Genomic DNA, 53869 nt, shown 5'->3' with positions numbered 1-53869 from the left:
GTAAATCATCATTTGTGCCGCATACAACACTAAGTTCTTGTTCTGTTGTGAGGCAAGGGCAGAGATACGATATAATCTCCTCCATTGGACCGCAGCCCATGCTACCGCACATCATTAAAATATGCTGATGAGCAGGAGAGATTCCGGCGTTGGCTTTTCCTGCTTCTTGTGACACACGCTGGTAGAATTGCTGCCGCACAGGGATTCCACTGGCGATCAGCTTTTGAGGTTGAAGTCCACATTGTTCAAACTCACCTAACAGCGAAGTGGACGGAATGAAATACCAGTCCAGCGCAGAATCCGCTGTGCAGGGAGCGCAGGTATAGTCTGTAGAAATGTGGCTCGTTACAAGCTGTAAGCATGGGTGCTGTCGGCGCATTTCTGTCAACGCCAAGGCTGGGAATACATGAGTACAGATAATATTATCGTAGCCTGCAGAGCGGATGTATTGATACATCCGCTCTGCGCCGGAGGAAAGTAGCTTATAGATCGGCGTTCCCTCACAAAAAATATCTTCGTGAGATTCCGCACGCTGATACCCAGCATCAAAAAGCCTTGGAGCATGGCGGTAAATTCGGGTATGCCAATTAGAAATAAACGTGGATGCTTTTTCTGAAATAAACTGCAAAGAATCTGTAATATTGCAGATTTCTCCGCGAGAGTGGTAGGCTTCCTGAACTGCTTGCGCACAGGAGTTATGCCCTGCGCCAGTGTTGCAGCTTAGAATTAGTGTTTGCATTTGAATCTCCTATTTTTTCCTTTGCTGCATAGCAAACAGCTTTTGCAGGCGTGGGCGATTATAGCGCTGGACAACAATAAACGGCAAATTACCCAGCACAATGTAGATAATCGTTATACATACCCCGCCAACACCGGACCATATTTTCAGCAGTCCAAGACCGGCGATAGACAACAGAATATGTGTCCACTCTGCCACGCAAGTTTCTTCTATCATGCGCGGCAAGTTCTCATAGTTTTCCTTTGTCAGTTTCTTTTCCGGCATGATTTTAACGAATATGCGGCTCATATCGGGGATCTTTGCCTGCCATTTCCGAACATGAAGCCGCTTCCATAGTTTTTGCTCTGCCGGGTGGCAGACCCAAGGAAAACGATCGGCGTGAAACCAATGCTTCGGGATCAAGCGCCCCACTACAAAGGAGAGAACCCCTAACGCCGCGATATATAGCAGACACATAAGAAAATGCTTCATAAAAACCTCAACATAGCGGTGCGAAAATACGAAGGACACCATCTACGACCCAGCGGCGCGAATAATGTTTCATATCATAGGGCTTTACCTCTTTACATTTTGCCTGTGTAGCGATGAAATCGTCCTTTATTGCTGCAATAATACTGGAACGATAAAAGAACGAATTGTTTTCAAAGTGGAGAAAGAGACTGCGGTAGTCCAGATTGACAGTTCCTATCGTCGCAACTTTGTCGTCTGATACAAAGCTCTTTGCATGAACGAAGCCGGGAGTATACTCATAAATCTTGATGCCGCCAGTCAGCAACACCTGATAAAAGCTCCGAGACATACGGAAAATCAGCTTCTTATCAGGGATGCCGGGCATAATGATCCGCACGTCTACACCACGTTGAGCAGCGGAAATCATTGCATCCATCAAGTCATCGCCAAGCATAAGATACGGTGTAAAAAACCATGCGTAATCCGTGCTTTGAGAAAGCAAGTCAATAAAGAGCTGATTACTGGTAGCTTCATGGTTAAGGGGCGAATCGTAGTAACTAAGCACATAACCATCAAATGTGTGCGGCGGCGCAGGATACCTTTTGGGATATGTGGGCATTGCAAGCTGTCCTGCTTCTTTTTCCAGCGAAAATGCGTTCCAAAAGGTCAAGAACATATGGGTAAAATTTTTTACTGGCTCACCAGTAATCCGAAAGCCTGTGTCCTTCCAGTGTCCATAGGGATGTTCCAAATTGATATACCGATCTGCTAAGTTGATACCTCCGCTATAAGCAACTTCGTTGTCAATAATCAGCATTTTGCGATGATCGCGATAGTTTGCAGTTCCTTTTAAGGCAAGGAAAGGATTAAAAGGAATACATGGAATGCCTTTCTTTTTCAGTTCACGGACATTACTGAAATTGAACGAAGAAATACTGCCAAGATCATCGTATATCACACGTACATCAACGCCCTGCTCCATTTTTACTTCCAGTTCGTTCACGATTGCGTCCCACATATGCCCCGGCTCAATAATGAAGTATTCTACGTAAATCGAGTTTCTTGCATTTTTCAAATCGGCAAGCATATCAGGGAACATATTATCGCCCAACGGATAGTAACGAACCTGCTCAACTGCACACATCGGATATTGCGTTTTTTCTTCCAGCCACCGCACTGTTTGCCCCATGCGTTTTTCGCCGTCAAAGGGCGCTTCTTTTATTGGAAGAGGCTGCGGATTGCAACTCTTTTGAACTTGCTGCAAGCGCCTTTTTAGAGGGCGGGCCGTCCGTTTATTTCCAAAGAGCAGATATAGTAACGCTCCTACCAAAGGTAGTGACAGAATAACCAGCAGCCAAAGCAATTTATAAGCGGTTTCATCTCTCTTTATAATAATAAATACCACCAAGAAAAACGCTGCAACGGAAAGCAGTGACACAATAATCGGTGCGTAAGGGGTCAGCCATTTCATCAACAGCAAAAGCCAGAGCGATTGTAAAGCCACCGCTGGAATAATTGTTAGAATGCGTCGAATGATTTTCCCCATATGTTTACCCTCCTCTATGCTATTTCTCCTCCGAAGATGCTTCCCAATCGCAAACTATTTGTGCCATTTCCTGTGGGGTTTCTTTATAGCCTCGTAATACCCACGCATTCATAAGCCCAAACAATCCATATGTAATAAATTGGATAAAGTAGTGCGTTTTGGCATCGGCATTAGCGACAATGGATGCCGCTTCTTGTAAATAGAAGTTTAGAATCACATATTGGCGATCAGCTGAGTAGAGCAGATCACAAATAGGACGAGTGGAAAGGCAAAATTCAAAAAACAGCCTGATGCCGTCATAACTACCAGTGGCGAAGTTGGTAGCACCGTGTTCGTCGGAAAAGCGCTTCCACAGACATGTGATTTTGAAAGACAGAACTTCATCTTTACTTTTGAAATAACGGAAATAAGTGGAGCGACCTACATCTGCCTTGGCAGTCATCTCCTCAATACTGATTTTTTCAATGGGTTTTTCTTTCATTAGTTCCAGCAACGCTGTACCCATACATTCTTTCAGATAGTCTGTTGTAGCCGTTGTCCTTCGCATAAGAAACGTCTCCTTTAATTGCGTATCATTGAAACAAGGATTGTCATTTGTTCCACTTTCGCTCGGACTATTGACAACGCCTGCTTCTGTGATATTCATAGCATCTATGATACTATCGTTTCATTTATACTATCATTTGCTATTTGCCCTGTCAAGCTAAAATGCGAGTACGACGAGCAGAAAGGAAAACTATGGGTACGATTTTTTCCCGTGTAAAACTCAGCGGAAAGCATGTGGCCGCCCTCTTGGCGCTGATGCTGCTCTCCGCTGTGACAGCCATGCTGCTGCCTACTGCCCTGGCCAGTATGATTGACATCGGAGTGGCCGGAGAAAACCGAAACACCATCCTAATCATTGCGGCGGTGATGGCAACCCTGGCCATTCTGCGGCTCTGTGTTTATTATATCTGAGCTATTCACAGTAAAGTTGGACATTTGTATTCAGCGGGAGAAAATAACCTTGACAAATCTCGTCTCAGAAGGCCATGCTTTTGCAGTATGCCAGGGAGCATCACTTCCCCAACCCAACCTTTTTCGTGGATGACGGTGTAAGCGGTGTGACCTATGACCGTCCCGGCTTTCAGGCCATGCTGGCCGAAATCGAGGCGGGACGGGTGGCCGTGGCGATCGCCAAAGACCTTTCCAGACTGGGCCGCAACTCCGCGCTGACCGGGCTTTACACCAACTTCACCTTTCCGCAGAACGGTGTTCGTTTCATCGCCATCAACGACAACTACGACACCATTGACCCTAACCGTGTGGACAACGATTTTGCGGGCATCAAAAACTGGTTCAACGAGTTCTATGCCCGGGACACCAGCCGCAAGATCAGAGCCGTCCAGAAAGCCAAGGGTGAGCGAGGCGTACCCCTGACCACCAATGTGCCCTATGGCTATGTAAAAGACCTGGAGAACCCCCGCCGCTGGGTGGTTGACCCGGTAGCCGCTGATGTGGTGAAACGCATCTTCGACCTGTGTATGAAGGGCCGTGGTCCCATGCAGATCGCCAACCAACTGAAAGCGGACAAGGTGCTAACGCCCAGCGCATACAGGGCCTTGCAGGGCATCAAGACCCCAAACAAGAAACCGGAGGACCCCTGCGACTGGCACAGCAGTACCGTTGTGGCGATTCTGGAACGGCGGGAGTACACGGGCTGTACGGTGAACTTCAAGACCTATACCAACTCCATCTGGGACAAGAAGCAGCGGGACAATCCCCTTGAGAAGCAAGCCATCTTCCCCAATACACATGAGGCCATCATCGAGGAAGCCGTGTTTGAGAAGGTACAGCAGGTGCGCCAGCAGCGGCATCGCAATACCCGTACAGGCCGAAGCAGCATCTTTTCCGGGCTGGTGTACTGTGCCGACTGCGGTGAGAAGCTGTATTAAGGGGCGACGAACAATTACCGACCGGAGGGCGCGTTCTTTGACTGTTCTCTCCATTAGAAGCACAAGGACAAGTGCGGTACTCATTACATCCGGGAAACCGTACTCAGCCACATAGTCCTGAAACACATTCAGGCTGTGACGGGCTACATTCTGCGGCATGAGGCACATTTCCGTGCAGTGATGGAGGAACAACTCCGGCTGGAAAGCAGTGAGCAGATCCGCATCCGAAGGAAACGGCTTGAACGGAACGAAAACCGCATCGCTGAACTGAAACGGCTGTTCATCCGGATTTACGAGGACAACGCCTGCGGACGGCTGAGTGATGAGCGCTTCGATATGCTGAGCCTGACCTATGAAACGGAGCAGAAGCAGTTGGAGACCGAGTGCGTAACTTTGCGACAGGAAATTGAAGTACAGGAACGACAGAACGAAAACGTTGAGAAGTTCATTCAGACGGCGCACAAGTATGTGGGCATCGATAAGCTGGACGGCTACGCTCTGCGGGAACTGGTGTCCGCCATCTATGTGGACGCACCGGACAAATCCAGCGGGAAGCGTGTGCAGCACATTCACATCCAGTACGATGGGCTGGGCTTCATCCCGCTGAATGAGCTGATGAAAGAGGAAACGGCGTGACCGAAGTCACGCCGCACCCTTTGAAAACTCAAGGTTTTCACCATTTTTTCATTTTACTGTTTTACGACCACCCGGCCAATGATGTGACCATTATGAAAGAGGGGCACCCAGAAGCGGGTACCCCTCTATTTTGGTGGGTCAGGTTGGAATTGAACCAACGATGTTTCAGATGTCACGGTTTTACAGACCGCTGCGATCGCCAACTACGCGCACTGACCCATATGGCGGAGAGCGCAGAACTCGAATCTGATATCACTTCTGATACGATCCGCTTAGCGGGCGGTCCCCGGGCCTTCCGGGTTCACTCTCCAAATATGGCTGGGGTGGCTGGACTTGAACCAACAAATGCCGGTGTCAGAGACCGGTGCCTTGACCATTTGGCGACACCCCAGTATATTGGCAGGGATAGGGCGACTCGAACACCCACGGGCGGTTTTGGGGACCGCTGTTCTTCCGGTTAAACTATACCCCTGTATGATGATGGTGATGCCTGCGGGATTTGAACCCAGCATTACAAGCTTGAGAGGCTTGCGTCCTAACCAATTAGACGAAGGCACCAGATGGAGATACGGGTCGGATTCGAACCGACGATTAACAGCTTTGCAGGCTGTCCTCTTCAATCTCTTGAGTACCGTATCATGGCTGGGATAGTTGGATTCAAACCAACAGTGGCCGGCATCAAAGGCCGGTGCCTTAGCCGCTTAGCAATATCCCAGTATTATGGAGATCCGCGCCGGACTCGAACCGGTCATTGCAGCCGTGAAAGGGCTGTGTCCTAACCATTTAGACGAGCGGACCGTATGGCAGGGAGAAGTTCTCCCTGCATATTAAGCAACCGAGTGATCGGTAATGAGGATATCATCAATACGCACATGCAGCAGTGCAGCAAGGGCGATAAGATTATCTACAGTCGGCAGCGCAGTGCCGTTTTGCCACTTGTAAATGGCCTGCGGGGAATTGAAGCCGAATGCCATTTGTAGGTCATGCACCGTCAGCCCCGCTGCTTTGCGAAGCATCACAATATTGGTGCCTGTGCGAGCAAGGTTGATCGTTGGAATGTTCATTCTCAAATACACCTCCTATCTGAATTATTTGGCCTCATGGGCATGAAAAAGCCGCTTGTCTGCACTCAAGACAAGCGGCTTCAATAATTCAGAGAAGGAGATCCTGATAGACCGATTCTTTCAGGTCAACAGGTACTCAATCCGATCATATTCTTCTGCTTATCTTGATATGGGCGTGCTTCGCAAAAGCTATATTCCTCGCACTGGAAGATAGCCTGCCATTCGCTCATATAGAAGATAGCGGAAGAAATAGTCTTCATAGTTCTGCGTCCTTTCTGTAGAGATTTGTTCTTGGTTTCTGACTGTACTATACCACAACTCTTTCGGTTTGTCATTCAACTTGTGGTTAAATATCGCTGTTTTCTGGAGAGATGACACCATTCTCAACATAGTATCGGTAGCTGCCGTCGATATTGACCTTGCCCCAGTGCTTAATATCATCATTCTCTTCAAGCTCATCTGGATGGATACAAAAGTCGTCGATCTGGTCGCCATAATCCTCGTCGGCATATACCTGACAATAGTATCCGCCTTCATTAGGCTCACAATCTGGTGTTGCAGAAACATAAAGGCCCCTGTACTCCATGGTCATCGACTCCTTGTACAAAAAATGCGGTCCCAATATGTCAGAATGCACAAACCGTTTCAAGTGCAGTTTTCACCCATTACACCAGGCTACAGCCTCTTTGAATTGCTCCCATGTAATAGCTGTACCGTATTCATCATAGATGCTGAACTCGGGATTGTCGCGGAGCCATTGCTCTACAGAGAAAATGTCTCGAAACCCGTTCTCGACTCTCCAGGAAAAATGACCGGCTCTTGCTGTGCCGATCACGACGGACGCACTTTCCGGTTCCTCAATCTGAAAGAGGAACTGATTTGAGATTTTATTAAGCAGTTCATCCATGGTGTCCTCCAGGTCAGAAGTGACGGGGATTTCTTTGATCCGGTTGATGCAATCCGCCTGGATTGCGATTAGCTTTTCCTGAAGAGCAGCCACTTCTTCAACGACCTGTCGTTTCATAAATTCATATTGCGTACTCATTGTGTTTCCTCCCATGAGTCATGACTGCCGTGCACTGCCTTCAAGGCATCTCTATGCGCAACCTCTTCAACAAGATAGTCAGCCTGTGCGACCGTGGATTTTTGTTGTTAAGCTTTACATCCAGAACCGTCCGGACAGACACCCGAACGCGATGGAAACCACGCCCTGGATCATCAGGAACAGCCCCGCCAGAACGGACAGCGTCACCGCCGCAGCCAAGGGGTCCATAAAGGAGAGGAATCCAGCCGCCGCCATCAGCAGGCCGAAGGCTGTCACCCAGCCCCAACCCCGCACTCCAAACCGGCGCAGATCAAAGGAGTTTACAAATTTCGTGATGCCGGAGAACAACAGCCACATACCCAGAATATAGGGCAGAGTCATCATGGTGAACATCTGGTTGCACAGCAGGAAGATGGACAGCAGCACCGTAAGGATGCCATCCACCAAAAACCATCCGGAACCGTAAATACTGCTGCCCGCCGTGGCAAAAATGATAATATCTACCACACCGGAAAATAACATGGCCATTCCTAACAGGAAGGACAGCCCGCTCAGGGTAGCGCCGGGATGGAGCATACACGCACCACCCGCCACGATCAGCAGCACACCTGCCACGATCCACAGCACGCGGGAAACGGTTTTATTCATACATCATGCCTCCTAAGGAAAAAGAGGGGAATCCAACTTTCCTCCCGTCGATCCATTCGATCTTGTTTCGTATCCCCGCCCGGAAACCGGACGGAAATACGACGCAGGACCGCCGTTAAAAGAAACCGGCCGGGACCCGTCCTTGTGGGCCCCGGCCATTTGGTCACTCAATGGCGATAGCGGTCTGAGCAGGCACCTGCTTGACCTCGGCCTTGGGGACGAACAGCTTCAGAACGCCGTTCTCATACTTGGCCTTCACATCCTGAGGCTCCACATCCTCGCCCACATAGAAGCTGCGGCTGAGGGAACCGGCGTAACGCTCCTGGCGGATATAACGGCCCTTCTTATCCTCCTCGTCCTTGTCCAGTCCCTTGGCGGCGCTGACGGTCAGGCAGCCGTCCTGCAGCTGGATCTCTACCTCGTCCTTCTTAAAACCGGGCAGGTTCATGTCGATCTCGTAACCGTTCTCGACCTCCCGCACATCGGTGTTCATCAGGTTCTTCGCATGCTTGCCGTACAGCTCATGTTCGGCCTTCGGGAACATTGCGCTATTAAAGAAATCATCAAACAGGTTCTCACTAAAAATACTGGGTAACATAAATTGTTCCTCCATTCAATTCCCGCTCTCGGTTCCGGGAGAAGCTCCCGGTCCGGAGCTTGAGTATTTATAATTTGATTTGATTTCTTGGGGGGGATCTCTTTATCCCTCTCCCTAAGATCGTGTTCATTATAACCCCGTTTTTAGCAATGTCAATATACGAGTGCCAACGTTTACAAAATCAGCGATCTTTGTTCACACTTTCCTGCTATTTTTGAGTATTCGTTTTGTTATATTCGATTTTTCTTTGGTTTCGATTTAAATTATCGTCATTTTGTTTATAAATTAAAAACTCGCATCCCGACTTCTTTACATAGAGGGCGCCGGCTTCAGTCAAATCAACAGAGACTTCCTTGCCGGCTTCTTCCCAGGATACAGTGTAACCGGCATCCGGCGCTTCGTATAACCACCAGCCGATATTGTCATACTGGTCTTGCATAGTGTACTTCAGCAAATCGCGCAGTTCGAGCAGGTAGAGATTGTCCTTGTCGAAGGCAGGAAAACCATCGCACATTTTACTGAGGGCCTTATCGAACTCATCAATACGAGCCTCCTGCTGGCGTATCTTCTCAATCGTGCTCAAAAACAGTGCTTTTGGCAGCACAGGCAGCACTCCTTTCTTATTCATGCGCGGATAGGATTTCTTTCAGCGTTCTCGGCTCGTAGCCCATGTAAGGCATCATGCAGCCGACATTGATGGCGCGAATGGGCTTTCCTTGTTGAACATTCAGTTTCTTGTTCTCGTTGAGCTCTTTGACGCATTTCTGGAAGAATGCCTCTTCCACAGTATTATGAGTATGGGCGTAGAGAAGAATCGATCCGCGATGCTGGCCGTTCCACATCAGGATGGGATAGTGCATCAAGCAGAGCTTGTATGTCTTTCCATCAAAGGAATCGGCAATCTCCCGGTAGTCAGTGACCTCCTCAAAGAGCCGCTGATAGCGATAGTCGGACAGGTCATCGTGGTTACCGCGAAACAAAATCTTCTTGCCCTTCAACTGGGCAACCAGCGCGAGTAGTGCATTGTTCTTACCCCGCATGGCCATATCGCCCAGGATATAGACGGTATCACCGTTGTTGATCTTGGCGTTCCAACGTTCGAGGATGTACTGGTTCATCTCTTCTACCGTAGCGAACGGGCGTCCGTCGTAGTTTCTGCCTTCATCTGTCTGGTTGCGGTTGAATAGGTGCAAATCTCCAATGTAATAATTCATCCGATCCCTCCTCAGGTGATACGGTAGATCACACGGATTTGAGAGGCAGCCCGATCACCGTAGGACTGACCCGCCCGGTAAGGGAGCGCATCATTGAAGCACTCAACCTGATACTTCAGGCGCTCCACCATAGCCCGGATGTTCTCTGCGTTTGCAAAGGTGTCGTTCCAGCGATAGAGCACATACTCGTTTCGGGTAGCCTGAGGCAATTCGAGCAACTCGTGAGCGGTCAGATATTCGTTAATTTCGTCAAACTTGTGTTCTTCATAAGCTGCAATCTGGTTGCGGGTGACATAGTATTCCATCTGGTACGGGCCGTTGAGCAGCCGTTCAAAATCATCGAGATTCCCGGCTACATAGAAGCGCTCCAGTCGAAGACTATCCTCTCGGCCTTCAAAAGTGCTTGCAAGTAAAAGCTGCTGCGTGCTCTCAGCCAAGTCATCAAAGCCAATGGCCCATGCTCCGTTCACCTGATCCTCCAGCAAGCCAATAAAGTTGCGTGAAATGGTGGCGAGGTACTGATGACGCAATTTGCCGTCAATATCCTTGGTATGGAAGTCGATGTTGTACCACTTGCCCTCGTACTTGGCCTCGACCATGAAATCATAGTAGGTGCTCATGAGATATCATCTCCATTCTTTTGGTTTGGTGCATCATCCAGAAGTCCCAGCGCTTCCACAATCTCCGCCTGACGATGCATGCGGCGAAGCATGTCCTTTTCTGCCGCAACGGAGGCTTCGCGAGGGATCATAGTGTAGTCATTATGCAAGATCCGAATCTTGTCCACTTCTTTCTCGGTGTGGTAGTGGGCGAAATACCATCGCTCATAATCGAGTTTCGCCTCGATCTGCTCCAGCCATACTTCGGTAGACTTGTCCACGGTGCTCTGATCGATCATGGGCAGAAAGACCTCGGTCGGCTCATACTTCAACGGGCCGGTATGAGACAACACGATATCAATCTTCCAGTTGCGCTCGGCGAGGACGCGCTCCACCTTGGCTTTGATTTCTTCGGAAGGCTGTTCATCTGGGAACCAGCTCCAACCACGGGCCAGACGATAGTATTTATCCACGCTGTAGGCGCCGCCGATGACAATGCAGGAATTGCCATTGAAGTCATAGACCTCGCCGTCAATAGCGAACAGGATATTAGGATAAGCCGGCTGCATCCATACCTTGCCACCGTGATATTCGGCGAGCTCGTAACCGAGTGCTTCGGATGGGCGCATCTCGTGGTTGCCGTGTAGGCAGAAGAAGGTGATGGGTACCTGGGCAAGTTGGTCTTTCTTCTTTCGGTCCCTGCGGTCATTGTAGTAGTTCAGCCCTGCGTCGCCCAAGATTACAAAGGTGTTTTCCGGTTCAACCTCTCTGCGTGCGCAGAACTCGATCACGCGCTCAAATTGCCCATGGGTGTCGCCAGTCATATATACTTGGTTGCGAGGGGCCAGGATTTCCAGCAGATGGGCTCGCACTTCTTCCTCAGAATAGTATGGGCCCTCTTGTGCTTCTTCGAGCATGGCCATCAACTCTTTTGCTGCTTCTTCTCTGCCCATTTTTATTCACTCCTTTTCGTTGGCAGGAGTTTGGATACTCCCAATACCACTTACGGATGACAGGATTGCTTAACAACAGAATCAAACGAAATTGGCGCGACGATGGAGCTACCCATTGCCGCGCCTTTCTTACTTAACCCATTGCCAGCTCCTGGCTCTGGTTGTCCTTGGCAACAATCTCTTCAATCAACTTGCTGTCATGGCGCATGATGTAATCAAAGGTGTCTTTGAGGGAGAGGAAGAGACGGGGCTGTGTATGGAACTTCTTTGTGCTCCCGCGCTCGGTGACGAGATTGATATGCTCCAGCCGAACAGGCCGCAAACTCATGTCGATACGCCACTTGCCGGCTATGGTCTGCAGCGTGAAATATCGCATGTCATATTCGAAGGGCAGACAGTGCTGCGTACAGAGCTGAATCAGTGTGTCCGTAGTCTCGCCGTGTCGCTCCTTATTGGTGATAGGAATTGAGAATTTTACATCCAGCTTGGGACTGGGTCTGCAATGGCGGCAAGGAGAATAGCCGGCTCGCACAGCGTCCTGATACCGCGCAAAACCCCTGAGTTGGTTGAGCCCAGTAATCTTTGAGCAGTTTCTTGTGTGGAAGGTGCTATACCCCTTGCTTGCCCAGAAAGCAAGACCGGGTTGCGAAAGGGCCATGACGGTATTGCGCTCAGCCTCCGTCAAATCGCCGCGCTTGAAAGCTGTTTCGCGTTCTTCCTTAGCTCGCTTGAACCGACCTAGGGCCTTTCGTTCTTCGCCGTTCAGATTGCGGTTTTCCGCTTTCTGCGGCTTGTTTTGCTTTATCGGCAAAGAAATACGCTTGCGCTCTATCGGCACGGGCTTACAATGTTTACAGGGCCGGCGTCCGCTCTTCAAGCAGGTCTCATAGGATACGGTACCCTGAATGTCAAAGGATAGCAGCACATGGGAGCAGTTTCGTGTATGAAACACCTTGGACTGCTTGGAATACACATAATTGTAATCAGATCGGGTGATGGAGTCCTGGTTACGATCCCAAAGCGCATCCAGAAATTCATCATGGCAGCAGGCGCAGGGTTTATACCTCTTCCGGATCGGTGCCTTAAACGAAGTGTATGCCGGCAGGTAACGGTTATCCGGAAGCAGCTCGCAATCAGAGTGGTGCAGCAGCTGGGTTGAGGTATCGTAGAGAAGCGGAAACACCGGTGATTCTTTCAGAGCAGTGGTGTCCTTTACCCACTTCTTGGGTGGCGCCTGCAGATTTCTTTGCTGGAAATCGATGCTTTGAACGAGAGCCTGTATCGCCAAAACATCATTGATGGAACAATGTGCAGGTTCTGGCGTCGGGATATCTCTTGCCGCACAAATCTTGTAGGGACTTCCTACGGCACCTTTCTGACCGGCCAGGAACCCGTAGATGTAGTCAGAGAGGAATACTACCTTAGAGGCCCGATCACGGATCTGTGCTACCTTGGTGAACATGGTATAGAGGGCATAGGCCTCCTGGTGCCACCAGCAGAGAATGTCCTCGGGCTGTAGCCAGTGCTCAAAGGCGTCAAGTGCCGGATAGAGCGAATCTGCATTCAGAAAGTTGTCACGAGTCCAACCGGAGAAGGCCATGTGATCCCACTTCTGGAAGGTGATATCCTTGGGCCGAAAGAGTACAGAGAAGGAATCCACCGTCTGCCATTCTTCATCTACACGGATTGCCGCAAGCTGTGTTGGCCAGTGGTTTCCATGGCGATTTGTAACCCACTCCATATCGATCAGAACATACATCTCTGTCACCTCTCCTTTGTGAGACCTATCGGATTATGGCCATAGCATACAATAGAGGGTGTCCAAAAGAACGGACAGCACATATGTGTACCCTGCGGGGAGGTAGTAATTACAGTACAACGCCGTGTTTTTTTCAAAAACTATGTTGCACTTTCTCTGTTTTGGTGTCTCATATATGGGGGATCAAAATGAACATATTGCAAAAGCTGTTTCAAGGAAAATGCATTCCTGTTTCAGAGCATGGCGGGAACTCATCTTGTGAATATGAGGTAGCCGTGGAAAAACTTTGTAAGATTGCAGAAAACCTGCGACAATATGGCGTGCCGGAAGAGCTGATTTCTGCGCTTGATAAAGCGGAGAACGAGATCCTTGCATTGGAAGAGAAGCGGATGTTCCGTTTTGCGATTCGATATCGAGCAGAATTACAGCGAGAGCTTATGCGAAAGGGACAGGCCATTGCGACCTGCCCCTTTCGCTATTATGCGGTTTTCTTCTTCCGTTCCTGCTCCCGTTCAACCTGTTCATAGGAGCCGATGTACCCAAGTCTGTATTCCAGAAGAAGCGTGTGGTCGATCATACTCATGCTCTCAAGCCCTCCGACTGCGTCAATAACCCTCAGCGCCGCACGATAGCCACAATAGAAAGCGTGGCAGGCAAAGGAGTGAATGCGTTGGCCCCAAGCGCATTCCAACGAGACAACATGCTCCTTGTTTTCATCCGTCAGCTCCTCGCCCAGCTCCTTCCCCAGGCGGAGAATCTCGTCGTTGCGGGCGTAGTAGTCTACATGGCGCTGCATACCGGGCATCTCCATAAGGCATTTCATGAGGTAGCGATCGAAGCCATCCTCTGTTATCCCATTCCCACTGAAGAACAACTGGAAGCCAGAGAACAGGCCCGCTTCAAACCCATAGTGGGAGGCGTATTTGCGATTCTGCCGATAGCGCTCTTCCATCGTCTTCAACTTCTCCATTTGCTCGGAACTGAGCACTTTGGGCAACTCCAATCTTGCCGCATCATACTCGCCCTCTTCCGTTGCGAATGACTCTACTGCCCATGCATCGTACTCCTCGCAGATATATGCGTCGTAGGTGGAGTCGAGGGCACGCCTTTTCATGTTTTCCAGCATACTTGCTACGCTCATTTTTACTATCTCCTTTGTACTATATTGATACTAATCGTACCAGATAAGTACATAATAAGGGGAAGTAAGCGCAAAACTTGTCGAATCATGGGGAGTGCGCAAAAAAAGATATGCACCTACCGAAAACCGGCAGGTGCATGGCTTAGCAGATTCGTTTTATGACAGGTATCGCATTGAGTGCGATCTCCACACAAGCGTCCTCTTGGGCTTTTGTCAGGCCCATATTCTCAAGTTCCCGGCGTACTCTGCGCTCGAGGGGAAGTTCAGTTTTACCGGCGAGGTAATCCAGGGACACATCGAGTATATCCGAAATGTTGTCTAACAGAGCGTAACTGGGTCGTCTGGTACCATTTTCGATATGGCGCAGAGACTCCGTGGCAATGCCAAGCTGCTCAGAGAGTTGTTCCGCAGTCAGTTTCCTGAATTGCCTCGCAGTCCGTATTCGGTTGCCCATTACATGTAAATTGGTGCTCATTGAACATCTCCTACCTATCATTATCTTCCTTTAAGTATAGGAGATTAACGGCGACTCAAAAATGAGCAGAACAGTACGGATAATACCAAATTAGTACGATTGCGGGAATTATCGCTGACAAGAAAAAGGACGCCTTCTACCAGTATAAGCAGAAGGCATCCTCATGTTGATTGGTTATTAGATGTAGAATTCTTTCAGATCGTCCAGTCGAAGGCAGGCGAGGCGCCGCAGCTCTGTCTTATTCCCGCACCCACAATCGATATCGATCAGCCCGTTTCCATGCCAGACGGCGAAGGGACTTTCCATATCGCCACTCATGTAGCAGGTGGGCGTATGGCCGACGACTGCGATACGATCCTCGAAGTACGGAGGATCATCCGGTTTAGGCCTCCTCCAAATTCGATCATCCGGGTCATCTGACGGCATGGCATGAACCAGATGGAATTTGCGGTCGCCAACCTCAACATCAAAATGATCCGGCAGCGTACTCAGGAAATGTATGATCCTGCTTCGCTCAGCGAGCGAACATACATAGAGCAGCTCTCGATATGTATTACTTCCACCATTCTCTAGCCATAACCGTCTGCTTCCATACACACTGTTGGGGCCAAGGGTATCCAGACACATTTGCTCGTGGTTGCCTAGTAGCATGAACATGTTCGGTGTGTCCTTGATGATTTTGAGGATCTCCACGCCTCCTGGATGGCGATCTATCACATCGCCTATGATGTATAGCGTATCGTCTGAAGAGAAATTGATCAGGTCGAGCATCGCCTTGAAGCGATCCAACTCGCCATGGATGTCGGACATACAATATATCACTTGCGATGCCTCCTTCTGAAAAAGTCAAGACTTGATTTGTTTTGAAATCCCTCTATAATCGCCTGTAAAGAACACGAAAGAGGAGTAGAGAAGATGAACCAATCCGTATTGCCCGGTTTCGAGTTCCTGCTGATGGTGACAAAGGAAATTATGCAGGAGTATCCGAAAGCACAGACTGTTGGCGGACTGGATGAAATGCTCCTGAAGGTCTGTCATGAGGCAAATAACGAGTCGATATCGGATTCTGAATTCCGTGGCATGATCTACGACCTGATGCTCAGGAAAGTAGAGCTCATGGAGGATCGGATGCCAAAGGTCCAGCTTACCTAAAGATATCGCACTCGCTGTCCAATAGAACGGACATACCCTACAATACCATTTTTCCTCTTCACTATCAAGAGGTTGAAGGCCCCCGACATCGTTATGGATGCCGGGGACTTCTTGTTAGCTCACTTGCACATACTGAGTTTCGATGACTTCACTGGGAGGCACGGAAGCAAAGGGCTGTCGGGACCATGCGGGGGCCATAACAGGAAGCAGAGAGCCGGACTCGGCCAGTTCATAGGCACGCAGCATATCTTCCGCAGACAGGTTCGGGGTCCGGGTACGAGGCGGTGCAATCTTGGTCAGATCAAAGATGATCGCGCCCTGCTCAGGCCAGGGTACGCCATAGAACCGGCGCGGCGTCTTCGCGGTTTCCCAGCCCAGCTTGCTCCGGATGATGTGGGTGAGCATCCGGTTACTCACAGTCGTCCACTTTTTTTGACCTTTCAGATCATCGGCAGTGCGACCGGCCATAAAGGGCACGGCGCACTTGTCCTTCGGATCACAGGCCTGAATGGCCAGCGTGCAGCCATCCGAGCTGATCAGCAGACGAATATGCTCCGGATAGCCCAACTCAGCGGCACTCAGATTATTGAACCAGATGCTCGAGTGGGCGATGCGCGCCTCAGCGGCGCTGAAGGTGCGAAGGGTCGGGTTGACAATGCGGAATTCAGACATGCAGGCATTCATACATCAATGTCCTCCTTGAATAGTATCGGATGTAGTGAGGAGAGAATTCCCTCTCCAGTAATTTCTTCGAGAATAACAGCTTCGCGATCGGGCATAGAGATCCGGTTCTTTGCCTCACGCCACTCCTCCTTGGAGATCAGAGGCGGGTGAACATCACGCATCCGGTACCGTTCCACCTGGCCCAGATTGCGAACGCGCTTGTGAGCGAACAGGTCTACACATAGGCTCTTTTGCATAATCACATCTCCACAGTATCGGTCGTTGCCGAGAATGTAGGTGACGGAAGAGATCGTCCAGCACGGCTTCTTTCCGGTGGGAGTGGGGATACCTTCGTGCGTCAGTATCCTTGCGATCTCATATGGGGTTTTACCTCCGAGATAGAAGGCGAAGATCCGAATAACTACACCGGCTTCCTCCTCATCCACGACAAGCTTGCCATCAACATTCTGATATCCGTAGGGCTTGACCAGTTTGGGAATGCCCTTAGCAAATCGCTGTCGGATACCCCAGGCAACGCTGATGGACTTGTTGACGCTCTCGTCCTGTGCAAATGCGGCCAAAACGGTTAGGAGCAGTTCGCCATTTTGGGATAGCGTGTTGATGTTCTCTGTTTCAAAGTAGATGCCGACGGGTGGCGATAGGGCTCTCAGGTCACGGGCGTACTTGATGCAGTCCACGACATTACGGGCAAAACGGCTGACAGACTTTGTGACGATGAGGTCGATCTTGCCAGCCTTACAGTCCTCAATCATGTTGTTGAAGTCCTTGCGGTTCTTCACCGAAGTTGCTGAGATGCCTTCATCGGCATAGATGCGAACCAGCGTCCAATTCGGGTGCTTGGCAATGTACTCGTTGTAGTACTGTTGCTGGATTTCAAAACTCTCTGCCTGCATTTCGGACATCGTACTGACTCGGCAGTACGGAGCAACCCGATAGATAACATCGTCGGAATGCTGAGGAGCCATGTCCTCTCGGGCAGGCATTCGCTCTACCTGTTTCCCATCATGGAACGCCTCGCGGATCCTTTGCTTGCGATTCTCGTTTTTACTTTCCTGGGCCAAAATCGTTTTCTCCTTCCTTATGGTATCTGGAATAGAAGAAGGCGTGAGGCGGGGGCAGCTGGATCTTTCCCTGAGGGGTATAGACCCTGATCCCATGCCGGTTCAGCTTCTGGCCAATCAAGGTGTAGCCCTCAGTGCTCCTTGATAATCTGGATGGATCAACAATCAGCACGCAATCATAGGCGCCGTGTTTTCCATCTCGGATCAGCGTTTTGATGCTCTGCCGCTGCGGGTCAGTGCCACTTTCAAAAACAGTCACTTCTGCCACGACGGTAAGGCCGAGATCCTCAGCAGCCTTTCGCAGCATCTCAAGTTGGCTGTTCATGGCTATTTGGTTGGGTTCATTTGCGGTGCCGCCAATGCGGCAATATATGCAACAACAACTCATTCGCTTTCGTCCTCCAATTCATATTTCCGTACAAGACGGTAGAATGTAGATGCGCTGATCCCGAGCTGTTTATAGCACTGGACAGCGGTGATTTGGCCCTGCTTCCACTGGGGGTAGTAGGTATCCCAGCCTTCGACGGTGCATCGTGGCCGGCCAAACTTGACGCCTTTTAGGTGTGCAGCGGCAATGCCCTCTGCCTGTGCCTTAGACTTGGTATCGACCTCGAGCTGTGCTCCAAAAGAGAGCACAGCGAGGACGATATCGGTGATGACGCTGCCAAGCAGGTCCTTATATTGGGTGGTGTCGAGGATGGGGGTGTCCAGAACAACGATATCAACACCAAGAGTCTTTGTGAGAAACTCCCATTCCGCGCGGATGGCAGAGTAGTTGCGACCGAAGCGGTCGATGCTTTTGACAGCTAACACATCTCCTTTTCGCAAGATGGTGTTGCGCAGGGCCAAATAGTTGGTTCTCTCAAAGCTGCGGCCACTCTGCTTGTCCACATAGATATCACGCTCTTCGATCCCAGACTCCAGGAGTTCCAGAACCTGTCGGTCCTCATTCTGATCCGTGGTGGACACGCGAGCGTAACCAAAGCGTTTGTTACTCATATGCTCACCCCTTGGTCCGGAACATTCCCATAACGCCACCGAGCTCGGCGAGGTCATCTGCAGCAAGGCTTGATCCATTTGTCTCCGGAGCCGGAGTTTGCGCCGAGATCTGCAACTCGCCGCTGGAGATCATTTCGGTAATGATCTCCTTCACAGTGCTTGCAATCCACTCCTTGCTATGCTCATCAGCAACCTCAGGGCAGCTGGTGTAGTGTAGTATGGCGCTTACAACCAGTTCAGACATACTGCGTGGTCGCTGGCGAAGGATTTCCAGAGCACGCCGGTGCCGAAAGTCCATCTCATTGAACTGAAGGACCACACGGGCCTTTTTATTGCTGCCCATTTGCCGCCACCTCACTCTGGTAGAGGAGCTCATAGCCGCGAGCATTGGCATGAATATCCTCGATAAAAATGGGGAAAGCTACTTTGTTACCGCGTTCGATCATTCCACGCAGGAGCAAGGAACCGCCACCAGCAAAGACGCATTTACTGGTGGAGACATCAACGCCTCGCTCACGCAGGAAGTTGTAGAACTCCGTGAGGAAGTCGCTGGTCATGGTACGGATCAACTGCTGTACCTCGCCGGGAAGGACAGTGGGTTGGTTTCGGATGACCTCGTCGATATCGCAGTCTTCCAGGATCCGGGCATAGAGCGCATTACACTTGCTTGCGATACCGTTGTAGAGGGTAATGACGCCCTTCTCGAAGCTCTCTACCACTGCCAGATCCGGATGGCCGCTGCGCAGCTTCAGGACATCGATGGTAAAGCCGCCAATGTCAATGATATAGGCGACGGAATGAGCTTTCAGCGTGCCGAACTGTGTAACGGCAGCCGCAAACGCTTGGGGATAGCTGAGTACCTTGCTGACCCGGATCGAGTAGTACTTGCCGTTATACTCAAAATCTACGATCTCGCGCCGACGCAGGAAGTACTGCTCGAAACGGCTGTGCAGCTGCTCATAGTGTGCGGGAGGCAGACCCACAAGCAGAGTAATGTCAATGGGATCGAGTGTCTCGGGCACCTTGCGGCGCTCCAGCTCCTTGGCGATGGCAAAGAGGGTGAGGACATAGAAACGCTCATCCTCCGTCTTATCGCGGAGATAGGCGATGCGCTGCTCTGTCAGCGTATAGTACTTGTTGTTCCAGCAGATGTAGTCCGTTTTGAAGCCCTGGAGCCCCTCGGATACAATCAGGCCGGAAGTGAACAGCGCGTTGGGGGTCTTAATCGACTTATTGCCGTGATCGACAGAAATAATCATGGAAATTTACCTCCTTATCCGGTGAAACAAGGCGAGGCGGGAAGCCCCGCTTGATGTGTCTGTTAGTATTTACGCATAGTGTTTTCTTAGAACAACAACTACGCAAAATGTTTTTCTGCGTGTAGTTTAGTGGTCTTGCAGAAGACCTCGGAGCTTCTTGAGGGCTCCGTTGACCGACTTCAATGCAGCGTTCATATGGCAGCCTTCCCGCCTTGCAATCTCACGGATTGACATATCATCCATGAGCATACGGATGCGGCGCTGCTGGATGGGCGTCAACTGAGAAATCGCCGCATAGAGCTCTACGACCTGCTCGTCCCAGATCAGAGCGTCCTCAAGCTCGTTAAGCGTAAAGTGCTGCGGCATTTCCTCCAGATCGTCCATCGGGGTCCAGTCGCGGTGATATACTTCCTTTCGATGAATACGCTGAGTTTCGTTCTGCAGCGCACGCCATTCTTCATACAGCTCATCGCTGACAGGAATTTCCTGATAAATGCCATAGTAGTCCTTGATTTTGATTGTCTTCATGTGTTACCTCCAAGTCGTTTCATTAGTGGATGCGGACGAACGACTTGAAGGGGGCGCACGGGCCCAGTAGCTGGCTCTTGACATGGATTAGGCTCCCAATCAGGGCAACAAAAAAGCCGGCCACTCTCGTTTTGGAGAATGGTCGGCTCTTTGTTCCGGTATTGGCTGGCGCACAAGGGTATGAAAAAAGCCCCTCGGATCATAGACCCGAGAGGCTATAGGTGCTCCAGCATAATCCATTATACCGGCTGAGTCTCTACACTACAATTTCGTTTGGCTCTCAATTTCCTCCCAATTTTCTATCATGTTTTCTCTCATCTGACTGCCACATTGTCTCTCATTTGTCTCTCACGAGACTTCCACCTGAGCGGTGACGCTACCGCTTTGCTGCAGGTGCTCCCTGATGATCAGATCGGGGATTACGACACACCAGAGGCTTGCTGCATAGGCACGGATAGCGGGCTTGATGTGCCGATAGTATGTAGATGAGGAGATTCCGAGGTTGAGATATGCTTCCTCATTTGAGGTGCAGTAGACATCAAAGTACCTTGCCTGGAGAATGTTGAAATAGGTGCCTCCATTGGGCGGTGTGTCCTTCACGAGCACCAGGGCATCCTCCATAACGGACAGAAGCTGCATGGAGTGGCCCATCTCGGCAAGGCGATCGGCGATGCGTTTCCGGTCAGTGTCACGGTCATAGTCGATGGCCAGATTGATGAAGTCGGAGATGCTTTGCCGTCTACCTTCATAGCACTCTTCTTCCATCTCACCGATGCGAGAGGCAGTCCTTCGAACGGCGGGGCCGTAAATCTGGAGCAGCGCCAAGGTCTTATCAATATCCTCCTCGGTGAGGGTACTGGTGATGTCAAAGGTTTTCAAGTAGTTCTGGAATTTACTCATTATTTGTCCTTTCTGCCAGGCCTCTTTAATGGTAAAAGTTGAAGGAGCCAAGAACTTTGGCATAGGCCTTGGACTTATTGTGGAGGATGCGCTTTTTGCCGTCCGCCTTGACTTTACGATCTTTCAGGTAGAGATAGAGTGCGAAGGCTCCATTTTCCTTCACGACGATCAAGTCACCGTCATTGATCTCGGCTGCCCTCTGACAGAACAACACGCTGCCGGTGGAAATACCGTGCTCCTGATAACGATGTCCATCGGCCATAATGCAAAAACACTTTTTGGGAATCAGACCAGAAAATCCGTCGATCTGGATGGAGCCATAGCCATTGCTCAAAATGGGGTGTCTGGCTTGAGTCGTTTCAACTGCTGCGTTTATAGTCAATACCTCCTCAGTGATACATAACAGAGGGCATCTTGTATTCAACCTCCCGATGGGCAGGCATCTTCAGCCCCGTGGTGAGTGCGGCGAAATTGATGGAATGGAGGCCATAGCGGCGACGGATGTCTTCCATGGTGCGCTCCAGGATGAGGCGCTTGTTGTGCTTGGTAAAGTCTGACCAGAGATCGAGCTGGATCGGCGTGTCAGACGGGATAAGGTCGATTGCGCTGATGGTCAGAGACCGGATATTGTTGTTCCAGGTATGCTTCTTGCAGAACAGTTCAAAGCCTGCCGCTGCAATTTCCGTGTAGCTTTGCGTTGGAAATGTCAGTTTTCCTTGGTATTCCCGATGCGAGAGGGTGTTGTCGCGGACGCTGATGCGGACCCGTGTGGCAGCCAGCTTATTCTTCCGGAGCTTCAGCCCAACTTCCTGAGAAAGCTCCATGAGAACATGGCGCACTTCATCTTTCGAGAGCAAGTCATCCGTGCAGGTAATGCCGTGACCAACGCTTTTGATGGGAGGATCATAGTCGCAGGGCATCACGCGGGACTGATCAAGTCCATTGGCGAAGATCCACAGTTTCTCGCCGTTGATTCCGAGCAGTCGGACAAGCATCTGACGATCTGCTTTGGCCAGATCTCCGATGGTGTGGATCCCGTAGCACCGCAGCCTTTCTGTGGTGGCTCGTCCAACACAGAGAAGTTCCGACGCTGGCAAGGGCCAGATTTGCTCCTTGAAGGACGCTTCCGTGATTTCTGTTACGGCATCCGGTTTCTTCATATCGGATCCCAGCTTGGCGAAAATCTTATTGAAGCTGACCCCGATAGATACGGTAAGCCCTACTTCTTCCTTTACTGCCTTTCGGATCTCGTTGGCTATCTCGGCCGGTGTCTTATGTGCCAAAAGGGGCGAGCCGGTGAGCTCGATCCAACTCTCATCGATGCCGAAGGACTCCACTTCCGGGGAATACCGCAGATAGATTGCACGCACAATCCTGGAAAACTTCAGGTACTGATCCATGTGCGGAGGGACGATCGTTAATTGCGGACACTTTTGGCGCGCCTCCCAAATCACTTCACCTGTCTTCACCCCACACTGCTTTGCCAACTGATTCTTTGCAAGAACAATTCCATGACGATCCTCCGTGCTGCCGCAAACCGCAATGTACTTTCCACGCAATTCCGGATGCAGCATACATTCAATACTCGCATAGCAGTTATTGAGGTCGCTATGCAATACAACCCGACCTCCCATATTCGGTGTGCCTCCTGTCTGTGGCTTTTAAGAAAAGTTCCAATCAAGTTCCTAAAAGTTCCTATTGACAAGTTCTACTTTCCAGAATATAATGAGGCTAAAGTTCCAACCAAGTTCTAAATAGTTCCATAAAAGTTCTAACAACAAAATAGCAGGTCGAAGATAGGTTTGTCAATAGAACTTTCAAAAACTTTTCCCGATCTGCAGAAAGAGGCACAGTTATGAAAACGACTGGAGAAAAAATCAGAGAAGGCCGTGCAAACCTGGGCATTACCCAGACTGAGCTGGCCGAAAAGATTGGCGTTACGCTGCGCACGATCTCCAAATATGAAAAGCAGGGTGTGATGCCTCGTGGCGCCAATTTGCAAAAGCTGGCCGAGGTTCTTGGCGTTTCCATCGCATATCTGAGCAACGATGAGATCATAGATCCCGCTTACGGACTCGAGGAATCTCCTTACATTGAGAGTGCTCGGGCAGTCTACGGTAAGAGAGGCGCCGCTGATGTCGAGCAACTACTGACTCAGACCAGAGCCCTCTTCGCCGGTGGCGATGTACCGGAGGAAGATAAGGAACTCTTCTTCCAGGCAGTCACCGAGGCTTATTTTGCCAACAAGCAGCGTGCCAGCGAGAAGTTCACCCGCAAGGATTATAAGAAATAAGCCGGATCATCTCTGTGTGTACGGATTATTGGACACCCCTTTTGGTACCTTTATGCTGTACGATAGGCTATTCTACTTCTGAAGTGAGGTGAGTGGATTGCTGACGATGGCGATTAAACAGGAAGCAAATCGTTTGAAAATGAAATACCAGACTACCGACCCGTATGATATTTGCACGAGCATGGACATCCAGGTAATAAAGCGGCCTATGGGCGCAAGCACCCAGTCCTGCAAGGGCTTTTTCCTGGTCTCTTCTCGGTGCAAGCTGATCGTGATCAACAGTGATTTACCCGAAAGCATTCAACGGATTATCATAGCTCATGAGCTGGGACATGCTGTTCTTCACAGCGATTCGGCCATCAGCGCATTCCATGAGTTTGCGATGTTTGATGACACGGATCGTATGGAGTATGAGGCAAATGTGTTCGCTGCGGAGTTCATGCTGAGTGATGACGAGGTCATGGAGTCGCTGGAGATGCAGATGGACTTCTTCCAGATGGCCAGATGTCTGTATGTACCGCCCGAGCTGCTGGACTTCAAGCTGCGAATCTTGCAGCGGCAGGGCATCAAGATCAATGCCCCTTACATCGCACATGGGGATTTTCTCAAGCGCGATCTGGGGCAGCCTCTGAATTGAGTATGTTACCGGGGGCAGCATTTAAGGTCTATGTCAATGTTTTTGTAGAGCACACTACCGAGGGACTAATGCTTCCACGCACAATAGTCTGGGAAGATGGTCTGAAATATGACATAGACCGAGTGATTGATATTCGGCCTGCCTATGCAGCAAAGGCAGGTGGACAAGGCGACCGTTATACCATTCAGGTTAACGGAGCACGAACCTATCTATATTTTGAACGCTCCTCCAATCCGACCGACACGAAGATCGGGCGCTGGTTTGTTGAGCGCAAAGTGCCTTTGAAGGAATTTTTATGAGAACTGATGATAAAAAGCACCAATGCTGGTTGAACGAGGGTGAGACGATCCGCTCGTTCCATCCGGTGTTAGATTGTGCGCTTCGTGAGTTTGCGGACCACGACGCCTTTGTGAGCTTTATTTTTGAGATGGTTGATATTTTTTGATTTCGAGTAAGTGAGGAGGTAACAATGTATAGCGCTGCTATCCAGAGATATTTCAATGAGCACATCCATCTGCCGTATTCCTTCTTCCTGCAGCCTCAGCGTTTTATCCGACATGCACTCAAGAAGAAGGGTGCGTTCATGGCAACCGCATACAACTATGTCGAGCCCAGCGAGGCTGACAATGAAGACATTATCGAGTATCTTGCTACAGACTTCGATGTCATGGCCGGCAACACGGCTGGCCGGCTCTGCGTTTTAATGAAGCTTCCAGAGCCCACGATGCCTCTGCACTGTAAGATGATTGGTTGCTCCATCAAACGGGATGGGAGCAATCCCATCTGGCGCACGATCGAGCTGACTGAGCAAGGGACTCTGCTCCTGTGTGGTTGGGGCGAAGGCCATACACATATGACGATTTGTGAGGTGGGCTCTGAGCCCGATCAATTCATTCCTCGCTTAACGCAGGAACTGGCCACTGCTACGGCTTTTTGGCCTCATGTCACTGGTACAGGTTTCCCTGTGGCTGGACGACCTTGATGAGATATCCCAAAAACTGAATAAAGACGGAAGGATCGATCTCTGTTGAATGGGATCGATCCTTTTTCGTCTGGAAAGCAGAATTAGGTATTCTGGCACGAGTAAAGCTCCAATGGTATTCTGACTCTGTACTTATTAGATTTCATCTCCGTTATGGAGCTTCATAAGCTGTGAGCCAACACATTCTGGCATTTCTGGGCGGACAATTTGTTTCGCCGCTCTCTTTGCGCTTTGATTTGAGTTTTCGGATCAGAGCGCTCTTTTTTTGTCCAAATTCCGCATTGCGGGTTTGAGAAATATTTATTTGAAAGGTGGAACAAGCAAATGATGGAAAGCAAAGTATTCGCGGACAACTTCAGTCGTAGCTTCAGCGAGTCGGGGGACTTCTTTCAGTTCCTCAGCGCTCGGCAGGCCCGCAGCAAGTGGATGACAGCGCCGTCCAAGGAACTCCGGTTTGAGCCGGTGGAACGGGGATCCACGCTCGGAAATCTGTATATGCAGATCTACGACCACAACGGCGATGCAGATGTTCTGGAGGACACGATGGAGAATACCAGCCTCCTGTTGAAGGTAGATGGTAAGGACTACCCGGTCCGTTCCTGTGCTCTCAAGACCGTTCTGGAGCGTGCCCGCATCTCCGGTCATGCCCTCAACAAAGTCTCCAAAAGCGTATTCGCTGAGATTCTCAACTACTGCATGGGTGTTGCCTCCGGCGACAGCCTGATCAAAGTCGCAGATGAGAAGGTATCGGCAGTACACGGTGGAGATCCCAAGGACTACACGGTCATGGAGATGCTGCCCCTGTTCAAAGCGACCAATGACTTTCTCGATCGAGAGTATCCCGGTAATCGCTTCATGACCGCACACTTCGATCACTCTATCGCAACCGCTATCTGGCGCCTGGATGGTCAGGCAGACAAACTCCTTGATACATACCACCGGGAGATTGCCGCCAAAGGCCTGCGTGCCGACAAACTGGTTCCCGCACTGCGTTTCTCCACCTCCGATGTCGGCATGAGTGGAGCGAACCTCTATCCGATCTTCCTGGCCGGCGCAGAGTCCCGGATTATCCCACTGGGATATCCCATCCGCACCGAGCACAAGAACGGATCTGGCATGGAGTACTTCGAGGAGCAGCTTGGTCTGGTCTATGCGCAGTTCGAGAAAGCAGTCGATAAGCAGGTTCAGCTCATGAACATCGAGATCCGCTATCCCATTACTACCTTAATGCGGGTGCTGAAGCGGATCAAGGCGCCCAAGAAGGCTTCCTATGAGGCGATGGACTACTTTATGGCCATTCACGGTGATGCGCCCTGTACGGCGTATGACCTGTTCATGCAGATGAGCGATGTTATCTTCTCTGCCCAGTGTGACGGCGCATCCGGTATGCGCATTGCACAGCTTGAGGAGATCGTCAGCCGGGCGCTGAATGTGAACTGGCACGAGTATGATCACCCTGGCGACTTCAAGTGGTGATTGTGATGGCCAAAGCTGTTTACTACCCGAAGGGTGAGAGGCAAAAGACCATCATCAAGCTTTTGAACTCTCTGGAAGGGCGCTATTCCAGGTGGGATATTTGGCAGGATTTCATTGTCCTGTCTGCCGTCAGCATTGCCAATGCTTTCGGTGGCCCATACAGAGAGCAACGCGAAGCGATGTATCTGGAGCGTAGCAAAAAATACTCAACCTCCGAGCTGGAAGTCTTAGCGCAGATGCTCGCCGAAGTTGTCGATGAGATGGAGCAAAATCCAGATCAGGATATGCTTGGCGAGCTGTTCATGGCATTGGGCCTTGCGAATGAGTGGAAGGGGCAGTTCTTTACACCCTATGACATCTGCAGAGCGATGGCAGCCATGAATCTGGGTGAGGATCTGAAAAGTCAGATAGAGGAAAAAGGCTGGGTATCTGTGAGTGATCCCGCCTGTGGGGCCGGCGCATTACTGCTTGCCTTCGCAAACGAGTGCAAAAGGAACCACATCAACTATCAGACTTCCGTTTTCTTTGCCGCGCAAGACATTGACTTCTTGGCGGGCTGCATGTGCTACATCCAGATGAGCCTACTCGGCTGTCCCGGCTATGTGGTCATTGACGATTCCATCCTCCATCCGGCGCAGAGCTACGATGAGGACGGACTTATCCCCAAGAACAGCCCCAATGTCTGGCTCACCCCGATGTATTTCAGGGATGTCTGGCATTGGCGGAGAATTTTCGCACAGCTGGACCTAATTACTCAGACAAAGGAGAGAACGCATGGAAAACCTGACATGTAAGGGACTGAGTGCCGCTCATCGGAGAATGCTGATCAAATGCATTACCGAAGAGATTGGCAGCATTCCTGAACCGGTGGAAATCGAGTTCATGGAGCCCATTCGACGGAAACAGTATTCATCGCTATGGTACGGCGGCCAGATCGCTGCCATTCGGGTTCACGGTTGCGTTTTTGAGGTCCATGCATTAGGCGATGTCTACGCATGGCTCTATGACAAGAGCGACCGCGATCGCGAACTGCTCTATGTGAAGGACAAGAACAACTCCGGCCGATTTGGATCGGATATCCAGCCTTATCTCAAGACTGACCGTGCTTTGGTAGCAGCAATCTGCAGGAAGCACAATCGGTATTGGATCGATATGGAGCACAACAACTGGTGGGAATGTTTCGTCCGTACCCCCGATGGCGAGAGGCACGATCTCATGTGGGTGCTTGACAGCGACCACATTTTTGCTGGAATCGGTGAGGTGTTCTATCACATGGACGCAGTTCTGAAGGATCTCGGTGTCCCAGCGGGAAACGAGGCTTCGGAGGTGTCATCATGAGCAGTTTTCGAATTCCCTTGGTTTGGCAGATGTACGGGCATGTGAATGTAGAGGCTGATACCCTGGACGACGCTATCAAATACGCCTTGGGACCGGATTGTCCGCTTCCTGAAGGCGAGTATGTAGATGACTCGATCCAGGTGGACGATCTGGTTTTGAACCAGGAGGCAACCCATGAAAGCCATCAATGAGCACTTTGAAGTTGGGCAGCAATACTATGCTCTCGTCAGTAAAGAGGTGCTGGTGGTGTCTGAAGTTTTGCAGCCTGGAATGTACCCGTCAGGCTCCGGAGGATACCATATGCTCCGGTCGCCGATGGTTCGGTTCAGAAGTGAGAAGGCTGGCTTAGTGCATACCTGCAGCCTTGAGCTGGCCAAGCATCTGCTGCTTGCCAAGCGACAGACAGCAAAAGAAAAAGGAGTTGGTTGATCGTGAATAAGGCACGACGCTTCGTCATTGAGACTCCGCTTGGAAAGCTTGAGGTCTATGCCAAGCACGATAAGAGCGATTGTGCGGCTGACTATCCCGGCGTCTTTATCGACTTTGTACGCGAGGATGGCGCCACGGTCGTGCTGGCTTGTGTGGAGTATGATCCGGACAAAGATTTGCTCCAGACAGTCGTCTATGGCGATTGCGCATCGGACGAGCCAACAGCGATTGCTGAACACTACAACACTGATTTTGAAGATTGAGGAGGATCGATTATGCCTAATTGGGCGTTTGGAAATGTTAAGGTGACTGGTACTCGCGAGGGTGTCAAGTCTTTTGTGGAGCGTTTCATCAGCAGCGATGATCAATCAACTGTCCCCGGAAAGCGGTTTTTTGCCCGGAGCTTTTCCGAGCAGATGCGAGAGCAGAGCGTCAAGGATGCCATGGAAGAATTCGAAGGGAAAGCAGATAACGAAACTGCTGAGCATTCCTTCCTCATCATGTTTGCCTGGTCTGTTTGGTCCTGCATGATCGAAGGCTACCCCCAGCGAAATGATGCCGAGTGCATCACGCTGAGTGAGGCCTGTATGGAGGATCATGTAGCTGTTGAAATCCGCTCTACGGAGACCGGAATGTGCTTTGAGGAACATGTCACCTGCGACGAGGATGGCAATCTCAACCATGCTGAACGAGACCTGAGCCGCTGCAAGTGTCGCAACTGCGGCGAGATCAGCCTCTTCGGATCCTTTGAGGATCTGGACGATGCTGAGTGCTCGGAATGCGGTGAACGTGGTTTCGACCGTTGTGAGGAGGAGTGAATTATGGCTCTGAATTTGAATTACAAACCCAATAAGCTGGTCGATATCACCACCCTCACTGAGGATCAGTGGTTGGACTGGCGGCGCAAAGGGATTGGCGGCAGCGATGTAGCTGTCGCCCTTAATTCCTCTCCGTATCGCACGGCCAGAGAGCTCTACTATGACAAGATCGGAGTGGTCATGGCAGATGAAGGCCCGGATAAGAGCATCACTTTCCAAATTGGGCATCTACTCGAGGATGTGGTGGCTCAGATCTTCGCCAAGAAGACCGGCCTGTCTGTCTTTGAAGACCACTGGATGTACCAGCATCCTATTTTCCCGTTCCTGATTGCCGATGTAGACCGGTTCGTTATGCTTCCGGATGGTCGAAAGGCCATCCTCGAATGCAAAACCGCGCACTATGATATGCAGTTCAAGTGGGCGAATGGCTCTGTGCCACGCCATTATGAGCTGCAGGTGCGACACTACATGGCCGTCATGAACATCGATGTCGCCTTTATCGCATGCCTGTTTTCCAACAATGAGAACGACTTCGTATGGCAGAAGATTGAGCGCGACCTCGATGAGGAGGAGAATACGATTATGGAGCTGGAGGCGTTCTGGCGCAATCATGTTCTGGCTCGTGTGGAACCGCCTCTGGTAGAAAAGCCGGATGCAGTGCTGGAGTCCCTTCGTCGTTATTTCGGGCCGGCCGATAAGTCTGAGCCGAGTGTTGATTTGGACTGCAAGTTCCTTGGCAGCCTGAAAGAAATTCTGAACCTGAAGGAGGAAAAGAAGGTGATCGATGCGCAGTCCAAAGCATTGGAGACACGCATCAAGTCGCTCTACGCCCCCATTGTCGAGCAAATGGGGACTGCCTGTAAGGCGTCCTGTGAGCACGGCAGTGAGTGCTTCAGAGTAACCTACAATCCTCAATACAGGGAAGGGATCAACAAGGACAGGCTGTCAGCGCTGAGAGCCCAGTATCCGGAAATCTACGACGAGTTCGTCGATCAGACAGAATTGAGAATTTTCAAGGTGGTCAAGACGGCCATCGCATAAGGAGTGATCGAATGCTATGTCGATATGAGCGCACCATCTTCAAGTCGGATAAGGGCTTCTGCATCTTCTCCTACAGCACCGAGGATCAGTCGGTTCCCAGGGAAGCGCATAACCGATCGTTCTACCACGACGATAAGATCCACTTCACGGCAATCGGCTATCACCTTGTAGCCTCAAATGCCGTGGAAGTAGAACTTGATGGCACCTGGGAGAACTCGAAACATGGTCTTCAGCTATCGGTCTCAATGTGTAAGGAGATTGTTCCTACAAATCAGGCTGGTATCCTCGCATACCTGAGTAGTGGTGTGATTAAGGGCGTTGGCCCGGAGATTGCCAAAGCCATTGTTGCAAGGTTTGGGGATAAGACCATGGAGGTGCTGGACAAGGAGCCACAGAAGCTGCTGAGCATCAAGGGAATCGCCCAGAGGAAGCTCAAGGCCATCATCGCCTCCTATGAGGAGACAAAGGCCCTGAGCGACCTTATGATCTACTTGGCGCCGTTTGGTGTTTCAATGAAGAAGGCTGCGATGATCAAAGAAGAGTTCGGCGACAACAGCCTGAAGATCGTGAAGTCGGATCCCTTCCAGCTTTGTAAGATCAAAGGGTTTGGCTTTATGACCGTGGACTCGATTGCCCGCAAAACCAAGGTAAGCCTAAAGCATCCTATGCGATACTCCGGCGCAATCAATTATGTGCTGGATGAGGCCAGGGTATCTGGGCATCTCTTTCTCACCGTTGATGAGACCGTGGGTCAGTGCTATGACCTGCTCAACTCGGATTGTGAAGAAGAGGTGGTCTCCGAGGAGGAGATCCGACAGGCCATCACCAATGAGCGTGTTGAGTCCCGTGTCTATGTTGAGGGATCTCGTGTGTACCTGAGCTATGAGCGTATGTGTGAGGTCAAAGCTGCTAAGCGGATTGTGTCCATGCTCCTCCAGGAAGGGTTCGATGAGATCCGTGACCTGGATGAAAAGATCGATCGGGCGGAAAAAAACTTGCATCAGAGGCTGGCCCCTTCTCAGCGCAATGCTGTGAAGCTGTGCTTGTCCTATCCCATAACCATCATGACTGGTGGACCGGGCAGCGGCAAGACGACGACGCTAAGGTTTATCTTAGACATCTACCAGGCAGCGTTCCCGTCAAACGAGATCCTTTTGGCTGCACCCACCGGTAGAGCCAGCCGGCGAATGTCGGAGCAAACGGGCAAATATGCCTCCACGCTTCACTCTGCTCTTGGTCTGGTCACCGAAGAGGATAGTCCACTCAACGATACGGAAATGCTTTCTGCAGATCTTATCGTGGTGGATGAGTTCTCTATGGTGGATATGCGCCTTGCGTATGTGCTGCTGGAGCGAATCAAGCCAGGAGCCCAACTGATCATCGTAGGTGATGCTGACCAGCTTCCATCTGTCGGTGCTGGCAATGTGTTACGGGAGATGATCCGTAGCGAGAAGGTGCCAACGGCAGTTTTGGAAACGGTATTCCGGCAGGCATCCAATAGTCGGATCATCACCAACGCCCATGCAATCAACCATAATGACACACATCTTCAGTATGGAGATGACTTTCAGATGCTCGAAGTGCAAAACTCGGAAGATGCAGCGCAGCTGGTCATAAAAAACTATCTGCGTGAAGTTGCAATTCATGGCATAGAGAATGTTCAGATCCTATCGCCGTTTCGGAAGCGTGGCGCTGTGGCGTCCAATGCATTGAACGAGACATTACGGGATCTCGTCAACCCTCCGAACAACCTGAAAAAGGAAGTGAAGTGCGGTGGCAGGGTCTTCCGTGTAGGTGATCGCATAATGCAAACCGTAAACAGGATCAATGTGTCGAATGGCGATGTGGGAATTATAAGTGACATGGAGAAAGAGGATGATGAAACCATCGTCTGCGTCAAGCTCTTGGACGGGCGTGAACTGCGATATACGCAGGAAATGCTGGAGGATCTCGAGTTCTCCTACTGTACGACCATCCATAAGAGCCAAGGGCAAGAGTATCCGGTCATCATCGTTCCTCTTCTGAAGGAGCACTATATCATGTTGCGGCGAAACCTGCTCTATACAGCGGTGACCAGAGCCAAGGCAAAGGTCATTCTGATTGGGCAGAAACAAGCCGTATTTATTGCGATCCACAAATGTGATGTGGGTCAACGGAACACCGTCCTCGCTGATCGAATCGTGGCCTACTACAACCGCGAGCTCAGCAATCGAGTGACTTGATTTTTGGGAAGCGGGGTGGTCAGAAGCCGCCTCGTTTCTACATTTATTATGAAGGGAAGACTCAACATGAGTGAATTGAACACGAACGCGATCCCGGCCATCAATGCCGTTGAAGGATTTAACCCTGCTGACTTTGTGCGTAACACCGTTGGAGAAGAAGGTGAAAGCGATCTCTATTTGGATGTCAAGTACCGACTCCTCTGGTTCCGGCTGCGCTGCCCGAACGGCAAGATCGATCCGGAGCTTGTTCATCTAGACGAGAAGAGCGCTGTTGTCTGCTGCAAGGTCTACGCAGACAAGGCTGACCCTGCTGACCAGTTCATTGGGAAAGCCTACTCTCAGCGCTTTCCTACTGAGGAACGTTTTGGAGATCGCTTCCTGGAGATTGCAGAAACGGTGGCAAAAGGGCGCGCGCTGGCCGATGCCGGCTATGGTACGCAGTTCTGCATGAATGGAGAAACCCTGGCGAGTATCATCGCTGACGCTCCCATCAAAATGCCGCCTGATGAAGACGCCGGACATCCGGGAAATGTAGCGGCCAGCTTTACTGCGCAGCCGATGCCTCCTGCAGTTCCGGCTCAGAGTTCTCCAGTGTCTCAGCCACCTCAGCAGACGCAACCTCAGACACCCGCACAGCAGCCGAAAGCAGCTGCGCCTGAACCGCCCAAGACGGTTGATGAGTATATGAGAGTCATGACCATCGAGCAGGCCAAGGCCGTTAAGGTTGATTTCGGCCGCTTTAACGGTTGGACCCTGGGCGATATTGCCATGAAGAACCCCGGAGATTTGGCGTGGTATGTGAAGAACTATTCTGGCCATAACCTTGCACTCAAGGCAGGTGCCACAAAGCTGCTGGAAGCTGTTGGTCAGATGGCCAGCTGATTGGGCCCCTCACCGAGGGAGGTGATTGATGATGGGCAGAAAACCAGATCTGCCATGTGACATCGAACAGGTAGTTGATTTGCTTGGAATTGAAGTGATCAGAGATACCGGCACGCAACTACATTGTAGGTGTCCATTCTGTGCAGATCGAAAAGCTCATATGAATGTGAAGATCCGAGACAATGTGTTTCGGTGCAACCGCTGCGGCAAAGGTGGGGGCATCCTCCACCTTTACGCAGAGTTTTGCGAAGTCACCCTCCATACGGCCTATGAGGAGCTTTGTAAGATATTCGGTCCCGACAGAAATGAAAAACCGCGCGAGTATAAGAGAAGGCGGAAGATAATTGAGACAGCGGAACTGCCGATAGCCTCAGCTGAGGTGCGAGATAACACCTATTCAAATCTGCTCTCACTTTTGACCCTGTGCCCCACACATCAAGCATCGCTGAAGGAACGAGGCCTGACCCGAGATGAGATTGACTGGCTTGGCTATCGAACAACCCCCACGACACGCCTGAGACGGATCGTGACTGAGTTGCTGGAGCGCGGTTGTGTCCTTGATGGTGTTCCTGGTTTCTATTGCCAGAAAGATACCGGGCAGTGGACGCTCGACATCAGAGGTTCTGGAATCATGCTTCCGGATCGAAATCTTAATGGGCAAATTGAGGCCATTCAGGTTCGACTCGATAAGGTTTATAACCAGAAGTTCTATAACCTAACGAGCATCGATCAGTACTATGGGACACAGTCCAAGTGCTGTCCACATTATGTCGGGGTTCACGAAGGCGACGAGGTAGTCTGTCTCACAGAAGGCGTGATGAAGGCAGATATTGCCTACAGTTTTGCACTTGGCACCTCATATGAAAGTGGTTTTGTCGGCCTTACCGGAGTGCCAAGCTATTCCCAGTTCGAGCGTGCGCTTGAAGAGCTTAACTCTATCGGCGTGGTACGAATCAACATTATGGTTGACTCGGACTACCAGGTCAAAGAAGAGGTCCGAAAGGCGCGTGATCGCTATATCGAAATGGGGGTTGCTGCTGGCTTTGAGGTGGCTCCGATTACCTGGACACAAAAGCGGAAAGGCGTAGATGATCTCTATAAGCACCTTTTCCGGAACAAATGATTATGACTTGGGCTGCAGCATTTTAGCTGCAGCCCTCTGCGTATGAGGAGAATCTATATGGTTCCTATTGAAAACCAAGAGCGACCGAACATCAAGTCAGTCTATACCTGTTCGAACTGTGAGAAGGCTCTGTTTGATGGCGATGATGACCATCCGAGATGGAACTTCTGCCCCATGTGCGGCCAGGAGATTGAGTGGGATAAATCTGCAAAGGTCGTTTGGAAAGAAAAAAACTGTAATGTCTGTGGCGGTTGGCTTGTTAAGCGCCACCCTGCAGGTTTTTGGTATGCCTCAAGCGACTATATTGGGATGGATACCTGCTACACCTGTTGGCTCGAGGAGTGCCTTACGACCAACTGCCTTGGCTGTAAGCGAGGGAACTATCCGGACTGCAAGTGGATTGATTTGAAAAAGTCTTATCAGGAGGAAGACAAATGAGCGTTGAGATCTATATTGATGACTTGAAGCCTGACATTCAAAGACAGGTATTGGAAGAGCTGGGGCTCGAAACTGCAGAAGATGGGAATTATGATATTATCCCTCTTTTCAGCGTAGAGAGACCGGAATGATTTTTGGGCAGATCACAAATTTTTAGTAGAGGGGGGTGGTCAAACACACCCTCATTTCTACATTCATTATGAGGAGTGAACTGCTGGAATAATCCAAATAATACTAGGGATAATATCCCAAGGAGGTGCTATCGGTATTATGGAAGAACCTAAGATTACTTCTGGTACAGTGCCATATATCGCATCTGAAATCCCTGATGATCCAAGAGATATCACACCCGAGCAGTGGGAAGCGATGAAGGCGGTTGATATTCGGACAGTAGACAAGTCTCAGCTTGTAGACTTGAGCACCGTTCACATTGATGAATCCTTGCCTGTGCGTGAAAGAGTGCTCAGTTATCTGAAGCAAGTGAAGAATCCATACTGTGTCCGAGTGGGCAACTTTGCTGTCAAGGTGAAATACAAAGAGGACGGGCCATCCTTTGAGGAAGTGTTCAAGCATCTGCTGCAGCAGCAGAGCATGATGTAATTCTTGCCAGGTCCGTTTTTCATCTGGATAAAGGGCCATAGATGTGGTATAATAGCCTCGGACTAAATCAAGCATACTCACTCCTTAGGCAGACAGACCACGCCAAAGGAGTGAGATTATGCAGAATAATGCGAATGAGATGGCTGTGTTTAATACCGCCATCTATGTGCGTCTTTCCAAGGAAGACATCGTTGCGGCGCAATCTGGCCGTGAGAGCAACAGCATTACCAACCAGAAGCAGCTTATTCTGGACTTTCTGAAGGATAAGCCTGAATTTAATATTGTCTCCATTCGTATAGACGATGGATATACAGGGACGAATTTTGACCGTCCAGCCTTTCAGCGCATGCTGAACGATATTAAGGCTGGACGGATCAATTGCGTGGTCGTAAAAGACCTGTCCCGTTTCGGAAGAGAGTATATCAATTCCGGAAAGTATATCCACCGTCTATTTCCTGTTTTAGGGGTGCGCTTGATCGCTATCAATGACAACATCGACACGATTACCCGTGACGAGAGTAGCGAGTTTAGCATCACGCTCAAGAACTTGATGAATGACAACTACAGCCGTGACATCTCAGTAAAGGTCAGAAGCCAGCTGCAGGTGAAGCGGAAACATGGTGACTTTATTTGTCCGTTTGCACCGTATGGGTACCAGAAGTGCGAGGGAAACCACAATCGAATTGAGCCCGATCCCTATGCTGCCACAGTTGTCCAGGATATTTTCAACTGGAAAATTCAAGGCATGACGAACAATGGCATAGCAATTCGGCTTGCAGAGAGCGGAATTCTTGCGCCGCTGGAGTATAAGCGCCACAAGGGAGAGCCGTTATTCTCCGGCTTCAAAATGAAGGAACGGTGCGAATGGACAGCGCAGGCAGTTGCCCGGATACTCACCAACCCGATCTATATTGGAACCCTCCGCCAAGGCCTTCGCCGTAGACCAAACTATAAAATCAAGAAATCAATACCAACAGAAGAAAACGAGTGGGTTGTGATCCACGACGCCCATGAGCCTGTTGTCACGAAGAGGACATTCTATCTTGCTCAAAAAGCTCTTCTGATAGATACGCGAGCAGCACCACGAGCAACGACAGTTTATCCGCTATCCGGCTTGTTGGAATGCGGAGAATGCGGGAACGCAGTTACTCGAAGCACAATTAACAACGGATATAAGTTATACAGCTATTTCCGCTGTAGCGTGCGCACGAAAGAGAATCGCTGTGAACTCAAGCAGGTACCAGAGGCACAGGTTGAGGCAGCTGTCCTTCAGCTATTGCAAGAGCATATCAGCGCGGTGGTTGAGCTCGACCGGTGTCTATCTGAAATTCAGCAGGTGCCATATCAGAAAATCAATGTTGCCAAGTGTGAGCAGCGCAGAGAAAAACTTGCGGCAGAAATCGCTCGTTATCGCGATCTGAAGGCATCTCTCTATGAAGATATGAAAGAAGGACTCATTTCGAAGACTGACTTCTGTGACATCAGAGGTCAGTATGATGCAAGAATTGCCGATGCGCTGATTGCTCAGGAGCAGATCGACCGAGAACTCAGTATCTATCTCTCGGGCGAACAGTCCCCGAACAACTGGATGAAGACATTTACCGAACATCGAGGATTGAAATCACTCACGCGGGCAGTTGTTCTGGAGTGCATTGAAAAAGTTGTTATTCACAAAGACGAAAAGTTGGAAATCATCTTTGAGCATTCCGAGGACTATGCCCGTTTGGTGAGCAGCCTGCAGGAATATGCCGCGCGTGGAATACTAGGGGAGGCGATGTAAGCATGGCAAGAAAGAGCAGAAAAAATGTCCAAGCCACACCCGCAGTTGTTGTAGGCCCCGTCCAGTACAAGGTAGCGCTCTATGCCAGAATCTCGGTTGAGAACGAACAAAAGCGAGAAGCAGACACCATAGGTAATCAGATTGCGTTGCTGAAGGACTTTGTTTCCCAGCATCAGGATTTAGTTGTCTTTGACCTCTATTGTGATGACGATATCTCGGGAGTTAGCTTTGTGCGCCCGGAATTCGCTCGAATGATGAATGACATCCGAGCTGGCAAGGTGACCTGTGTGATTGTCAAAGACTTGTCTCGTCTGGGGCGAAATATGATTGAGAGCGGTGAATATATTGAGCAGATCTTTCCGAGAATGGGTGTGCGCTTTATCTCCGTTACCGATCGCTTTGACTCATTGCGGGATGATGCCGACATTTCAATCCAACTGAAAAATTTTGCAAACGAGGCATATGCGAGAGACATTTCCAAGAAAATTCGGGCGGTGAAACGGACGCAGCAGCTTGCTGGTAAGTGGACCACTGGCACTCCGCCATATGGATATATGTTAGATCCGGATGACAAGTACCACCTATTTCCTGATCCGCAAACGGGGCCAATCGTTCTTGTCATTTTCCGTATGGTGGCAGAGAATCATACTCTCCACTTCATAGCGAAAACTCTGAATGAGCAAGGGGTGCCCAGTCCCGGACGCTATCTGTACGATATTGGTTTGCGGAAGACGGAGAAGTTCAAAAATGCCATCTGGTATCTGCAAACGATCAAGAAAATTCTTGTCGATCCGGTCTATCTTGGTTGGATTGTGTCCGGAAAGTACAGAAGCCAGCTGTGCGAGCGGGGGACAAAGACTACAGTTAAAACGCCCGAAGAGGAATGGATTATCAATAAAGGTATGCATGAACCCATTGTTTCCAAAGAGCTTTTTGATAAGGTTCAGGACATCCTCTCGGCTAGGCAAAGTGAACAGGGCCTTGCGACTATCTACGATTCCAAGAGTAAACGAAGAAGTATGTTCAAAGGAATTCTTCGTTGCGGAGAATGTGGTCGCAGTATGTACTTGCGCAGTAAATCTAATCGCGGTTATTACTATTATTGCACTCTCCATGAGAATTACAATGCCACCATTTGTCCCAAGAAAGCGGTCAAACAGGAGGATGTAGAGTCCCTTGCCCTGCGGCTTATCCAAACTCAGATAAGAGCATTCTCCGATGCCCAGAGACTGATTGCCAACTTGAATGCTACGCCTTCTTCGCAGACCCGCTATCAGATATATGAAACCCAGATTGATGATGCAAAGAGAAAAATTGAAAAGTTCAATCAGCTGAAGGCAGCCCTGTATGGCGATTTTGCAGATGGGCTTCTGAGCCATCAAGATTACACAGATCTGAGCGAGGACTACTCTAGGAGGGCGGATGATTTGAGGATCTTTATTGCTGAATTGGAGAAGGAAAAGGAAAAGTACTCAGTGGGATTTGGCAGCAAAATGCAGTGGGCACTGTTGATTGAAAAGTATAAGGATCAGGAGTCCCTTGACGCTGAAATGGCAGCAGCCTTCATTGAGACGCTTACCTTGTTTAACGATGGCCATGTTGAAGTGGCATTCCGCCATCGTGATGAGATTGAACAGGTTCTCTATGTCGCTGCGACCCGAGGAAAGGAGGCGGTGAGATATGCCGGATAAGGTGCTGGCGTTTTATATTCGTTTGTCGAGTGAAGACCGAGATCTCAAAACAAATGCATTGAAGAATGAGAGTAACAGTGTTTTCAACCAAAGGCGGTTACTCCAGGATTACTATGATACACATGAATCGCTCCATGGTTATAAAGTGATTGTGTTCTGCGATGACGGTGTCACGGGAACACATTTTGACAGGCCAAAGTTCGATGAGCTAATTGAGATGGCTCGCAATCAGGAAATTCATTGCATTATGGTGAAGGACCTATCTCGTTTCGGAAGAAACTTTCTTGAGATGGGAAACTACCTCGAACTGATCCTGCCTCTTTATGGGGTCCGCTTTATCTCTATCAATGATGCCTTTGATAGTGATGACTACTTAGGTGTCACGGGCGGACTTGAGTTAGCCCTCCGCAATCTCATCAATAATATGTATAGCCGAGATCTATCAACCAAGGTGCGCTCAGCTTTTCGTACCCGCAATCTGCGTGGTGAATACTGGGGAGGAAACGGCTTCTATGGCTACCAAGTCCATCCTCATAACAAAAAGAGATTGATCGTAGATGAGCAGGTTCGTGACATCATTGTCATGATTTTCGAGTCCTGCGTTGCAGGCATGACCACGAGCGAGATCGCTCAAATGCTGAATGATATGGGCATTCCATCCCCGTTAGAGCATAAACGGCGAAATGGCGGGTTTTATAATGGGGTGGTCAAGGAAGAGACTGGAATCTGGCTCAAGGGGGCTGTTCGAAAGATTTTGACTGATGAACGCTATACCGGTAAGATGATTACCAATACTCGAGAGACAGAAGAAGTAGGAAAGCCTAAGATGCGATCATTGCCCCGAGATCAATGGATCATAGTGCCAGGTACACATGAAGCAATCATTTCGGAGGAGTTGTTCCGAACGGCACAGAATGCGCTCCAAGGGCGTATTCGGAATGTTAACAAGAATACTGCCGGAAACCGAGCCAACAATCTGTTTGTTTGTGGCTGCTGCGGGAGGAAGCTCCGAAAGAATCCAGCAAAGGAACCACACCTTGTTTGCCCGAAAAATGACAGTATTAAGGGTGCTGAGTGTGCGGGTCTCTTTGTCAATCAGGCCCAAATTGAGCAAGCTGTTCTTCAGATGCTGCGGGAACAAAGTAGGAGCTTCCTTGAGCAGCATTGTTTGATGCAGGCATGCATTGACAAAAAGCTTTCAAGTATTCAAACGGAGCTTGATGCTAACACCAATATGACAAGACGGCTCCAAAGTAGAAAGGCTGAACTATATGAGCAATACCGAGCGGGTCGCATAAGCAGAGAGAAATTTGCTGATATCCAGAAGACAGATTCAGAGAAGCTGGCAAGACTCTCAAGTAGAGCTGAAGAGATCAAGCGGCTTCTGGTAGAGCACTATGAGTCTCGAGGTAATCTTGCGGCGGGAAAAAGAACAGCAGATCAGATCATCCTGCTTAAAGACTATGATCCGGAAATAATTAGAAATTTTGTAGAGCGGGTTCGTGTGTACCCTTCAGGAGAGATTGAGATAGATATGCGTACTTCGAGCGGGTTTGAATTTGTAACGGCAAGCTAAAACAATAAGCGCCCCCCACTTTGGAGGCAGCTGAAAAAATTCCGAAAAAACTGTATGTCTATCTTGACACAACCAGAGGGGCTGATCACCGGCACAGCGGCTAAGCTGTTCGTAGTGGCGGGGCCAGTGCTGGTGTTCGGAATCAGTGCATCGGTGCTTTACGGACTGATCTTGTGCATCTTCCGCGGATAATATCAGCAGACGCCGTCCCAATCGAGGGACGGCGTCTGCTGTGTGCGCAAAAGAAATTTTTGACAGTTCGGGAAGAGAACTCCCTGTAAAAAATGGAGGTCCCTGCGCCTGAGGCATTTCCGCATTTTCCATGGAAGGAGTGGAAGGTCCCGCCATGGTTTTTCGGCGGAAGGGATGGCCATAATGAGTGTGTGGACGGCGCCAAGGGCAGTCCACGACATGATTTTTGAAAACAGGGGGTGAAATTGATGGAGCAAGAGACAAAGCAGAAGCCATGGACCGGGATCGCTGCCGGGGTCCTGGTCCTGTGCCTGATCCTGAGCCTGGCACTCTCCGACGGCGGAGCGCGGGCGGCCTCGGCGGGGGCGGTGCTGGAGCTCCCCCGGAGCGGCGGAGGGGCTCAGCCGGTCTCAGGCGCCCAGGTGGGGGACAAGGTGGTCCCCCTGGGCCGGGCGGTGGGAATCAAGCTGTTTTCCGACGGCGTGCTGGTGGTGGGCCTGTCGGCGGTGGAGACGGACAGCGGTCCGTCCAGCCCGGGCCGGACCTGCGGCCTGAAGGCGGGTGATATCATCACCCACATCAATGGTCAGGAGGTCAACACCATCGAGGAGGTCCAGGACATCCTGGGTGATGAACAGGGGGATGCCATGACCCTGCGGGCCACCCGGAACGGAAAGCCGGTCCAGCTCTCTGTCCAGGCCATTCAGAATACCCAGGGCAGCTATCAACTGGGCGTCTGGCTGAGGGATTCCATGGCCGGAATCGGTACCATGACCTTTTATGACCCGGACAGCGGGGTGTTCGCTGCCCTGGGCCACGGCATCAACGACGTGGATACGGCCACGCTGATGCCCATGGAGTCAGGGAGCATTATGTACGCTTCTGTGACCGATGTAAAAAAGGGAGAGAGCGGCGCGCCCGGAGAACTCCATGGCAGTTTTGACGTGAACCGGGATCTGGGCGATCTGTATGCCAATACCAATCTGGGAATCTATGGCGTCCTGCGGGACGGAGCGCTCTCCCCTCGCGGGGAGGCTGTGGAGGTGGCCGCCCGGGAAGAGGTGCATGTAGGAGGCGCCACCATCCTGTCCAACATTGCCGGAGAGCAGGTGGAGGAGTATCAGGTGGAGATCACTCACGTTTACCCCGCAGCCGCGGGGGATACCCGGAACCTGATGGTGCAGGTCACCGACCCCCGGCTTCTGGAAACCACTGGAGGAATTGTCCAGGGGATGAGCGGCAGTCCGATCCTTCAGGACGGCAAGCTGGTGGGGGCGGTGACCCATGTCCTGGTCAACGATCCTACCCGGGGATACGGCATTCTGGCGGAAAATATGGTCTCCCAGTGTGTGTGGGAGGAGCAGGCCCAGGTCTCCTGAGTGCCGGCGTTCTGTCGAAAAAAGCGGAAGATACCCGAAAAGTTGATTTCCAAAAAATACCAAAAACATCTTGCATATGCTGTCTGATTATGATAAATTATTGGTGACCGGTCGAAACCCCATAAGGGAAAAACAAGGGCAGGTGCGGAAGCCTGTCGGAAGGGATTTGATTGTGAAAATGGGTGCAAAACGGATTTTGGTCGCCGATACCGGGGAAGAATTTCGCCGGAGCTTTATCGAGACCGTGGCCAGCGAGCCTGACATCCAGGTTTTGGGAGAGACGGGAGACGGGCAGGAACTGGTCCAAATGGTAAAGGAGATGGCTCCGGACCTGGTAGTCATGGAGATCGTGCTGGCCCAGATGGACGGCATCGAGGTGTTGGAGGAGCTGGCAAAGCTGGAGCATCGGCCCAAGGTGCTGATCCTGTCCAGTTTTGCCAAGGGAAGCATGGCCGAGCTGGCCGCCGCCAAGGGAGCGGACCACTATATGACCAAGCCCTGCCGGGTGAGCACGGTGTGTGAGCGCATCCGGCAGCTGACCGGCGAAAATAAAAAGGAAGAAAATGGAGATATCCCCTATAATTTGGAAAATACTGTCACCTCCATCATTCACGAGGTGGGGGTGCCTGCCCATATCAAGGGCTATCAGTATCTGCGGGAAGCCATTCTGATCGCAGTGGCCGATATGGATGTCATCAACGCGGTGACCAAGGTGCTCTATCCTGAGGTAGCCAAGCGGTTCAATACCACCGCCTCCCGGGTGGAGCGGGCCATCCGCCACGCCATTGAGGTGGCCTGGGACCGGGGCGACTTGGAGACGCTTCAAAAATATTTTGGCTATACTGTATCCAATGTGAAGGGGAAACCCACCAACTCAGAGTTTATCGCAATGATCGCCGACCGGCTCCAGCTCCAGCAGAAGGAGATGTGATGCGGGGCGGCAACAGGCGGGGGATCGCAGGGAAAGATCCTCCGCTTGTTATTTTTTCCGCCGTCTGGTATAGTAGCAGGAGCGGCCCGGATGAAAGAGAGCCCGGGCCGGAAGATCAGGGAAGGGAGGTGGGAGTCCATGACGATCCGTTATCAGCCCAGGGGCGTGTGCGCCCGGCAGTTCGAGATCCAGGCGGAAGATGGAATCATCCAGTCTGTACAGGTGACGGGGGGATGCAGCGGGAATCTCCAGGGCATCTCCAGTCTGCTGAAAGGGATGCCGGTGCAGGAGGCGATCCAGCGCATGGAGGGGATCCGCTGCGGGATGAAATCCACATCCTGTCCCGACCAGATGGCCCAGGCGCTCAAACAGTTCCTGTAAAAGAGAAAGGTCCGCGGATCCCGTCTGTGAGACGGGCCCGCGGACCTCTTTTTTTGAATCGGTCGGCAGGTCAGCGGCGCCGCCGGCCATGATAGCTGCCCCGGCGCCCGCCTGCTCCGGCGCCCGCTCGGTAACGGCGGCGCTTACGGAAGACCAGCAGGCGGAGCAGGACGAGGACGGCCACGACCAGGACTGCGGCCAGGATCAGCTTCGTACCGGAGTTGGCAAAAAACTGACGGATCTGCTCCTGCCGATAGAGCAGCTCGGAGCGATCCACAGAGGTGGTGGCCACCAGGTCCAGGGTGCCGAATACCTCCCCGTCGTAGGTGAGGGTCATGGTCCCCATCACCTGCCCCTCCTTCACCGGGGCCTCTACCGTGTCTTGGAACAGGGAAATGGTGGGCTCAATGGCCTCCAGGTCCATATCCACCGGGAGGGTGCGCTCCAGGGTGCCCACCGGCTTGACCAGGACTTGGTTGGCGTCCTGGGACAGGGTGACGTTCACTGCGGCCACGGGGGTGTCCTCCTGGGAGATGGTGGTGCGCTGGAAATTCCGGAAGCCCCATTTCAGCAGGGCGGTGCTCTCCGAGAACTGCTTCAGGTCAGTGGAGCCATCCTCCCGGACCGCCGGCTCCGCTCCCAGGATGACAGCGATCAGATACTCATCCCCGTCCACGGCGGCAGAGACCAGGCAGCGTCCCGCCTCCGGCGTGGTACCAGTCTTGACGCCGATGGCCTTGTCATAGACATAGCCCATGTAGTGCCAGTTGGAGAGGAGGGCGTTGGTGTTGTAGAACTCCCGGGGCTCAGACAGGTTGGTGGCGGGGACGGTGTAGACCGAGGTGCCCACCACCTCCCGGATCAGGTCGTGCTTCAGAGCCTCGCGGGTGAACAGGCAGATGTCGTAGGCGGTGGTGTAATGGTCGTCGTCGTGCAGGCCATGGGTATTGTCGAAATGGGTGCCGGTGCAGCCCAGCTCCCTGGCCCGCTGGTTCATCAGCTCGATAAAGGAGGCTACGTCGCCGCACACGGCCTCGGCCAGGATGTTGGCCGCCTCGTTGGCGGAGGGGAGGAGAAGACAGTACATCAGGTCCTTCACCGAGATGACCTCCCCCGGCTTCAGGTTGGCGGTGGAGCCGTCGGCGGAGAGGTCGAACTGGGAGGTGCTGCTCACCGTGATCATCTGATCCTGGGACAGCTCGCCCCGGTCGATGGCCTCCGACACCAGCAGGGCGGTCATCACCTTTGTGATGCTGGCCGGGTAGGCCTTCTCCCGGGCAGCCTTCTCGTAGAGGATCTCACCGTAATTGGCGTCCATCAAAACGGCATGGCGGGAGGTGATGTGGGGGGCGTCGGCCGCCAGGGCGGAGAAGGGGGCCAGCAGGGTGAGGGCCAGCACAAAGGTGACCAGCAGGGAAGAAAGACGATATTTTTTCATAGGAAAATCCTCATATTTATGATATACTACCATCAGCGCGGGAGCAGAGCGCTCCCGCTCCTGGTGAGATTATAATTACAATCATTATAGCAGGATCTGACGAATTCCGCAACAGCTGGGAGGGAACAACTTGGCCGCCATGACCAGATTTGACAAGATCGTTCTGGGGCTCACCGCCGCCTTTCTGGTGGTGACGGGGGGCTATTTTGTCTCCGGACAGCTGGGGGAGGCGGAGTACCAGGTGACCGTCTCAAAACAGGCGCCTGCGGTCAGCGCCTCCTTGCCGGAGGTGGAGGACGGCTATCCGGACAGCCTGCTGGAGGGAGAGGTCATCGATCTGAATACCGCCTCCGTCGCCGACCTGACCCGGCTGCCGGGGATCGGGGAGAAGCGGGCCCAGGCCATCGTGGACTACCGGGAGAGCAGCGGCCCCTTCCAAAGCGTGGAAGAGCTCACTGAGGTGAAGGGGATCGGCGAGGGCATCCTGGCCCAGGTATATGACTATGTGACAGTGGGGGGACCGGACTCACCCGCTGAGTAAGGAGAAAGACGCAATGGCAAAGATTCTGATCGTGGACGACGAGCGGGTGCTGGTAAAGGGCATCAAGTTCAACCTGGAGCACGAGGGCTACCAGGTCCAGGACGCCTATGACGGAGAGGAAGCTGTGGAGCTGGCCCGGGAGGGGGGGTTCGATCTGATCATCCTGGACGTGATGATGCCCAAGATCGACGGCCTCCAGGCATGCATGCGCATCCGGGAGTTCTCCAACGTGCCCATCATCATGCTCACCGCCAAGGGGGAGGACACGGACAAGATCATCGGCTTCGAGTGCGGGGCGGACGACTATCTCACAAAGCCCTTCAACATCTTGGAGCTGAAAGCCCGGGTGCGGGCTCTGCTCCGCCGGGCCGGGGCTGCCCAGCAGCAGCGAAGCGGCAACGAGCTGGCCGCAGGCCACATTATCCTCAACACGGGGGAGCGGACGGCCAGCCGGGACGGGGTCTCCGTGGAGCTGACCGCCAAGGAGTTCGACCTGATGGAGCTGCTGATGCGCAACCCTGGCCGGGTGTACAGCCGGGAGAACCTGCTGAACGTGGTTTGGGGATATGAGTATATCGGGGATTTCCGCACCGTGGATGTGCATATCCGCCGCCTGCGGGAAAAGCTGGAGCTGGACCCGGCCAACCCGGAGTATATCCGGACCAAGTGGGGAGTGGGGTATTATCTCAGCGCCCGTGGCCCGCGCCGCCTGGAAAACGTTTGAGGAAAGGCGTGTGGAAGAGATGTCAAAGCGAGAAGAACAGGGCAAGCAGGGTGAGCCATCCCTGGAGGAGCTGGGCCATGGAGTGGGATCGCCCTTTTGGGGGGAGCTGCACAGCTTTCTTCGGGAGTCCTATGGGGTCTCCCCCGCTGTGGAGTACAGCGGGTGCAGCCTGGCCCCCGGCTGGAATGTAAAATATCGAGCCAGAGGACGAGCGCTGTGTACCATCTATCCGGATACCGGCACCTTTACCTGTATGATCTCCATCGGACAAAAAGAAGCCCCGGCAATGGAACTGGCGCTCCCTGGTCTGACCGCCTATGTGCGGGAGGTCTATCAGAATTCCAGACCCAGCCGAATGGGGCGCTGGCTGATGATCCGGGTATCGGGACCGGAGATCCTGGAGGATGTCAAAACATTGCTGCGGATCCGGATGCCGGTCCGGGGAGCGGGAAACAAAGGCTGAAAATATCCGGCTTGCGGGAAAAGGGAGGGAGCGCTGTGCGGGAGGAAAAGAAGAAAAAGAGGGGCAGAGTTCCGTTTTTTTCCTCCATCCAGATGAAATACGCCATGAGCTACCTGGCCATCGTGTCAGTGGTGCTGATTCTGCTGAACACCTACCCGGTGCTGGCCTCCCAGGACCTGCTGTTTGGCTCCAAGCGGGATTCGCTGAAGAGCCAGGCTGCGGTGATGGCCTCTGCCCTGATGGAGCTGGAGCTGCTCACCTCGGACCAGGTGGAGCGGGTCATGACCATGCTGGACAGCAGCGGCCTGACCCGGGTAGTGGTCACCGACCCCGCAGGGCTGATTCTGTACGACAGTACCCAGCCCAGGGAGAAGCGTGGGGAGACAGCGGAGACCGCCCCGGTCCAGGAGGAGCCGGAAGAGCCCCAGTACCGCTATGCCCTCTATCAGGAGGTGGTGCTGGCCCTTGGGGGGAATGACGTGACCTGCTCCGAGTTCAGCGGCCAGGTGTTCCGTTCCACGGCGGCGGTCCCCATCGTGTACCGCAATATGACCATCGGCTGCGTCTATATCTGTGAGGAGGACGCGGTCCAGGGCGCGCTGCTGTTGAACTTACAGAAAAATTTGCGGAGCATCTCCCTGGTGGTTGCGGCGGTGACCCTGGTGATGAGCCTGTTTTTCGCCCAAATGCTCTCCTCCCGCTTTACCGCCCTGCTCAGCGCCATCCGCATTGTGGGGGAGGGGGAGTATGGGCACCGGCTCCAGCCCTCGGGCCGGGACGAGCTGGCCCTGCTGGCGGAGGAGTTTAACCAGCTCACTGACCGTCTCCAGACCACGGAGGAGGTGCGCCGGCGCTTCGTATCCGACGCCTCCCACGAGCTGAAGACCCCTCTGGCCTCCATCCGGCTGCTGGCAGACTCCATTCTCCAGAACGAGACCATGGACCAAGTGACCCTGCGGGACTTCGTTTCCGACATCGGGACAGAGGCAGACCGGCTGACCCGGATCACCGAGCACCTGCTGGCCCTGACCCGGCTGGACAGCCTGCCGGCGGCAGAGACCTTCCCGGTGGACGTGTCGGCGGTCACCCGGCGGGCGCTGTCCATGCTGGCGCCGGTGGCGGACGCGGCTGGGGTGGCCCTGGGATCCAATTTGAAGGATAAATGTGTGGTCCAGGGGACGGAGGACGACCTATACCAGATCTGCTTCAACCTGCTGGAGAACGGCATCAAGTACAACCGGCCAGGCGGCCGGGTGATGGCGGACGTGTACCGGGACGGGGACCAGGTCCTTCTGGAGGTATCGGACACGGGGGTGGGCATCCCGGAGGAGGACATGCCCAAGGTGTTCAACCGGTTCTACCGGGTGGACAAGGCCCGCTCCCGGGCCGCCGGCGGCACCGGGCTGGGGCTGTCCATTGTCCGGGACACGGTGCGCCGCCACGGGGGATGGGTCACCGTCCGGGCCCGCCAGCCGGAGGGCAGCGTGTTCACGGTGGGCTTTCCCGCTGTGCCGGAAAAACGGAAGGAGGGAGACCGGGGATGAAGCGGTGGACGATGTGCCTGCTCCTGGGGCTGCTGCTCCTGCTGGGGTCCTGCAGCACTGCCGCGGAGAAGGGCGGATACCAGCTCTATTTCGCCTCCGGTCTGGAGGACGGCAGCGCCATCCTCAGCGAGCCCTACCAGGGGGAGGCGGACCCGGGCCCTCGGGAATTGATGGAGGCTCTGCTCTCCGGTCCCACGGAGGAGGAGCTGAACAGCCCCTTCCCCAGCGGGGTGTCCCTGCGGAGCTGGGGGCTGGAGGAGGGGGTGCTGGTCCTGAATCTGTCGGAGCAGTACGGCGGACTGACGGACATCTCCCTCACCGTGGCCGACTACTGCATCGTCCTCACCATGAGCCAGCTGGACGGAGTGGAGGCAGTGGAGATCAATGTGGCCGGACAGCCGGTGAGCTACCGGAACCACCAGATCCTGACTCGAGAGGAGGCGGTGCTCTCCCAGCCGGGGCGGGGGCAGGAGGCCCCGAATGAAGGGGCTTGACAAAACGGGCGGACCCGTTTAATCTAAACTACATTGTACCGAAGAGCGGCGCCGCCGCTCCGGAGAGAAAGAAGGAATCAGAGCATGAGTCACTATCAGATCGGCACCAACTGCCTGCATGCGGGCTACCGCCCCGGAAACGGGGAGCCACGGAATTTCCCCATCGTCCAATCCACCACCTTCCGCTATGAGACCAGCGAGGAGATGGGCAAGCTGTTTGATCTGGAGGCCAGCGGCTATTTCTATACCCGCCTCCAGAACCCCACCAACGACACCGTGGCGGCCAAGATCTGCGCCCTGGAGGGAGGCACCGCTGCCATGCTGCTCTCCTCCGGCCAGGCGGCCTCCTTCTACTCCATTTTCAATATTGCCTCCTGCGGTGACCATGTGGTGTCCTCCTCCACCATCTACGGCGGCACCTACAACCTGTTTGCAGTCACCATGAAGCGCATGGGCATCGAGTTCACCTTCGTGGACCCGGACTGCACCGCCGAGGAGCTCAATGCGGCCTTTCGGCCCAATACCAAAGCCGTTTTTGGGGAGACCATTGCCAACCCGGCCCTGACTGTGCTGGACATCGAAAAGTTTGCCGATGCGGCCCACAGCCATGGGGTCCCCCTGATTATCGACAACACCTTTGCTACCCCGGTGAACTGCCGACCCTTCGAGTGGGGGGCCGACATCGTGACCCACTCCACCACCAAGTATATGGACGGACATGCCCTCCAGGTGGGGGGGGCCATCGTGGATTCGGGCAACTTTGACTGGACCCGCTATCCAGACAAGTTCCCCGGCCTGTGCACCCCGGACGAGAGCTACCACGGCGTGACCTACACCGAGCGGTTCGGCCTGGGCGGCGCCTATATCACCAAGGCCACCGTCCAGCTCATGCGGGACCTGGGCTCCATCCCCTCCCCCCAGAACTGCTTCCTGCTGAACATCGGTCTGGAGACCCTTCCCCTGCGCATGGCCAAGCACTGCGCCAACGCCCAGGCGGTGGCGGAGTACCTGGAGAAGCACCCCAAGGTGGCGTGGGTCAACTACGCCGGCCTGCCGGGCAACAAGTATTATGAGCGCGCCCGGAAGTACCTGCCCAACGGCAGCTGCGGCGTGGTCTCCTTCGGGGTCAAGGGAGGCCGGAGCGCAGCGGAGACCTTCATGGCCGGTCTGAAGCTGGCTTCCATCGCCACTCACGTGGCCGATGCCAAGACCTGCGTCCTCCACCCCGCCTCCTCCACCCACCGCCAGATGAACGACGAGGAGCTGGCCGCGGCTGGGGTAGCCCCCGACCTGGTTCGCTTCTCAGTGGGCATTGAGGATGTGAAGGACATCATCGCGGACCTGGAGCAGGCGCTGGCCGGGGTGTGACAGGCGTCCCAGCTGGACCCTGAATGCCGAAGGATGGGAAAACTGCCGGAGCCGGATCTTCCGGCTCCGGCGGGACCAGAAGGAGGGACTGTCATGGCAAAGGAAACAGTTTTGCTATACAACTGCGGGGGCGATGAATTTAAGACGCTGCGGGCGCTGCTCATGATGCTCCGGGTCCGGGTCCGCATGGTGGAGCCTTCCCGGTACCACCTGCCCCTGGAGCAGGTGGCCGCCGGAAAAGGCGAAGAGGACCCGAAACAGCAGGCGGATATCCCGGAAGCGATGATGGTCTTCTGTGACCTGGGGCCCGGCAGGCTGGACCAGCTGCTGAACACCATGCGCAGGACGGAGTTTCCGCCTGTGCTCCTGAAGGCAGTGCTGACTCCCACCAACCGGACGTGGGATTCCCGCCAGCTCTGGCAGGAGCTGCGCCGGGAGCACGAGGCGATGCGGGGCGGTCAGGAAACCCAGTAAAAATCCATTGACAAACCCCTGTAAAAATTGTATAATAATCAAGCGGTTCTGAAAGAGCCGCTGATTTGCGGCTGTGCTGGAATTGGTAGACTGGCAAGCTTGAGGTGCTTGTGTCCTATGGGCGTACGGGTTCGACTCCCGTCAGCCGCACCACTCTTTGAGTCCCCGGAGTCCTTGTAAATCAAGGATTCCGGGGCTTTTCTTTTTCTTCTACTAGGTGATTTGTCCGTTGTTTGTCCGTTATGGTTTGAAAAAGCTGCCTCCAACGATGGGAGACAGCTTCTTTTTTATGCCTGTTTCTTTGATAGAAGGTCAGCCACAGCTTCGCTCGCTCTGGCCTGTGCCTCCTCGAAAGTGTGGGCATAGATATTGAGTGTAGTTGTCACTTGGGAGTGACCCAGGGAGGCGGATACTGTTTTGACATCCACGCCGCTGTTGATTAGCAGGGAGGCATTGAGATGTCGGAATGTGTGGATACCTAGAAACCGTTGGCCTGTCTCTTCGCAGAAACGCCGCAGCCAGTGATATGGTGTGTTGGGGTGAATCGGATCTCCCATATCGCCCACAAACAGGCGACCGGAGTTGTGCCACTGATCTCCCAACCGTAGCCGGTCTTGTGCCTGCTCTGCCCGGAGCTGCCGCAGTACGTTAAACACTGGAGCGGGGAGCTTTAATGCCCGGTGGCTTTTTTCGGTCTTGGTATCATCGGTAAATGTTCCACATCCTGCTAGGTATTGAGAAGTCCGCTGCACTTTGACCACGTGGGACTGAAAATCTATGTCCTGCCACTCAAGCCCTAACAGTTCTCCGCGCCGGAATCCGCCATAAATCGCCAAAACAAAGAAGGCCCTGTACTTAATAGGGGCGTGGTCCAAACTTTCAAGAAATGTTTGTGCTTCCTCGACAGTATAGCAATCCCGTTCCGGGGCCTCTCCGGCAGGGATTACCACACGCTTGCATGGATTGGAGGAGATTATTTCAAACCGAAAGGCATAGTCCAGAACAGATGATACAAAGGAGAGATAGTGCTGGATAGACTTCGGGGCAAGTTTTCCGCTTCCCTTTTGGATGGTAAATAGCTCTTTTGTGGCTTTCCCCAGAGTCGTGGAGATCTTCTCTGCTGTGGTTAGGGTTACTCCCTCCCCTCGACACATAGACGATATAGTGGAGCGGGAAACGCCGCTGGTCTCTGCTAGGTCCTTTTGGGTTCTACCCTTCAATATGGCGGATAAATCGGCCTTTGGTTTTGCAAGGTCTCTTTTTGTGCTGATTCCATCCTCCCCCAGGTTATCAATGAATCGCTGGATGTGGCGTGCGGTCAGTTTGTCTAGGCGAATATGTCCGATGGCCTGATAGGTCCGCTCCTCCAACTGGTGAAGCCGTGCCACAGTCCGGGGGCGTAGATTGGGCTCTGCGTATTCTTTGAACCACTGTTCCGCAAAGGCCTGAAACTTGATGTTTCCGTTGCCCACACCCTGGGCCGAACACTTTTCGTCAAACAAAACCGCTTGCCGATTCAGTTCCTTCTCAATCTGCTTCTCCGTCATGCCTGGCTTCGGTTTCCACGTCATGGAGCGCATCACCTGTCGGCCCGATGTGTCATAGCCACATGAGGACCGAATAAGGTAGCTTGTTCCCGTCTTGCCCTCTCGCTTCTTGATCGTGGCCACAGGTCATTCCTCCTTATTTGGCCCCGCAGGAGCGCCGTTGTCCCGCTCCATAGTCTCCGCTATGGCCCGGTTCACAAAGCCGTTGACGGACTCGCTGTGGGCCTCTGCGTGGGCTTTGATGATCTCTTTCTGTCCTTTCGGGACGGTTAGGTTTATGCGGTCATAATTCTCACTCATATACTTATTGACGGCTTTTTGCTGTGCCTTTGATACTGGCATGCTCTCACCTCCAGGGGGTGTCTTGAAATAGGGACACCCTTTCCATTATGGCTCTATTATAGCACATTTGTCTATCTGTGTATATATACATATTGTATATATCTGCGTAGATATATTTGGCTACTGTGCGCATTGATATATCTGCACAGATATATTATAATAAGACCATAGCGAGAGGTCAAATGGTGCTGAAGCAATAGGCACCAGGCAAGAGCGGGCAATCGGCCAATGGAGCGCTGAATCGTAGACCAGCCCAACCCGCCGCCTCTGCAAGTACCTTGACAACCGAATACCGACACCGTATAATCTGAGCAAGGAGTGATGATGATGGTAGACAAAGAGCTGCTAGAGGCCATCGGCCAGATGATGGATGAAAAATTCGATCAGAAATTACAACCCATCATTGATCGGCTGGACAAGCTGGAGGAATCCAATGAGGAAGTCCGTGATGGAGTAAACGCCCTTCTGGAATGGGCGGAGGAGTGTGGGAATGTGATCAAGTTCCCGCTTCCAAAAGTAAAGTAAGTACACAAATCAGGCGGTGCCGGTGTTCGGTGCCGTCTTTTATTTTGCGAGGGTAAGTGTATGCCCTCGCTTTTTCATGCGTTCAATTTCAGGACGGCAAAAAGGCGGGGTTTAGCCCCCACCCTCTTGCTCGTCTCGCTCCATCCGCTGATCTATCGCCGAGACTATATATTGATTCATGCTCTCGCCAGCGGTGGAGGCAGCGGCCTTTATATCGTCCTTCTTGCCTTTAGGCATCCTAATTCTAATTTCGTCCAGCTTTTCAAGGTATTTAATTGATGCTTTTTTCTGTGCTTCACTGACTGACATATTGCTCACCTTCCGGGGGCGTCCTGAAATGAGACATACCCTCTTTATTGTGCCTCTATTATAGCATATCTGTCTATATGTGTCCATATAAAAATGCAACAAATATGTGGGAACATATTTAGCTGTTCTGTCAATAGATTTATATGGGAACATATAGTATAATAAGACCGTAGCAAGGGGGGACACCCCAAGCGGGACAAGCGAAAGTGGACGATAGGATCAAGACCACTACATAAGACCGGAACGGGATACAGAATGAGCCCTGCAAGATGGGAGTCCCCTGTAAAGCCCACCGGCGCTTGTCCCAGAGAAAACAAGGAGGAAATTTGTAATGAGCACAAACGAATTAGAAAGCAAGGTCCGGGAGCTGCGCCAGCTGCAAGCCCTGATCGCAGAGGCTGAGGCAGAGGCGGAAACCATCAGGGACGCTATAAAGGTGTTTATGGGCGATTCTGGGGAGTATAGAATCACATGGAAGCACGTAACTTCCACCAGAATGGACACAGC

70 protein-coding genes and 8 tRNA genes (1 of these 78 cut by a window edge) are annotated in these 53869 nt (G+C 52.2%); 40 read left to right on the top strand and 38 right to left on the bottom strand.

Annotated features, from left to right (window positions below; genetic code table 11):
• The 4 genes in view from NE584_RS02800 to NE584_RS02785 are tightly spaced (at most 19 nt apart) and all read right to left on the bottom strand, a layout consistent with a single transcriptional unit that may run on beyond the window.
• Positions 1-739 carry the 5' portion of a glycosyltransferase gene (locus NE584_RS02800; protein WP_256181706.1) on the bottom strand. Its footprint begins 380 nt before the window's first position, so only the first 739 of its 1119 coding nucleotides appear in the window; the start codon lies at positions 737-739; its stop codon lies beyond the left edge, outside the window.
• 9 nt (positions 740-748) lie between these two features.
• Positions 749-1210 (bottom strand): hypothetical protein, encoded by a 462-nt coding sequence (locus NE584_RS02795; RefSeq protein ID WP_009295644.1) that lies wholly within the window; start codon positions 1208-1210, stop codon positions 749-751.
• 7 nt (positions 1211-1217) lie between these two features.
• Positions 1218-2735, bottom strand: a complete 1518-nt coding sequence (cls, locus tag NE584_RS02790) for a cardiolipin synthase (RefSeq protein WP_177714518.1) — start codon at positions 2733-2735, stop codon at positions 1218-1220.
• Positions 2736-2754: 19 nt separating this feature from the next.
• Positions 2755-3282, bottom strand: coding sequence for a TetR/AcrR family transcriptional regulator (locus NE584_RS02785; protein WP_071430984.1), 528 nt, complete (start codon positions 3280-3282; stop codon positions 2755-2757).
• A gap of 191 nt (positions 3283-3473) precedes the next feature.
• Here NE584_RS02785 and NE584_RS02780 point away from each other — a divergent pair, with 191 nt between their 5' ends.
• The 3 genes from NE584_RS02780 to NE584_RS02770 all read left to right on the top strand — a co-directional run bounded on the left by NE584_RS02780 (position 3474) and on the right by NE584_RS02770 (position 5305).
• Complete coding sequence (locus tag NE584_RS02780; RefSeq protein ID WP_008978047.1) at positions 3474-3692, top strand: hypothetical protein; 219 nt, start codon at positions 3474-3476, stop codon at positions 3690-3692.
• A gap of 56 nt (positions 3693-3748) precedes the next feature.
• Positions 3749-4669, top strand: coding sequence for a recombinase family protein (locus NE584_RS19800; protein ID WP_256181770.1), 921 nt, complete (start codon positions 3749-3751; stop codon positions 4667-4669).
• Positions 4670-4849: 180 nt separating this feature from the next.
• Positions 4850-5305, top strand: coding sequence for a DUF4368 domain-containing protein (locus NE584_RS02770; protein WP_227145533.1), 456 nt, complete (start codon positions 4850-4852; stop codon positions 5303-5305).
• A gap of 131 nt (positions 5306-5436) precedes the next feature.
• Here the strand turns inward: NE584_RS02770 and NE584_RS02765 are convergent.
• The 17 genes from NE584_RS02765 to NE584_RS02685 form a co-directional block, all read right to left on the bottom strand.
• Positions 5437-5524: transfer RNA gene (locus tag NE584_RS02765), tRNA-Tyr, on the bottom strand.
• Positions 5525-5620: 96 nt separating this feature from the next.
• Positions 5621-5696, bottom strand: a tRNA-Gln gene (locus tag NE584_RS02760).
• A gap of 6 nt (positions 5697-5702) precedes the next feature.
• Positions 5703-5777, bottom strand: a tRNA-Trp gene (locus NE584_RS02755).
• Positions 5778-5786: 9 nt separating this feature from the next.
• Positions 5787-5863 (bottom strand) — tRNA-Glu (locus NE584_RS02750).
• A gap of 3 nt (positions 5864-5866) precedes the next feature.
• Positions 5867-5943: transfer RNA gene (locus NE584_RS02745), tRNA-Cys, on the bottom strand.
• Between the two features lies 1 nt (position 5944).
• A tRNA-Gln gene (locus tag NE584_RS02740) sits at positions 5945-6020 on the bottom strand.
• A 6-nt stretch (positions 6021-6026) separates the two neighbouring features.
• Positions 6027-6103: transfer RNA gene (locus NE584_RS02735), tRNA-Glu, on the bottom strand.
• 29 nt (positions 6104-6132) lie between these two features.
• Entirely contained in the window at positions 6133-6369 is a 237-nt protein-coding gene (locus NE584_RS02730) for a helix-turn-helix domain-containing protein (RefSeq protein ID WP_108979729.1), read from the bottom strand.
• Positions 6370-6715: 346 nt separating this feature from the next.
• Complete coding sequence (locus NE584_RS02725) at positions 6716-6955, bottom strand: hypothetical protein (RefSeq protein WP_162497703.1); 240 nt, start codon at positions 6953-6955, stop codon at positions 6716-6718.
• Between the two features lie 72 nt (positions 6956-7027).
• Positions 7028-7414, bottom strand: coding sequence for a hypothetical protein (locus NE584_RS02720; RefSeq protein ID WP_108979727.1), 387 nt, complete (start codon positions 7412-7414; stop codon positions 7028-7030).
• Between the two features lie 114 nt (positions 7415-7528).
• Positions 7529-8062 (bottom strand): HdeD family acid-resistance protein, encoded by a 534-nt coding sequence (locus tag NE584_RS02715; protein WP_147560842.1) that lies wholly within the window; start codon positions 8060-8062, stop codon positions 7529-7531.
• Positions 8063-8225: 163 nt separating this feature from the next.
• A complete protein-coding gene (locus tag NE584_RS02710; protein ID WP_108979725.1) occupies positions 8226-8660 on the bottom strand; it encodes an Hsp20/alpha crystallin family protein in 435 nt (144 codons plus the stop codon).
• 208 nt (positions 8661-8868) lie between these two features.
• Positions 8869-9264 carry a hypothetical protein gene (locus NE584_RS02705; RefSeq protein WP_256181705.1) on the bottom strand — a complete coding sequence of 132 codons (396 nt, stop codon included), beginning with the start codon at positions 9262-9264 and terminating at the stop codon, positions 8869-8871.
• Positions 9265-9280: 16 nt separating this feature from the next.
• Positions 9281-9874, bottom strand: a complete 594-nt coding sequence (locus NE584_RS02700; RefSeq protein ID WP_256181704.1) for a metallophosphoesterase — start codon at positions 9872-9874, stop codon at positions 9281-9283.
• Between the two features lie 11 nt (positions 9875-9885).
• Positions 9886-10494: a hypothetical protein gene (locus NE584_RS02695; protein ID WP_256181703.1), complete on the bottom strand. Its 609-nt coding sequence runs from the start codon at positions 10492-10494 to the stop codon at positions 9886-9888.
• Complete coding sequence (locus tag NE584_RS02690; protein ID WP_256181702.1) at positions 10491-11426, bottom strand: metallophosphoesterase; 936 nt, start codon at positions 11424-11426, stop codon at positions 10491-10493. Before NE584_RS02690 ends, NE584_RS02695 begins: the two co-directional genes overlap by 4 nt.
• 133 nt (positions 11427-11559) lie before the next feature.
• Entirely contained in the window at positions 11560-13185 is a 1626-nt protein-coding gene (locus tag NE584_RS02685) for an exonuclease domain-containing protein (RefSeq protein ID WP_256181701.1), read from the bottom strand.
• A 188-nt stretch (positions 13186-13373) separates the two neighbouring features.
• Between NE584_RS02685 and NE584_RS02680 the strand changes: the two genes are divergently transcribed.
• Positions 13374-13712, top strand: a complete 339-nt coding sequence (locus NE584_RS02680) for a hypothetical protein (RefSeq protein WP_256181700.1) — start codon at positions 13374-13376, stop codon at positions 13710-13712.
• On the opposite strand, the gene NE584_RS02675 is transcribed toward NE584_RS02680, so the two are convergent.
• The 3 genes from NE584_RS02675 to NE584_RS02665 form a co-directional block, all read right to left on the bottom strand.
• Positions 13664-14326 (bottom strand): hypothetical protein, encoded by a 663-nt coding sequence (locus NE584_RS02675; RefSeq protein WP_256181699.1) that lies wholly within the window; start codon positions 14324-14326, stop codon positions 13664-13666. The two genes, NE584_RS02680 and NE584_RS02675, sit on opposite strands and share 49 nt — an antisense overlap.
• 142 nt (positions 14327-14468) lie before the next feature.
• Entirely contained in the window at positions 14469-14801 is a 333-nt protein-coding gene (locus NE584_RS02670) for a helix-turn-helix domain-containing protein (RefSeq protein ID WP_157954649.1), read from the bottom strand.
• A 177-nt stretch (positions 14802-14978) separates the two neighbouring features.
• Positions 14979-15611 (bottom strand): metallophosphoesterase, encoded by a 633-nt coding sequence (locus NE584_RS02665; protein ID WP_177696124.1) that lies wholly within the window; start codon positions 15609-15611, stop codon positions 14979-14981.
• 105 nt (positions 15612-15716) lie between these two features.
• On the opposite strand from NE584_RS02665, the gene NE584_RS02660 reads away from it, so the two are divergent.
• On the top strand, positions 15717-15953 hold the full coding sequence (locus NE584_RS02660) for a hypothetical protein (protein ID WP_177696126.1): 237 nt from the start codon (positions 15717-15719) through the stop codon (positions 15951-15953).
• Positions 15954-16067: 114 nt separating this feature from the next.
• On the opposite strand, the gene NE584_RS02655 is transcribed toward NE584_RS02660, so the two are convergent.
• The 10 genes from NE584_RS02655 to NE584_RS02610 form a co-directional block, all read right to left on the bottom strand.
• A complete protein-coding gene (locus NE584_RS02655) occupies positions 16068-16637 on the bottom strand; it encodes a hypothetical protein (RefSeq protein WP_256181698.1) in 570 nt (189 codons plus the stop codon).
• Positions 16634-17698, bottom strand: a complete 1065-nt coding sequence (locus tag NE584_RS02650; RefSeq protein ID WP_256181697.1) for a recombinase family protein — start codon at positions 17696-17698, stop codon at positions 16634-16636. The genes NE584_RS02655 and NE584_RS02650 overlap by 4 nt, the downstream gene beginning before the upstream one ends.
• Positions 17682-18086 carry a recombinase family protein gene (locus tag NE584_RS02645; RefSeq protein ID WP_256181696.1) on the bottom strand — a complete coding sequence of 135 codons (405 nt, stop codon included), beginning with the start codon at positions 18084-18086 and terminating at the stop codon, positions 17682-17684. The genes NE584_RS02650 and NE584_RS02645 overlap by 17 nt, the downstream gene beginning before the upstream one ends.
• Positions 18083-18697: a recombinase family protein gene (locus NE584_RS02640; protein WP_177696130.1), complete on the bottom strand. Its 615-nt coding sequence runs from the start codon at positions 18695-18697 to the stop codon at positions 18083-18085. The genes NE584_RS02645 and NE584_RS02640 overlap by 4 nt, the downstream gene beginning before the upstream one ends.
• A gap of 4 nt (positions 18698-18701) precedes the next feature.
• Entirely contained in the window at positions 18702-19040 is a 339-nt protein-coding gene (locus NE584_RS02635; protein WP_108979711.1) for a hypothetical protein, read from the bottom strand.
• Positions 19027-19956 (bottom strand): ParM/StbA family protein, encoded by a 930-nt coding sequence (locus tag NE584_RS02630; RefSeq protein WP_177696132.1) that lies wholly within the window; start codon positions 19954-19956, stop codon positions 19027-19029. Before NE584_RS02630 ends, NE584_RS02635 begins: the two co-directional genes overlap by 14 nt.
• A gap of 126 nt (positions 19957-20082) precedes the next feature.
• Complete coding sequence (locus tag NE584_RS02625) at positions 20083-20484, bottom strand: RNA polymerase sigma factor (protein ID WP_177696134.1); 402 nt, start codon at positions 20482-20484, stop codon at positions 20083-20085.
• A 348-nt stretch (positions 20485-20832) separates the two neighbouring features.
• Positions 20833-21384 (bottom strand): hypothetical protein, encoded by a 552-nt coding sequence (locus tag NE584_RS02620; protein ID WP_108979708.1) that lies wholly within the window; start codon positions 21382-21384, stop codon positions 20833-20835.
• 25 nt (positions 21385-21409) lie between these two features.
• Positions 21410-21766 carry a S24 family peptidase gene (locus NE584_RS02615; RefSeq protein ID WP_177695541.1) on the bottom strand — a complete coding sequence of 119 codons (357 nt, stop codon included), beginning with the start codon at positions 21764-21766 and terminating at the stop codon, positions 21410-21412.
• A gap of 7 nt (positions 21767-21773) precedes the next feature.
• Positions 21774-23018, bottom strand: a complete 1245-nt coding sequence (locus NE584_RS02610; RefSeq protein ID WP_108979706.1) for a DNA polymerase IV — start codon at positions 23016-23018, stop codon at positions 21774-21776.
• A 221-nt stretch (positions 23019-23239) separates the two neighbouring features.
• Here NE584_RS02610 and NE584_RS02605 point away from each other — a divergent pair, with 221 nt between their 5' ends.
• The 26 genes from NE584_RS02605 to NE584_RS02480 all read left to right on the top strand — a co-directional run bounded on the left by NE584_RS02605 (position 23240) and on the right by NE584_RS02480 (position 43593).
• On the top strand, positions 23240-23677 hold the full coding sequence (locus NE584_RS02605; RefSeq protein ID WP_256181691.1) for a helix-turn-helix domain-containing protein: 438 nt from the start codon (positions 23240-23242) through the stop codon (positions 23675-23677).
• 106 nt (positions 23678-23783) lie between these two features.
• On the top strand, positions 23784-24314 hold the full coding sequence (locus NE584_RS02600; RefSeq protein WP_256181769.1) for an ImmA/IrrE family metallo-endopeptidase: 531 nt from the start codon (positions 23784-23786) through the stop codon (positions 24312-24314).
• 2 nt (positions 24315-24316) lie between these two features.
• Positions 24317-24613: a hypothetical protein gene (locus tag NE584_RS02595; protein ID WP_108979703.1), complete on the top strand. Its 297-nt coding sequence runs from the start codon at positions 24317-24319 to the stop codon at positions 24611-24613.
• Positions 24610-24759, top strand: coding sequence for a hypothetical protein (locus NE584_RS02590; RefSeq protein WP_177695543.1), 150 nt, complete (start codon positions 24610-24612; stop codon positions 24757-24759). The genes NE584_RS02595 and NE584_RS02590 overlap by 4 nt, the downstream gene beginning before the upstream one ends.
• 24 nt (positions 24760-24783) lie before the next feature.
• On the top strand, positions 24784-25296 hold the full coding sequence (locus NE584_RS02585) for a hypothetical protein (protein ID WP_227145514.1): 513 nt from the start codon (positions 24784-24786) through the stop codon (positions 25294-25296).
• A 324-nt stretch (positions 25297-25620) separates the two neighbouring features.
• Positions 25621-26772: a transposase gene (locus tag NE584_RS02580; protein WP_256181688.1), complete on the top strand. Its 1152-nt coding sequence runs from the start codon at positions 25621-25623 to the stop codon at positions 26770-26772.
• Positions 26773-26777: 5 nt separating this feature from the next.
• Positions 26778-27566, top strand: a complete 789-nt coding sequence (locus tag NE584_RS02575) for an N-6 DNA methylase (protein ID WP_256181686.1) — start codon at positions 26778-26780, stop codon at positions 27564-27566.
• A complete protein-coding gene (locus tag NE584_RS02570) occupies positions 27547-28110 on the top strand; it encodes a hypothetical protein (RefSeq protein WP_256181684.1) in 564 nt (187 codons plus the stop codon). The genes NE584_RS02575 and NE584_RS02570 overlap by 20 nt, the downstream gene beginning before the upstream one ends.
• Positions 28107-28301 carry a hypothetical protein gene (locus NE584_RS02565; RefSeq protein WP_256181682.1) on the top strand — a complete coding sequence of 65 codons (195 nt, stop codon included), beginning with the start codon at positions 28107-28109 and terminating at the stop codon, positions 28299-28301. The genes NE584_RS02570 and NE584_RS02565 overlap by 4 nt, the downstream gene beginning before the upstream one ends.
• Positions 28285-28539: a hypothetical protein gene (locus NE584_RS02560; RefSeq protein ID WP_256181680.1), complete on the top strand. Its 255-nt coding sequence runs from the start codon at positions 28285-28287 to the stop codon at positions 28537-28539. The genes NE584_RS02565 and NE584_RS02560 overlap by 17 nt, the downstream gene beginning before the upstream one ends.
• Positions 28540-28541: 2 nt before the next feature.
• Positions 28542-28802, top strand: coding sequence for a hypothetical protein (locus NE584_RS02555; protein ID WP_256181679.1), 261 nt, complete (start codon positions 28542-28544; stop codon positions 28800-28802).
• Positions 28803-28814: 12 nt separating this feature from the next.
• A complete protein-coding gene (locus NE584_RS02550) occupies positions 28815-29357 on the top strand; it encodes a hypothetical protein (protein ID WP_256181677.1) in 543 nt (180 codons plus the stop codon).
• A 3-nt stretch (positions 29358-29360) separates the two neighbouring features.
• Positions 29361-30398 carry a YqaJ viral recombinase family protein gene (locus NE584_RS02545; protein ID WP_195325401.1) on the top strand — a complete coding sequence of 346 codons (1038 nt, stop codon included), beginning with the start codon at positions 29361-29363 and terminating at the stop codon, positions 30396-30398.
• 11 nt (positions 30399-30409) lie between these two features.
• The gene (locus NE584_RS02540; protein WP_256181674.1) at positions 30410-32620 is read left to right on the top strand and encodes an ATP-dependent RecD-like DNA helicase; all 2211 of its coding nucleotides are present in this window, start codon (positions 30410-30412) and stop codon (positions 32618-32620) included.
• A gap of 66 nt (positions 32621-32686) precedes the next feature.
• Positions 32687-33502, top strand: a complete 816-nt coding sequence (locus NE584_RS02535; RefSeq protein ID WP_256181672.1) for a hypothetical protein — start codon at positions 32687-32689, stop codon at positions 33500-33502.
• A gap of 28 nt (positions 33503-33530) precedes the next feature.
• A complete protein-coding gene (locus tag NE584_RS02530; RefSeq protein WP_256181671.1) occupies positions 33531-34625 on the top strand; it encodes a CHC2 zinc finger domain-containing protein in 1095 nt (364 codons plus the stop codon).
• A gap of 57 nt (positions 34626-34682) precedes the next feature.
• A complete protein-coding gene (locus tag NE584_RS02525; RefSeq protein ID WP_256181670.1) occupies positions 34683-35063 on the top strand; it encodes a hypothetical protein in 381 nt (126 codons plus the stop codon).
• Positions 35060-35194 (top strand): hypothetical protein, encoded by a 135-nt coding sequence (locus NE584_RS02520; RefSeq protein ID WP_255654084.1) that lies wholly within the window; start codon positions 35060-35062, stop codon positions 35192-35194. Before NE584_RS02525 ends, NE584_RS02520 begins: the two co-directional genes overlap by 4 nt.
• 139 nt (positions 35195-35333) lie before the next feature.
• A complete protein-coding gene (locus tag NE584_RS02515; protein ID WP_226907800.1) occupies positions 35334-35663 on the top strand; it encodes a DUF6870 family protein in 330 nt (109 codons plus the stop codon).
• A gap of 118 nt (positions 35664-35781) precedes the next feature.
• Positions 35782-37443 (top strand): recombinase family protein, encoded by a 1662-nt coding sequence (locus tag NE584_RS02510; protein ID WP_187015517.1) that lies wholly within the window; start codon positions 35782-35784, stop codon positions 37441-37443.
• Between the two features lie 2 nt (positions 37444-37445).
• Positions 37446-39134, top strand: a complete 1689-nt coding sequence (locus NE584_RS02505) for a recombinase family protein (RefSeq protein WP_256181669.1) — start codon at positions 37446-37448, stop codon at positions 39132-39134.
• On the top strand, positions 39124-40710 hold the full coding sequence (locus NE584_RS02500) for a recombinase family protein (RefSeq protein ID WP_195325394.1): 1587 nt from the start codon (positions 39124-39126) through the stop codon (positions 40708-40710). The genes NE584_RS02505 and NE584_RS02500 overlap by 11 nt, the downstream gene beginning before the upstream one ends.
• A gap of 54 nt (positions 40711-40764) precedes the next feature.
• Positions 40765-40902 (top strand): SpoVA/SpoVAEb family sporulation membrane protein, encoded by a 138-nt coding sequence (locus NE584_RS02495; RefSeq protein WP_256181667.1) that lies wholly within the window; start codon positions 40765-40767, stop codon positions 40900-40902.
• Between the two features lie 248 nt (positions 40903-41150).
• Positions 41151-42281 carry a SpoIVB peptidase gene (gene spoIVB, locus NE584_RS02490; RefSeq protein ID WP_256181665.1) on the top strand — a complete coding sequence of 377 codons (1131 nt, stop codon included), beginning with the start codon at positions 41151-41153 and terminating at the stop codon, positions 42279-42281.
• Between the two features lie 178 nt (positions 42282-42459).
• On the top strand, positions 42460-43212 hold the full coding sequence (gene spo0A / locus NE584_RS02485) for a sporulation transcription factor Spo0A (RefSeq protein WP_050622691.1): 753 nt from the start codon (positions 42460-42462) through the stop codon (positions 43210-43212).
• Between the two features lie 138 nt (positions 43213-43350).
• A complete protein-coding gene (locus NE584_RS02480; RefSeq protein ID WP_050625354.1) occupies positions 43351-43593 on the top strand; it encodes a TIGR03905 family TSCPD domain-containing protein in 243 nt (80 codons plus the stop codon).
• Between the two features lie 70 nt (positions 43594-43663).
• On the opposite strand, the gene NE584_RS02475 is transcribed toward NE584_RS02480, so the two are convergent.
• Positions 43664-45031 carry a D-alanyl-D-alanine carboxypeptidase family protein gene (locus NE584_RS02475; protein WP_256181663.1) on the bottom strand — a complete coding sequence of 456 codons (1368 nt, stop codon included), beginning with the start codon at positions 45029-45031 and terminating at the stop codon, positions 43664-43666.
• A gap of 139 nt (positions 45032-45170) precedes the next feature.
• Between NE584_RS02475 and NE584_RS02470 the strand changes: the two genes are divergently transcribed.
• From NE584_RS02470 to NE584_RS02435, 8 genes are all read left to right on the top strand, one after another.
• The gene (locus NE584_RS02470; protein ID WP_256181766.1) at positions 45171-45572 is read left to right on the top strand and encodes a ComEA family DNA-binding protein; all 402 of its coding nucleotides are present in this window, start codon (positions 45171-45173) and stop codon (positions 45570-45572) included.
• A 13-nt stretch (positions 45573-45585) separates the two neighbouring features.
• Entirely contained in the window at positions 45586-46296 is a 711-nt protein-coding gene (locus tag NE584_RS02465; protein ID WP_050622688.1) for a response regulator transcription factor, read from the top strand.
• Between the two features lie 19 nt (positions 46297-46315).
• Positions 46316-46759: a DUF3788 domain-containing protein gene (locus NE584_RS02460; RefSeq protein WP_108981506.1), complete on the top strand. Its 444-nt coding sequence runs from the start codon at positions 46316-46318 to the stop codon at positions 46757-46759.
• Positions 46760-46794: 35 nt separating this feature from the next.
• The gene (locus tag NE584_RS02455; RefSeq protein WP_242850260.1) at positions 46795-48303 is read left to right on the top strand and encodes a cell wall metabolism sensor histidine kinase WalK; all 1509 of its coding nucleotides are present in this window, start codon (positions 46795-46797) and stop codon (positions 48301-48303) included.
• Complete coding sequence (locus NE584_RS02450; protein WP_256181660.1) at positions 48300-48797, top strand: GerMN domain-containing protein; 498 nt, start codon at positions 48300-48302, stop codon at positions 48795-48797. Before NE584_RS02455 ends, NE584_RS02450 begins: the two co-directional genes overlap by 4 nt.
• An 84-nt stretch (positions 48798-48881) precedes the next feature.
• Positions 48882-50165 carry an O-acetylhomoserine aminocarboxypropyltransferase/cysteine synthase family protein gene (locus tag NE584_RS02445; protein WP_108979684.1) on the top strand — a complete coding sequence of 428 codons (1284 nt, stop codon included), beginning with the start codon at positions 48882-48884 and terminating at the stop codon, positions 50163-50165.
• A gap of 93 nt (positions 50166-50258) precedes the next feature.
• The gene (locus NE584_RS02440; RefSeq protein ID WP_050622685.1) at positions 50259-50639 is read left to right on the top strand and encodes a DUF3783 domain-containing protein; all 381 of its coding nucleotides are present in this window, start codon (positions 50259-50261) and stop codon (positions 50637-50639) included.
• 67 nt (positions 50640-50706) lie between these two features.
• Positions 50707-50792 (top strand) — tRNA-Leu (locus NE584_RS02435).
• Positions 50793-50926: 134 nt separating this feature from the next.
• Here NE584_RS02435 and NE584_RS02430 read toward each other — a convergent pair.
• Positions 50927-52309, bottom strand: a complete 1383-nt coding sequence (locus NE584_RS02430; RefSeq protein WP_256181658.1) for a tyrosine-type recombinase/integrase — start codon at positions 52307-52309, stop codon at positions 50927-50929.
• A gap of 3 nt (positions 52310-52312) precedes the next feature.
• Complete coding sequence (locus tag NE584_RS02425; protein WP_050622682.1) at positions 52313-52528, bottom strand: hypothetical protein; 216 nt, start codon at positions 52526-52528, stop codon at positions 52313-52315.
• Between the two features lie 327 nt (positions 52529-52855).
• Between NE584_RS02425 and NE584_RS02420 the strand changes: the two genes are divergently transcribed.
• Positions 52856-53053: a hypothetical protein gene (locus NE584_RS02420; RefSeq protein ID WP_050622681.1), complete on the top strand. Its 198-nt coding sequence runs from the start codon at positions 52856-52858 to the stop codon at positions 53051-53053.
• A 111-nt stretch (positions 53054-53164) separates the two neighbouring features.
• Here NE584_RS02420 and NE584_RS02415 read toward each other — a convergent pair whose 3' ends face one another.
• Positions 53165-53362 (bottom strand): hypothetical protein, encoded by a 198-nt coding sequence (locus NE584_RS02415; RefSeq protein WP_050622680.1) that lies wholly within the window; start codon positions 53360-53362, stop codon positions 53165-53167.
• Positions 53363-53869: the final 507 nt, after the last annotated feature.

The sequence above is a fragment of the Clostridium sp. DFI.5.61 genome (genome assembly GCF_024462915.1).
GTDB lineage: Bacteria > Bacillota > Clostridia > Oscillospirales > Oscillospiraceae > Lawsonibacter > Lawsonibacter asaccharolyticus.
This window is presented reverse-complemented; position numbering and strand designations above follow the sequence as displayed.

Coding starts and splice junctions, on each gene's coding strand:
- NE584_RS02795 (WP_009295644.1), bottom strand. CDS start 1,210: ATGAAGCATTTTCTTATGTGTCTGCTATATATCGCGGCGTTAGGGGTT.
- cls (WP_177714518.1), bottom strand. CDS start 2,735: ATGGGGAAAATCATTCGACGCATTCTAACAATTATTCCAGCGGTGGCT.
- NE584_RS02785 (WP_071430984.1), bottom strand. CDS start 3,282: ATGCGAAGGACAACGGCTACAACAGACTATCTGAAAGAATGTATGGGT.
- NE584_RS02780 (WP_008978047.1), top strand. CDS start 3,474: ATGGGTACGATTTTTTCCCGTGTAAAACTCAGCGGAAAGCATGTGGCC.
- NE584_RS02770 (WP_227145533.1), top strand. CDS start 4,850: ATGGAGGAACAACTCCGGCTGGAAAGCAGTGAGCAGATCCGCATCCGA.
- NE584_RS02730 (WP_108979729.1), bottom strand. CDS start 6,369: ATGAACATTCCAACGATCAACCTTGCTCGCACAGGCACCAATATTGTG.
- NE584_RS02725 (WP_162497703.1), bottom strand. CDS start 6,955: ATGGAGTACAGGGGCCTTTATGTTTCTGCAACACCAGATTGTGAGCCT.
- NE584_RS02720 (WP_108979727.1), bottom strand. CDS start 7,414: ATGAGTACGCAATATGAATTTATGAAACGACAGGTCGTTGAAGAAGTG.
- NE584_RS02715 (WP_147560842.1), bottom strand. CDS start 8,062: ATGAATAAAACCGTTTCCCGCGTGCTGTGGATCGTGGCAGGTGTGCTG.
- NE584_RS02710 (WP_108979725.1), bottom strand. CDS start 8,660: ATGTTACCCAGTATTTTTAGTGAGAACCTGTTTGATGATTTCTTTAAT.
- NE584_RS02700 (WP_256181704.1), bottom strand. CDS start 9,874: ATGAATTATTACATTGGAGATTTGCACCTATTCAACCGCAACCAGACA.
- NE584_RS02695 (WP_256181703.1), bottom strand. CDS start 10,494: ATGAGCACCTACTATGATTTCATGGTCGAGGCCAAGTACGAGGGCAAG.
- NE584_RS02690 (WP_256181702.1), bottom strand. CDS start 11,426: ATGGGCAGAGAAGAAGCAGCAAAAGAGTTGATGGCCATGCTCGAAGAA.
- NE584_RS02685 (WP_256181701.1), bottom strand. CDS start 13,185: ATGTATGTTCTGATCGATATGGAGTGGGTTACAAATCGCCATGGAAAC.
- NE584_RS02680 (WP_256181700.1), top strand. CDS start 13,374: ATGAACATATTGCAAAAGCTGTTTCAAGGAAAATGCATTCCTGTTTCA.
- NE584_RS02675 (WP_256181699.1), bottom strand. CDS start 14,326: ATGAGCGTAGCAAGTATGCTGGAAAACATGAAAAGGCGTGCCCTCGAC.
- NE584_RS02670 (WP_157954649.1), bottom strand. CDS start 14,801: ATGAGCACCAATTTACATGTAATGGGCAACCGAATACGGACTGCGAGG.
- NE584_RS02665 (WP_177696124.1), bottom strand. CDS start 15,611: ATGTCCGACATCCATGGCGAGTTGGATCGCTTCAAGGCGATGCTCGAC.
- NE584_RS02660 (WP_177696126.1), top strand. CDS start 15,717: ATGAACCAATCCGTATTGCCCGGTTTCGAGTTCCTGCTGATGGTGACA.
- NE584_RS02655 (WP_256181698.1), bottom strand. CDS start 16,637: ATGAATGCCTGCATGTCTGAATTCCGCATTGTCAACCCGACCCTTCGC.
- NE584_RS02645 (WP_256181696.1), bottom strand. CDS start 18,086: ATGAGTTGTTGTTGCATATATTGCCGCATTGGCGGCACCGCAAATGAA.
- NE584_RS02640 (WP_177696130.1), bottom strand. CDS start 18,697: ATGAGTAACAAACGCTTTGGTTACGCTCGCGTGTCCACCACGGATCAG.
- NE584_RS02635 (WP_108979711.1), bottom strand. CDS start 19,040: ATGGGCAGCAATAAAAAGGCCCGTGTGGTCCTTCAGTTCAATGAGATG.
- NE584_RS02630 (WP_177696132.1), bottom strand. CDS start 19,956: ATGATTATTTCTGTCGATCACGGCAATAAGTCGATTAAGACCCCCAAC.
- NE584_RS02625 (WP_177696134.1), bottom strand. CDS start 20,484: ATGAAGACAATCAAAATCAAGGACTACTATGGCATTTATCAGGAAATT.
- NE584_RS02620 (WP_108979708.1), bottom strand. CDS start 21,384: ATGAGTAAATTCCAGAACTACTTGAAAACCTTTGACATCACCAGTACC.
- NE584_RS02610 (WP_108979706.1), bottom strand. CDS start 23,018: ATGGGAGGTCGGGTTGTATTGCATAGCGACCTCAATAACTGCTATGCG.
- NE584_RS02605 (WP_256181691.1), top strand. CDS start 23,240: ATGAAAACGACTGGAGAAAAAATCAGAGAAGGCCGTGCAAACCTGGGC.
- NE584_RS02600 (WP_256181769.1), top strand. CDS start 23,784: ATGGCGATTAAACAGGAAGCAAATCGTTTGAAAATGAAATACCAGACT.
- NE584_RS02595 (WP_108979703.1), top strand. CDS start 24,317: ATGTTACCGGGGGCAGCATTTAAGGTCTATGTCAATGTTTTTGTAGAG.
- NE584_RS02590 (WP_177695543.1), top strand. CDS start 24,610: ATGAGAACTGATGATAAAAAGCACCAATGCTGGTTGAACGAGGGTGAG.
- NE584_RS02585 (WP_227145514.1), top strand. CDS start 24,784: ATGTATAGCGCTGCTATCCAGAGATATTTCAATGAGCACATCCATCTG.
- NE584_RS02580 (WP_256181688.1), top strand. CDS start 25,621: ATGATGGAAAGCAAAGTATTCGCGGACAACTTCAGTCGTAGCTTCAGC.
- NE584_RS02575 (WP_256181686.1), top strand. CDS start 26,778: ATGGCCAAAGCTGTTTACTACCCGAAGGGTGAGAGGCAAAAGACCATC.
- NE584_RS02570 (WP_256181684.1), top strand. CDS start 27,547: ATGGAAAACCTGACATGTAAGGGACTGAGTGCCGCTCATCGGAGAATG.
- NE584_RS02565 (WP_256181682.1), top strand. CDS start 28,107: ATGAGCAGTTTTCGAATTCCCTTGGTTTGGCAGATGTACGGGCATGTG.
- NE584_RS02560 (WP_256181680.1), top strand. CDS start 28,285: ATGAAAGCCATCAATGAGCACTTTGAAGTTGGGCAGCAATACTATGCT.
- NE584_RS02550 (WP_256181677.1), top strand. CDS start 28,815: ATGCCTAATTGGGCGTTTGGAAATGTTAAGGTGACTGGTACTCGCGAG.
- NE584_RS02545 (WP_195325401.1), top strand. CDS start 29,361: ATGGCTCTGAATTTGAATTACAAACCCAATAAGCTGGTCGATATCACC.
- NE584_RS02540 (WP_256181674.1), top strand. CDS start 30,410: ATGCTATGTCGATATGAGCGCACCATCTTCAAGTCGGATAAGGGCTTC.
- NE584_RS02535 (WP_256181672.1), top strand. CDS start 32,687: ATGAGTGAATTGAACACGAACGCGATCCCGGCCATCAATGCCGTTGAA.
- NE584_RS02530 (WP_256181671.1), top strand. CDS start 33,531: ATGATGGGCAGAAAACCAGATCTGCCATGTGACATCGAACAGGTAGTT.
- NE584_RS02525 (WP_256181670.1), top strand. CDS start 34,683: ATGGTTCCTATTGAAAACCAAGAGCGACCGAACATCAAGTCAGTCTAT.
- NE584_RS02520 (WP_255654084.1), top strand. CDS start 35,060: ATGAGCGTTGAGATCTATATTGATGACTTGAAGCCTGACATTCAAAGA.
- NE584_RS02515 (WP_226907800.1), top strand. CDS start 35,334: ATGGAAGAACCTAAGATTACTTCTGGTACAGTGCCATATATCGCATCT.
- NE584_RS02510 (WP_187015517.1), top strand. CDS start 35,782: ATGCAGAATAATGCGAATGAGATGGCTGTGTTTAATACCGCCATCTAT.
- NE584_RS02505 (WP_256181669.1), top strand. CDS start 37,446: ATGGCAAGAAAGAGCAGAAAAAATGTCCAAGCCACACCCGCAGTTGTT.
- NE584_RS02500 (WP_195325394.1), top strand. CDS start 39,124: ATGCCGGATAAGGTGCTGGCGTTTTATATTCGTTTGTCGAGTGAAGAC.
- NE584_RS02495 (WP_256181667.1), top strand. CDS start 40,765: ATGTCTATCTTGACACAACCAGAGGGGCTGATCACCGGCACAGCGGCT.
- spoIVB (WP_256181665.1), top strand. CDS start 41,151: ATGGAGCAAGAGACAAAGCAGAAGCCATGGACCGGGATCGCTGCCGGG.
- spo0A (WP_050622691.1), top strand. CDS start 42,460: ATGGGTGCAAAACGGATTTTGGTCGCCGATACCGGGGAAGAATTTCGC.
- NE584_RS02480 (WP_050625354.1), top strand. CDS start 43,351: ATGACGATCCGTTATCAGCCCAGGGGCGTGTGCGCCCGGCAGTTCGAG.
- NE584_RS02475 (WP_256181663.1), bottom strand. CDS start 45,031: ATGAAAAAATATCGTCTTTCTTCCCTGCTGGTCACCTTTGTGCTGGCC.
- NE584_RS02470 (WP_256181766.1), top strand. CDS start 45,171: ATGACCAGATTTGACAAGATCGTTCTGGGGCTCACCGCCGCCTTTCTG.
- NE584_RS02465 (WP_050622688.1), top strand. CDS start 45,586: ATGGCAAAGATTCTGATCGTGGACGACGAGCGGGTGCTGGTAAAGGGC.
- NE584_RS02460 (WP_108981506.1), top strand. CDS start 46,316: ATGTCAAAGCGAGAAGAACAGGGCAAGCAGGGTGAGCCATCCCTGGAG.
- NE584_RS02450 (WP_256181660.1), top strand. CDS start 48,300: ATGAAGCGGTGGACGATGTGCCTGCTCCTGGGGCTGCTGCTCCTGCTG.
- NE584_RS02445 (WP_108979684.1), top strand. CDS start 48,882: ATGAGTCACTATCAGATCGGCACCAACTGCCTGCATGCGGGCTACCGC.
- NE584_RS02440 (WP_050622685.1), top strand. CDS start 50,259: ATGGCAAAGGAAACAGTTTTGCTATACAACTGCGGGGGCGATGAATTT.
- NE584_RS02425 (WP_050622682.1), bottom strand. CDS start 52,528: ATGCCAGTATCAAAGGCACAGCAAAAAGCCGTCAATAAGTATATGAGT.
- NE584_RS02420 (WP_050622681.1), top strand. CDS start 52,856: ATGGTAGACAAAGAGCTGCTAGAGGCCATCGGCCAGATGATGGATGAA.
- NE584_RS02415 (WP_050622680.1), bottom strand. CDS start 53,362: ATGTCAGTCAGTGAAGCACAGAAAAAAGCATCAATTAAATACCTTGAA.